Origin of the sequence: Lysinibacillus sp. NPDC093216 (genome assembly GCF_050280325.1) — a bacterium.
GTDB lineage: Bacteria > Bacillota > Bacilli > Bacillales_A > Planococcaceae > Lysinibacillus.
The window spans coordinates 1-57,671 of sequence record NZ_JBNNVB010000008.1; the positions used below are offsets into that span (position 1 = coordinate 1).

At 37.3% G+C, this 57,671-nt stretch carries 54 protein-coding genes and 1 other annotated feature (1 of these 55 running past the window's edge); of the genes, 38 read left to right on the forward strand and 16 right to left on the reverse strand.

Going from position 1 to position 57,671, the window contains the following annotated elements; translation table 11 throughout:
• Nucleotides 1–146 precede the first annotated feature (146 nt).
• Both ACQKOG_RS11025 and ACQKOG_RS11030 read right to left on the reverse strand, forming a co-directional pair.
• Nucleotides 147–1,325: an MDR family MFS transporter gene (locus ACQKOG_RS11025; RefSeq protein WP_370075817.1), complete on the reverse strand. Its 1,179-nt coding sequence runs from the start codon at nucleotides 1,323–1,325 to the stop codon at nucleotides 147–149.
• Between the two features lie 392 nt (nucleotides 1,326–1,717).
• Entirely contained in the window at nucleotides 1,718–1,939 is a 222-nt protein-coding gene (locus ACQKOG_RS11030) for a DeoR family transcriptional regulator (RefSeq protein ID WP_036118795.1), read from the reverse strand.
• Between the two features lie 355 nt (nucleotides 1,940–2,294).
• Between ACQKOG_RS11030 and pepV the strand changes: the two genes are divergently transcribed.
• The 7 genes from pepV (at nucleotide 2,295) to ACQKOG_RS11065 (ending at nucleotide 10,243) form a co-directional block, all read left to right on the forward strand.
• A complete protein-coding gene (pepV, locus tag ACQKOG_RS11035) occupies nucleotides 2,295–3,701 on the forward strand; it encodes a dipeptidase PepV (RefSeq protein WP_427446403.1) in 1,407 nt (468 codons plus the stop codon).
• A gap of 27 nt (nucleotides 3,702–3,728) precedes the next feature.
• Complete coding sequence (dat, locus tag ACQKOG_RS11040; protein ID WP_427446405.1) at nucleotides 3,729–4,583, forward strand: D-amino-acid transaminase; 855 nt, start codon at nucleotides 3,729–3,731, stop codon at nucleotides 4,581–4,583.
• Between the two features lie 354 nt (nucleotides 4,584–4,937).
• Nucleotides 4,938–5,942 (forward strand): nuclease-related domain-containing protein, encoded by a 1,005-nt coding sequence (locus ACQKOG_RS11045; RefSeq protein WP_370075811.1) that lies wholly within the window; start codon nucleotides 4,938–4,940, stop codon nucleotides 5,940–5,942.
• A gap of 3 nt (nucleotides 5,943–5,945) precedes the next feature.
• Complete coding sequence (locus tag ACQKOG_RS11050; RefSeq protein WP_370075809.1) at nucleotides 5,946–6,878, forward strand: diacylglycerol/lipid kinase family protein; 933 nt, start codon at nucleotides 5,946–5,948, stop codon at nucleotides 6,876–6,878.
• Nucleotides 6,879–6,989: 111 nt separating this feature from the next.
• Nucleotides 6,990–7,637: a tRNA (guanosine(46)-N7)-methyltransferase TrmB gene (trmB, locus tag ACQKOG_RS11055; protein WP_427446407.1), complete on the forward strand. Its 648-nt coding sequence runs from the start codon at nucleotides 6,990–6,992 to the stop codon at nucleotides 7,635–7,637.
• Nucleotides 7,638–7,648: 11 nt separating this feature from the next.
• The gene (locus tag ACQKOG_RS11060; RefSeq protein ID WP_370075805.1) at nucleotides 7,649–8,512 is read left to right on the forward strand and encodes a YtnP family quorum-quenching lactonase; all 864 of its coding nucleotides are present in this window, start codon (nucleotides 7,649–7,651) and stop codon (nucleotides 8,510–8,512) included.
• Nucleotides 8,513–9,016: 504 nt separating this feature from the next.
• Nucleotides 9,017–10,243, forward strand: a complete 1,227-nt coding sequence (locus ACQKOG_RS11065; protein ID WP_370075803.1) for an ATP-grasp domain-containing protein — start codon at nucleotides 9,017–9,019, stop codon at nucleotides 10,241–10,243.
• 81 nt (nucleotides 10,244–10,324) lie between these two features.
• On the opposite strand, the gene ACQKOG_RS11070 is transcribed toward ACQKOG_RS11065, so the two are convergent.
• Complete coding sequence (locus tag ACQKOG_RS11070; protein ID WP_323655168.1) at nucleotides 10,325–10,639, reverse strand: hypothetical protein; 315 nt, start codon at nucleotides 10,637–10,639, stop codon at nucleotides 10,325–10,327.
• A 285-nt stretch (nucleotides 10,640–10,924) separates the two neighbouring features.
• Here ACQKOG_RS11070 and ACQKOG_RS11075 point away from each other — a divergent pair, with 285 nt between their 5' ends.
• The 8 genes from ACQKOG_RS11075 to ACQKOG_RS11110 all read left to right on the forward strand — a co-directional run bounded on the left by ACQKOG_RS11075 (nucleotide 10,925) and on the right by ACQKOG_RS11110 (nucleotide 21,053).
• On the forward strand, nucleotides 10,925–12,001 hold the full coding sequence (locus ACQKOG_RS11075) for a M42 family metallopeptidase (protein WP_370075801.1): 1,077 nt from the start codon (nucleotides 10,925–10,927) through the stop codon (nucleotides 11,999–12,001).
• A 75-nt stretch (nucleotides 12,002–12,076) separates the two neighbouring features.
• Nucleotides 12,077–12,598, forward strand: a complete 522-nt coding sequence (locus tag ACQKOG_RS11080) for a DUF84 family protein (protein WP_370075799.1) — start codon at nucleotides 12,077–12,079, stop codon at nucleotides 12,596–12,598.
• A gap of 440 nt (nucleotides 12,599–13,038) precedes the next feature.
• Nucleotides 13,039–13,863, forward strand: a complete 825-nt coding sequence (locus tag ACQKOG_RS11085) for a DUF1444 domain-containing protein (RefSeq protein WP_370075797.1) — start codon at nucleotides 13,039–13,041, stop codon at nucleotides 13,861–13,863.
• The gene (ytpR, locus tag ACQKOG_RS11090) at nucleotides 13,860–14,474 is read left to right on the forward strand and encodes a YtpR family tRNA-binding protein (RefSeq protein WP_427446411.1); all 615 of its coding nucleotides are present in this window, start codon (nucleotides 13,860–13,862) and stop codon (nucleotides 14,472–14,474) included. Before ACQKOG_RS11085 ends, ytpR begins: the two co-directional genes overlap by 4 nt.
• 441 nt (nucleotides 14,475–14,915) lie before the next feature.
• Entirely contained in the window at nucleotides 14,916–18,260 is a 3,345-nt protein-coding gene (locus ACQKOG_RS11095) for a DNA translocase FtsK (RefSeq protein WP_402868328.1), read from the forward strand.
• A gap of 227 nt (nucleotides 18,261–18,487) precedes the next feature.
• A complete protein-coding gene (murC, locus tag ACQKOG_RS11100; RefSeq protein ID WP_370075791.1) occupies nucleotides 18,488–19,801 on the forward strand; it encodes a UDP-N-acetylmuramate--L-alanine ligase in 1,314 nt (437 codons plus the stop codon).
• 111 nt (nucleotides 19,802–19,912) lie between these two features.
• Nucleotides 19,913–20,419 (forward strand): DUF948 domain-containing protein, encoded by a 507-nt coding sequence (locus ACQKOG_RS11105; protein ID WP_370075789.1) that lies wholly within the window; start codon nucleotides 19,913–19,915, stop codon nucleotides 20,417–20,419.
• Between the two features lie 133 nt (nucleotides 20,420–20,552).
• Entirely contained in the window at nucleotides 20,553–21,053 is a 501-nt protein-coding gene (locus tag ACQKOG_RS11110; protein WP_370075787.1) for a YtxH domain-containing protein, read from the forward strand.
• A 52-nt stretch (nucleotides 21,054–21,105) separates the two neighbouring features.
• On the opposite strand, the gene ACQKOG_RS11115 is transcribed toward ACQKOG_RS11110, so the two are convergent.
• Nucleotides 21,106–23,259, reverse strand: a complete 2,154-nt coding sequence (locus tag ACQKOG_RS11115; protein WP_415732897.1) for a cell division FtsA domain-containing protein — start codon at nucleotides 23,257–23,259, stop codon at nucleotides 21,106–21,108.
• A gap of 360 nt (nucleotides 23,260–23,619) precedes the next feature.
• On the opposite strand from ACQKOG_RS11115, the gene ACQKOG_RS11120 reads away from it, so the two are divergent.
• The 3 genes from ACQKOG_RS11120 (at nucleotide 23,620) to ccpA (ending at nucleotide 26,396) form a co-directional block, all read left to right on the forward strand.
• Complete coding sequence (locus ACQKOG_RS11120; protein WP_370075783.1) at nucleotides 23,620–24,705, forward strand: bifunctional 3-deoxy-7-phosphoheptulonate synthase/chorismate mutase; 1,086 nt, start codon at nucleotides 23,620–23,622, stop codon at nucleotides 24,703–24,705.
• Between the two features lie 76 nt (nucleotides 24,706–24,781).
• The gene (locus ACQKOG_RS11125; protein ID WP_370075781.1) at nucleotides 24,782–24,988 is read left to right on the forward strand and encodes a hypothetical protein; all 207 of its coding nucleotides are present in this window, start codon (nucleotides 24,782–24,784) and stop codon (nucleotides 24,986–24,988) included.
• 403 nt (nucleotides 24,989–25,391) lie between these two features.
• Nucleotides 25,392–26,396 carry a catabolite control protein A gene (gene ccpA, locus ACQKOG_RS11130; protein ID WP_370075779.1) on the forward strand — a complete coding sequence of 335 codons (1,005 nt, stop codon included), beginning with the start codon at nucleotides 25,392–25,394 and terminating at the stop codon, nucleotides 26,394–26,396.
• Nucleotides 26,397–26,524: 128 nt separating this feature from the next.
• On the opposite strand, the gene ACQKOG_RS11135 is transcribed toward ccpA, so the two are convergent.
• Genes ACQKOG_RS11135 through ACQKOG_RS11145 form a run of 3 tightly spaced genes read right to left on the reverse strand, consistent with a single transcriptional unit; the run spans nucleotide 26,525 to nucleotide 28,989 of the window.
• On the reverse strand, nucleotides 26,525–27,685 hold the full coding sequence (locus ACQKOG_RS11135) for an acetoin utilization protein AcuC (RefSeq protein ID WP_370075777.1): 1,161 nt from the start codon (nucleotides 27,683–27,685) through the stop codon (nucleotides 26,525–26,527).
• A complete protein-coding gene (locus ACQKOG_RS11140) occupies nucleotides 27,682–28,332 on the reverse strand; it encodes an acetoin utilization AcuB family protein (protein WP_370075775.1) in 651 nt (216 codons plus the stop codon). Before ACQKOG_RS11140 ends, ACQKOG_RS11135 begins: the two co-directional genes overlap by 4 nt.
• A 24-nt stretch (nucleotides 28,333–28,356) precedes the next feature.
• Complete coding sequence (locus ACQKOG_RS11145; protein ID WP_370075773.1) at nucleotides 28,357–28,989, reverse strand: GNAT family N-acetyltransferase; 633 nt, start codon at nucleotides 28,987–28,989, stop codon at nucleotides 28,357–28,359.
• Nucleotides 28,990–29,628: 639 nt separating this feature from the next.
• Between ACQKOG_RS11145 and acsA the strand changes: the two genes are divergently transcribed.
• Nucleotides 29,629–31,356, forward strand: a complete 1,728-nt coding sequence (acsA, locus tag ACQKOG_RS11150; RefSeq protein ID WP_370075771.1) for an acetate--CoA ligase — start codon at nucleotides 29,629–29,631, stop codon at nucleotides 31,354–31,356.
• A gap of 157 nt (nucleotides 31,357–31,513) precedes the next feature.
• On the opposite strand, the gene ACQKOG_RS11155 is transcribed toward acsA, so the two are convergent.
• Nucleotides 31,514–32,014: an amino acid oxidase gene (locus tag ACQKOG_RS11155; RefSeq protein WP_370075769.1), complete on the reverse strand. Its 501-nt coding sequence runs from the start codon at nucleotides 32,012–32,014 to the stop codon at nucleotides 31,514–31,516.
• Nucleotides 32,015–32,383: 369 nt separating this feature from the next.
• Here ACQKOG_RS11155 and argC point away from each other — a divergent pair, with 369 nt between their 5' ends.
• From argC to ACQKOG_RS11175, 4 genes are all read left to right on the forward strand, one after another.
• On the forward strand, nucleotides 32,384–33,418 hold the full coding sequence (gene argC, locus ACQKOG_RS11160) for an N-acetyl-gamma-glutamyl-phosphate reductase (protein WP_370075767.1): 1,035 nt from the start codon (nucleotides 32,384–32,386) through the stop codon (nucleotides 33,416–33,418).
• A gap of 93 nt (nucleotides 33,419–33,511) precedes the next feature.
• Complete coding sequence (argJ, locus tag ACQKOG_RS11165) at nucleotides 33,512–34,744, forward strand: bifunctional glutamate N-acetyltransferase/amino-acid acetyltransferase ArgJ (RefSeq protein WP_370075765.1); 1,233 nt, start codon at nucleotides 33,512–33,514, stop codon at nucleotides 34,742–34,744.
• The gene (gene argB / locus ACQKOG_RS11170) at nucleotides 34,707–35,477 is read left to right on the forward strand and encodes an acetylglutamate kinase (RefSeq protein ID WP_370075763.1); all 771 of its coding nucleotides are present in this window, start codon (nucleotides 34,707–34,709) and stop codon (nucleotides 35,475–35,477) included. The genes argJ and argB overlap by 38 nt, the downstream gene beginning before the upstream one ends.
• Nucleotides 35,478–35,604: 127 nt before the next feature.
• Nucleotides 35,605–36,735: an acetylornithine transaminase gene (locus ACQKOG_RS11175; RefSeq protein WP_370075761.1), complete on the forward strand. Its 1,131-nt coding sequence runs from the start codon at nucleotides 35,605–35,607 to the stop codon at nucleotides 36,733–36,735.
• Between the two features lie 424 nt (nucleotides 36,736–37,159).
• Here the strand turns inward: ACQKOG_RS11175 and ACQKOG_RS11180 are convergent, their stop codons facing one another.
• Both ACQKOG_RS11180 and ACQKOG_RS11185 read right to left on the reverse strand, forming a co-directional pair.
• Nucleotides 37,160–38,041 (reverse strand): NAD-dependent epimerase/dehydratase family protein, encoded by an 882-nt coding sequence (locus ACQKOG_RS11180; protein ID WP_370075759.1) that lies wholly within the window; start codon nucleotides 38,039–38,041, stop codon nucleotides 37,160–37,162.
• Between the two features lie 91 nt (nucleotides 38,042–38,132).
• Nucleotides 38,133–41,258, reverse strand: a complete 3,126-nt coding sequence (locus ACQKOG_RS11185; protein WP_370075757.1) for a transglycosylase domain-containing protein — start codon at nucleotides 41,256–41,258, stop codon at nucleotides 38,133–38,135.
• Between the two features lie 102 nt (nucleotides 41,259–41,360).
• Nucleotides 41,361–41,564, forward strand: a binding site (T-box leader).
• Between the two features lie 73 nt (nucleotides 41,565–41,637).
• On the opposite strand from ACQKOG_RS11185, the gene tyrS reads away from it, so the two are divergent.
• A complete protein-coding gene (gene tyrS, locus ACQKOG_RS11190) occupies nucleotides 41,638–42,906 on the forward strand; it encodes a tyrosine--tRNA ligase (protein WP_370075755.1) in 1,269 nt (422 codons plus the stop codon).
• A gap of 288 nt (nucleotides 42,907–43,194) precedes the next feature.
• On the opposite strand, the gene ACQKOG_RS11195 is transcribed toward tyrS, so the two are convergent.
• Together ACQKOG_RS11195 and ACQKOG_RS11200 are read right to left on the reverse strand one after the other, a co-directional pair.
• Nucleotides 43,195–44,028, reverse strand: coding sequence for a cobalamin-binding protein (locus ACQKOG_RS11195; protein ID WP_370075753.1), 834 nt, complete (start codon nucleotides 44,026–44,028; stop codon nucleotides 43,195–43,197).
• Between the two features lie 117 nt (nucleotides 44,029–44,145).
• Complete coding sequence (locus tag ACQKOG_RS11200; RefSeq protein ID WP_370075751.1) at nucleotides 44,146–45,351, reverse strand: iron-containing alcohol dehydrogenase; 1,206 nt, start codon at nucleotides 45,349–45,351, stop codon at nucleotides 44,146–44,148.
• Nucleotides 45,352–46,265: 914 nt separating this feature from the next.
• Between ACQKOG_RS11200 and ACQKOG_RS11205 the strand changes: the two genes are divergently transcribed.
• The 5 genes from ACQKOG_RS11205 (at nucleotide 46,266) to ACQKOG_RS11225 (ending at nucleotide 49,160) form a co-directional block, all read left to right on the forward strand.
• Nucleotides 46,266–46,853, forward strand: coding sequence for a TetR/AcrR family transcriptional regulator (locus tag ACQKOG_RS11205; RefSeq protein ID WP_370075749.1), 588 nt, complete (start codon nucleotides 46,266–46,268; stop codon nucleotides 46,851–46,853).
• A 2-nt stretch (nucleotides 46,854–46,855) separates the two neighbouring features.
• Nucleotides 46,856–47,698: a CPBP family glutamic-type intramembrane protease gene (locus ACQKOG_RS11210; protein WP_370075747.1), complete on the forward strand. Its 843-nt coding sequence runs from the start codon at nucleotides 46,856–46,858 to the stop codon at nucleotides 47,696–47,698.
• 320 nt (nucleotides 47,699–48,018) lie between these two features.
• Nucleotides 48,019–48,675, forward strand: a complete 657-nt coding sequence (locus ACQKOG_RS11215) for a TetR/AcrR family transcriptional regulator (RefSeq protein ID WP_370075745.1) — start codon at nucleotides 48,019–48,021, stop codon at nucleotides 48,673–48,675.
• Nucleotides 48,676–48,707: 32 nt separating this feature from the next.
• On the forward strand, nucleotides 48,708–48,905 hold the full coding sequence (locus ACQKOG_RS11220; RefSeq protein ID WP_370075743.1) for a hypothetical protein: 198 nt from the start codon (nucleotides 48,708–48,710) through the stop codon (nucleotides 48,903–48,905).
• A 21-nt stretch (nucleotides 48,906–48,926) separates the two neighbouring features.
• A complete protein-coding gene (locus tag ACQKOG_RS11225; protein ID WP_370075741.1) occupies nucleotides 48,927–49,160 on the forward strand; it encodes a hypothetical protein in 234 nt (77 codons plus the stop codon).
• A gap of 684 nt (nucleotides 49,161–49,844) precedes the next feature.
• On the opposite strand, the gene ACQKOG_RS11230 is transcribed toward ACQKOG_RS11225, so the two are convergent.
• The 4 genes from ACQKOG_RS11230 to ACQKOG_RS11245 form a co-directional block, all read right to left on the reverse strand.
• Nucleotides 49,845–51,005 carry a tyrosine-type recombinase/integrase gene (locus ACQKOG_RS11230; protein WP_427446421.1) on the reverse strand — a complete coding sequence of 387 codons (1,161 nt, stop codon included), beginning with the start codon at nucleotides 51,003–51,005 and terminating at the stop codon, nucleotides 49,845–49,847.
• Nucleotides 51,006–51,138: 133 nt separating this feature from the next.
• Nucleotides 51,139–51,924, reverse strand: a complete 786-nt coding sequence (locus ACQKOG_RS11235) for an SHOCT domain-containing protein (RefSeq protein ID WP_427446423.1) — start codon at nucleotides 51,922–51,924, stop codon at nucleotides 51,139–51,141.
• Between the two features lie 41 nt (nucleotides 51,925–51,965).
• Nucleotides 51,966–52,406, reverse strand: a complete 441-nt coding sequence (locus tag ACQKOG_RS11240; protein ID WP_427446425.1) for an ImmA/IrrE family metallo-endopeptidase — start codon at nucleotides 52,404–52,406, stop codon at nucleotides 51,966–51,968.
• 18 nt (nucleotides 52,407–52,424) lie between these two features.
• Nucleotides 52,425–52,862, reverse strand: coding sequence for a helix-turn-helix domain-containing protein (locus ACQKOG_RS11245; RefSeq protein ID WP_427446427.1), 438 nt, complete (start codon nucleotides 52,860–52,862; stop codon nucleotides 52,425–52,427).
• A 153-nt stretch (nucleotides 52,863–53,015) separates the two neighbouring features.
• Between ACQKOG_RS11245 and ACQKOG_RS11250 the strand changes: the two genes are divergently transcribed.
• From ACQKOG_RS11250 to ACQKOG_RS11290, 9 genes are all read left to right on the forward strand, one after another.
• A complete protein-coding gene (locus ACQKOG_RS11250) occupies nucleotides 53,016–53,243 on the forward strand; it encodes a helix-turn-helix transcriptional regulator (RefSeq protein ID WP_427446429.1) in 228 nt (75 codons plus the stop codon).
• An 11-nt stretch (nucleotides 53,244–53,254) separates the two neighbouring features.
• The gene (locus tag ACQKOG_RS11255) at nucleotides 53,255–54,010 is read left to right on the forward strand and encodes a Rha family transcriptional regulator (protein ID WP_427446431.1); all 756 of its coding nucleotides are present in this window, start codon (nucleotides 53,255–53,257) and stop codon (nucleotides 54,008–54,010) included.
• Entirely contained in the window at nucleotides 54,011–54,247 is a 237-nt protein-coding gene (locus tag ACQKOG_RS11260) for a hypothetical protein (protein ID WP_427446433.1), read from the forward strand.
• 17 nt (nucleotides 54,248–54,264) lie between these two features.
• A complete protein-coding gene (locus ACQKOG_RS11265) occupies nucleotides 54,265–54,546 on the forward strand; it encodes a hypothetical protein (RefSeq protein ID WP_427446435.1) in 282 nt (93 codons plus the stop codon).
• Between the two features lie 209 nt (nucleotides 54,547–54,755).
• On the forward strand, nucleotides 54,756–55,049 hold the full coding sequence (locus ACQKOG_RS11270; protein WP_427446437.1) for a helix-turn-helix domain-containing protein: 294 nt from the start codon (nucleotides 54,756–54,758) through the stop codon (nucleotides 55,047–55,049).
• A complete protein-coding gene (locus ACQKOG_RS11275; RefSeq protein WP_427446439.1) occupies nucleotides 55,037–55,303 on the forward strand; it encodes a hypothetical protein in 267 nt (88 codons plus the stop codon). The genes ACQKOG_RS11270 and ACQKOG_RS11275 overlap by 13 nt, the downstream gene beginning before the upstream one ends.
• Before the next feature lie 168 nt (nucleotides 55,304–55,471).
• Nucleotides 55,472–55,645 (forward strand): hypothetical protein, encoded by a 174-nt coding sequence (locus ACQKOG_RS11280; RefSeq protein ID WP_427446441.1) that lies wholly within the window; start codon nucleotides 55,472–55,474, stop codon nucleotides 55,643–55,645.
• A gap of 30 nt (nucleotides 55,646–55,675) precedes the next feature.
• Nucleotides 55,676–55,999, forward strand: coding sequence for a hypothetical protein (locus ACQKOG_RS11285; RefSeq protein WP_427446443.1), 324 nt, complete (start codon nucleotides 55,676–55,678; stop codon nucleotides 55,997–55,999).
• 184 nt (nucleotides 56,000–56,183) lie between these two features.
• On the forward strand, nucleotides 56,184–57,671 hold the 5' portion of the coding sequence (locus tag ACQKOG_RS11290; protein ID WP_427446444.1) for a hypothetical protein. It continues 543 nt past the right edge of the window; the window shows 1,488 of its 2,031 coding nt (coding positions 1–1,488); its start codon is at nucleotides 56,184–56,186; its stop codon lies off the right edge, out of view.

Here is a 57,671-nt window from a genome sequence, read left to right on the forward strand (position 1 = left end):
AAAGCGAAGCGACAGCAACAAATGTTTTATCTGTGCGAAAGCGAAGCGACAGCAACAAATGTTTTATCTGTGCGAAAGCGAAGCGACAGCAACAAGCCCCCAGTCGGAACGGAAATCAACCACACACATTATGATGATGAGCCACTTTATTCCTTGTGGTGTATCTTAAGCTTTGATCTATAAAATAAACAACTGCATAAAACTAGAACTGCAATGACCGCAAACATTGCGTTCATATAATGTGTTAGCAGCCACCCGCCAATAATTGGTCCAATAAAGCCCCCTAAATTTTTAAATTGAGCTGCTCCTAAATAAGTTCCCTTTTGTGTATCAGGCGCAATTTCATCAATCATGACATTCATAGTCGGAAAGGCGAAAATTTCACCAATCGTGAATATAATCATAGCGATAATATATAACGGATAGTTATTTGAGAAGCCGAATAATAAAAGACCAAACACGAAGAACAAAATCCCTACTAATAGAGTAGCTGCCGATGAAAAACGTTCTGAAAGTATACTAATCGGTAATTGTAGTAATAACACAACTGCTGCATTTATTGAGATTAGTAGAGAATAGAGTTTGGCACCATTTTCAATTTTGAGTTCAATGATTTGTGGCAATGTGGAATCAAATTGAGAGTAACCAATATTTATTAAAATTGCCCCAAAAATAAAGCTTAGTAATACACGATTCGTCAATAGTATCGTAAAGGTTTGCAGTATTTTCGTTGGTGTTGAAGCTTTTGGTTGTTGCATTTCATAGCGATTTAACACGAAAAATAAAAATACAGCATAAATAATATACATAGTTCCTGTCAGCATGAATGGAATACTTGGGCTGGACAATTGAGAAATATAAACACCAATAATAGGACCGATAACAGCAGCTATGTTAATGGCTGTGTAACGAAGTGAAAACAATCTTTTTCGTTTATCAGCAGGAGTAAAATCAATCATTAATGCCTGTGTCGAGGGTTCAAAGAAGGAGCGACATAAGCCATTAAGGGCGTTCAATGCTACAAAGAACCAAATCGTTTGTGCTGTTGCAAAGCCAAAGAACACAATGCTCCAAACAATAATCGTAAGCAAAATGACGTTTTTTCTACCAAATCGGTCAGTTAAATAACCGCCAAAGAATCCGCCTACAGTGGAGATTAACGGTGCAATACCAATCGTCAAGCCTATTTGTAAAGGGGATGCTTCAATTTCATTATGTAAGTAAATTGCTAAAAAGGGCATTGCCATAAAACTTGCAATACGTGTGAAAATGGTTCCCCCTAAAATAATCCAAACTAGCGGATGAAACAGTTTGGGAAGTTTCATAGAATCCTCCTCTCAAAATGTAGAATGTTTCGATTTTAACGGATTGTTAATCAATTGTAAATAGTCAAAAAACATTTGAAGATAACGCTGAGAAAACGAATGTTACAAAAATACATGAATTGTTAGCAAATAAAGGGCTCCAATCAATTTATATACATGGCATACTTTTAAAATAATGTTATCCTCAACTGTTGATGATGAATACCGTAAATAATGAATTTCATGATTAGTGGAAATTTCACTAAAAGTAATCGCAAACTTTTGAGAGGTATTTGCTTGGAAGCTTGAGAAATTGTGGGGAATCAAAAAATAGTAGAAAACAAAAAAAGAATGACCACGACGAAAGGTCATTCTTTTTCCATACAAGATGCTTTACGTGTTACACGTAAAAACTAAGACGTCATTTTTACTTTTTTCTTCGTCGTTGTCCATTTGCCTCGACTTGGACTCATCACCAAATCGTTAAAGGCTAACACGTTCAAATCTCTTTGAACGGTGCGAGGAGTGATACTAAACTCTTCGACTAAATCCTGTGTAGACACGGTTCCTTTGTCTAAAATAAACATGTACACATCTTTAATACGATTAAGCATTCGATCAGTAGTTGGTTTCATAAATGAACCACTCCTTCATCTTAATTCTCTTGGCAAAGACTAGCGGACGACAATATGTGCGGAGTGCACTTAGGCTAATAAGTAGCTGCCTTAGACATCCCCTTTTCTAATTTTATATTCAGAAAAATCATTCTGATAATTTCATTATATAGAAAAGCTAGTCGATTTTCTAGTGAATGCAAGGGAAATTTACAATTAAGACATAAAATTTAAACTGTATTTTGTGGGAATAAGTGAAAAACGTGCTATATGTGGTAGTGTTCGAAGTAAGATTTTGAAAAGTTGTCAGAAAGATGATTGTAATTTATGTTGTTAAGAGTAGAATAATGTTATTACTTTAGAGGAGGTCCATCATATGGATTGGTTACAAGCTGCAAAGGAAAGACAAGATGAATTGATACAAGAGTTACAGGAGCTTGTGCAAATTAATAGTGTTCTTGATGAGAATACGATCACTACTGAAGTACCTTTTGGTGATGGTCCATTAAAGGCTCTGGAATGGTTATTAGCAAAGGGCCAAGCTGAAGGTTTGCAAACTAAAAATATTGATAATTATGCAGGTCACCTACAGATGGGTGAAGGTGACGATTTATTAGGTATTTTATGTCATGTTGACGTGGTACCAGTTGGTGATGAAACAGATTGGACATACCCACCCTTTAGCGGCACTGTAGCAGATGGTAAGCTATTTGCTCGTGGCGCAATAGATGATAAAGGACCAACAATTGCGGCATGGATGGCAATGAAACTTGTTAAAGATGCAGGCGTTGAGCTTAATAAAAGAGTACGTATGATAATTGGTACGGATGAAGAAACTGGCTTCCGCTGTGTCGACCACTATTTTAAACATGAGGAAATGCCGACGATTGGATTTGCACCAGATGCGGATTTCCCGCTCATCAATGCTGAAAAAGGCATTGCCGAGCTAGTGTTCTCTCAAAATAAAACAGGTGATGCTTCGAAAGAACAGCTATTACTATTTAATGCTGGAAAGCGACCAAATATGGTACCGGATTTTGCAAAAGCAACGGTGCAGTTCGTTTCCTCACAATTCGAACAGAATTTTCACGCATTTTTAAGTAAAAATCAGCTAGAAGGGTCTTTATTAATCGAGGGTTCTCGCTATATAATAACTATCAAAGGTAAGGCAGCCCATGCAATGGAGCCGGAAAAAGGTGTCAATGCAGCTGTTTATCTTGCAGCATTTTTACAACAAGAGTTGACGACAGAGGCAAGTAAACAATTTGTCGACTTTACCGCAGATGTTTTTTATCAAGATCATTATGGTAACAAGCTTGATTTACAATTCGAGGATGAAATGTCTGGTAAAACTACATTAAATCCAGGTATTGTGACCTACGATGTGGCTAAAGGTGGCAGCATGGTCATTAGTATGCGCTATTCTGTCTCATATCCGTTTGATGAAAAAATCACGGAAGCACAACGCTTAACTGTGGCAAAAGGATTTTCATTGGATATTCAAGATGACTCTAAACCTCATTATGTAAGCGAGGACGATGCATTTATCCAGACTTTAGCAGATATTTATAGACGTCAAACCGGAGACTATGAAACACCTCTACTGTCTACTGGTGGTGGTACGTATGCGCGTGTCATGAAAAAAGGTGTAGCATTTGGCATGCTGTTCCCAGGTGAACCTGACGTAGCGCATCGTGCGGATGAGTTTGTCGTCATTGAAAATCTTATAAAAGCAACAGCTATTTATGCTGAAGCAATTGTTGAACTTGCAGGAAACAAATAAATTAAAGATGAAAAGGATGAACGAAGCATGGCATATTCATTATGGAATGATCAAATCGTTGAAGAAGGATCAATTTCAGTATCTCCAGAAGACAGAGGTTACCAATTTGGTGACGGTATTTATGAAGTAATTAAAGTTTATAACGGAAACATGTTCACAGCACAAGAACACATTGATCGTTTCTATGCGAGTGCCGATAAAATTCGTCTTGTCATTCCGTATACTAAAGACGTATTACACAAATTATTACATGATCTTATCGAAAAAAATAATTTGGAAACGGGTCATATTTACTTCCAAATTACACGTGGTACAACTTCTCGTAATCATATTTTCCCGGATACAAGTGTTCCAGCTGTATTAACAGGGAATGTTAAAGTTGGCGAGCGTTCGTATGAAAACTTTGAAAAAGGTGTTAAGGCTACCTTTGTCGAGGATATCCGCTGGTTACGTTGTGATATTAAATCATTAAATTTATTAGGTGCTGTACTGGCGAAACAGGAAGCATCTGAAAAAGGTTGCTATGAAGCTATTTTACATCGTGGTGACATCGTAACAGAATGTTCATCAGCAAATGTTTACGGCATTAAAGATGGTAAGCTTTATACACACCCTGCAAATAACTTCATTTTAAACGGTATTACACGCCAAGTTATTTTAAAATGTGCTGAGGAAATTAATTTAACAGTTATTGAAGAACCAATGACGAAGGCTGATGTATTAACAATGGATGAGGTAATTGTGTCATCTGTATCTTCTGAAGTAACACCTGTTATCGATGTTGATGGTAACAAAATTGGTGCTGGAGTTCCAGGTGAATGGACTCGTAAATTACAGCAAGCATTCGAAGCGAAATTACCGCTTTCTATTAATGCGAAATAAATAAATCCTTTAAGAGAACTACCTAAACCTGGGTAGTTCTCTTTTTCTATAGAGCAAATTATGGATGTTTTATCCTGAAACGTCATGTAAAATAAAAAGGATGAATGAGTTGTAGAATGATCGCTATCGGAATTTAAAGTTAAAGAGCAAATGTCGATGTAATGAATGCAAATGTCTATTTATCTTTATTTAGTAATTTTTTATGTAGCGAAAGCATAGTGCTAATGAAGCTACAGCTATAACTACAACTACATTATGCCAAGGAGAAAATTGATACTTCGATTTGCCTTCCGAGCAGTTGTAGGGAGATTAGCAAATTAGATATAGGGCGAGTAAGATTGGAGTGACCTTAACATGGCGCAATTGGTGAAAATACAAGATTATATTTCACGCTATCAGATTGATTTAGCAAGATATCCAACTCAATTTGTACGCTTAAAGAAAAGTCAATGGGAGCGTGTTAAGCGACAGTGGGAGTTAGGAGAAGAAATTAGTGAGTGGCAACATACCGACGACGATTCAGAAAATGATTCTTTCGCAGAAAAAGAGAGATTTTCTTTATTCAAAAAGATATTTGCAGGTCGTCAGAAGGAAGAAAATGAGGACGTTGAACAGATCGAAATATCGAATGAACTAGTAAGTGATGAAGATAGCATACCTGAAGAAGAAACGACTTTAACATTTGAACCAAAAATTGTCTACGCACCACAATCTATTCATGAATTAAAACGAATGTTTATCGATCAATTTTTCCATTTCCAAATGAAATGGGCAAGTTCAACATTACGTGAAAAGTCGTATGTAGATCCTCGTTTTATGCGTGATCCATTACTACGAAATTTATTGCAAAAATTACCGGACAATTATTTACTTTTTTATTATCCTATTTTACAAATTAGAAAAGCACCTATAGAGCTGGATGTCGTACTAATGTCACCGACAGAATGTATATGTATAACAGTGCTGGAAGCAGAAAATCAAGCAGTTTATGTTGGAGGCAGTGAGCGATTCTGGATCAAAAAAGTAGGAACGAAGGATTCAAAAGTCCTTAATCCAATGATAAGTTTAAATCGTATGGAGTCTGTATTAACTCAATTATTTATGCAGGACGATATAAATATGCCAATTCGTAAGGTTATTTTATCCCAGAATGGCTATTTCGATTATCCAGGGTCACCTTATGGAATTCAATTTGTTGATCGTCGAAATTATGGAGAGTGGATGGAGCATTTAAAGAAAGTATCCTCTCCTATGAAACATATGCAAATTCGTGCTTCTCAAACGATTTTAAACAACGTACAAACAACATCTTTTAATCGAGATATTTGGAAGCAATCTTCTCAACCAGCCGGGGATTAGTGAATGCAAGTATTATTTATTGTGAATGAAGCAGCAGGGCACGGCAAAGGTAAGAAAGTTTGGCATCACCTTCAACAACAATTAACAATGAACTATGAAGTCGCTTTTACAGAATATGAGGGGCATGGACAGGAACTTGCAAAAAATTGGGCGCAAGATGCTCAAACCAAAAAATTAATTGTTATTGTTGGCGGTGACGGCACAATACATGAGATTGTTAGTGGCGTTGTACATAATAAATTTATAGTTATTGGTGTAGTCCGTGCTGGTTCCGGAAATGATTTCGCACGATACTTTACTACATTTCAAAATGCTTTTCAAATTGAAAGCTATATACAAAAAGAAATGGCTAACCTCCAAATGGATGTTGGTACCGTTCAATTTGGAGATCAACTGCACGAAATATTTGTTAATAATGCTGGTGTGGGCTTCGATGCATTTGTCACAAAAAGAATTAATAAATCCCGTTTGAAGCTTTACCTCAATAAAATCGGGCTCGGCAAGCTATCCTATGCTGCCGCCGTTGTAAGAGGGTTATTTAGCTTTAGATGTTTTGATGTAACTATTCGTACAAACAATCAAGAATGGCAATTTAAGCAGGCGTGGTTTGTTGCGATGAGCAATCAACCTTATTTCGGAGGTGGAATGAAAATTTCCCCATCTTCTAAACCAGATGATGGACAAGTCGAAATAACAATCGTTCACGGTATTTCACGCCTTAAATTGCTACTAGTTTTTAGCACGGTTTTTTTTGAAAAGCATACAAAATTTAAAGAGGTTACTTTTTTGCAAGGCAATCAATTTAACATTTTCGTGCACGCAAATAACGTTGATGCTCATACGGATGGTAATTATATCGGAGAAATTAGAGAGGGAACGGGGATTCATTGTACAGTGCAACGTAATGCTTGGCAGGTTATATCAGACGGGCATTGAAGATGGCCCATCACTAAAATATCATTTCGCAATAATTTCATGCGAATTTTATGGTTATACGTTATACTATAAAAAATCAATAATTTCATGAGAAAGAAATGAGGAAAAAAATTGAGATTAAGAAATAAGCCTTGGGCGGAGGAAATGATTACGAGTCATCCAGAGGTGATTGTTCCGAATCCTGAAGACTTTAAAGGTAATTGGCAGGCTGTTTTTGGAAATGACAACCCGCTACATATTGAAGTAGGTACTGGGAAAGGTCAATTTGTCACAGGTATGGCCTTACAAAATCCGGATATAAATTATATTGGCATTGAGCTTTATGACAGTGTAATTGTTTGTGCATTAGAAAAAATTTTAGAGGCTAAATCTCCAGCGAATTTACGATTATTAAAAGTAAATGGCGCAGATTTATATAAATATTTTGGAAAAAATGATGTAGAGCGTGTGTATCTGAATTTCTCAGATCCTTGGCCGAAAACGCGCCATGCTAAGCGACGTTTAATGCACGGGGATTTTTTGAAATTATATGAGTCGATTTTAGTGGATGAGGGGGAAATCCATTTTAAAACGGACAACCGTGGTTTGTTTGAGTATTCATTAATGAGTATGTCTGAATATGGTATGTTACTAAAGTATGTATCACTCGACCTACATGCGAATATGCCAGAGGATAATGTTATGACTGAATATGAGGAGAAATTTTCTGCTAAAGAACAGCCAATTTATCGTCTAGAATCGCAATTCTTTACTAAATAGGGGGAGTATGGATGGATCAGTTAAAGTTTCACAATATGTCATTATCATGGCTAAACGGGGGTGTCACTTGCCTTGATGGCGGTGCTATGTTTGGAGTTGTACCAAAACCACTTTGGTCACGCAAATATCCAGTCAACGAAAAAAATCAAATCGAGCTACCAACTGAGCCGATTTTAATTCAATATGGTGGCAAAAACTATCTTGTTGATACTGGTGTTGGCTTTAACAAATTAAATGAAAAACAGCTACGAAACTTTGGGGTCACTGAGGAATCAACATTAGCGGCTAGCTTACAGGAGCTAGGATTAACAACAGCTGATATTGATGCAGTATTAATGACACATTTACATTTTGACCATGCTGGAGGTTTAACGCAATGGGAAAATGATGTACTTGTACCAACATTCCCAAACGCCAAAATCTTCGTAACGAAAATCGAATGGGAAGAAATGCGTGAGCCGAATATTCGCTCGAAAAATACGTATTGGAAAGAAAACTGGGAGCCAGTTCAGCACTTAGTAGAAACGTATGAAGGTACGTTAGAGGTAGTTCCGGGTATTGAAATGATCCATACGGGTGGTCATAGTGATGGACATGCCATTATAAAATTAACTCAAAATGGCGAGGTATTATTGCATATGGCAGATATTATGCCAACACATGCACACCAAAATCCATTATGGGTTTTAGCGTATGACGATTATCCAATGACGAGTGTCTATGCGAAGGAACGTATAATGAAAGAAGCACTTGCGAATGGCTACGGCTTTATTTTCTACCATGATGCGTATTACCGCATGATTAAATGGGATGAAACAGGTAAAGAAATTGTAGATAAGCTAGAACGTAGTAGACAAGCTGTTATTACATTCTAATTAATAGAACGTGTGAACCTTTTGTGTTCGCACGTTTTTTTCATCGTGTTGAAAACGATTGTGTCAATAAAATTAAGGTAATTAAATAAAGTATTGCTCTTTGGCAAAACTAGGGTTTGATTTCCGTTCCGACTGGGCGCTTTCCTGGGGGCGTCCGATGAGCCGCTTCACTCGCGTTGCTCGTTCCAGGGTCTCATCTGTGACGCTAATCCCCGAGGAGTCGCCCATTCTCCACTCCAATCAAACGCTTCACATAGTATGTATCTCGGGTATGTCACTCTAATTTATAGTGATAAAACGGAACTTCACTTATTGTTTTATGCAAACGTAAGCTATGTGATAAAAATTATTGTAGTTGTATAGTAGGAACAGAAATTAACTTAACGTTATGAAGATATGCTTAATTGTCTATACCCCATTTTTTTGACACTTTTCTCGTGAACATCTTGGAAAATATGATACACTAAAAACTATACTAAAACACAAAAGAGAGTTGAAATTTACATGGCAACTGAGCAACCATTTTTACCAGTATTATTAGGATCAGATATGAATGCATATGGTATGGCACGTGCATTTTATGAAGCATATGGCATTAAACCACTAGTATTAGGACGTTCACATTTAACGGCAACGCAAGATAGTCATATCATAAATTTCGAAGAGATTGATCGCTTAAATGAACAGGATGTATTTGCACCTGCACTTGCAAAGGTCGCAAAAAAATATTCTGATAAAAAACTACTGTTGTTAGCTTGTGGAGATGATTATGCAAAGCTTATTATCAAAAATAAGCCAGCATTGCAGGAACATTTTACAGTACCATACATTGATGAATCACTTATGGATGAAATTTTATTAAAAGAAAATTTCTATAAAATGTGTGATAAGTACGATTTTAAATATCCAGGTACGACGACTGTAACAGCAGACAATTACGAAAACTTTACACCACCATTTGATTACCCAATTATTTTAAAGGCATCGAACTCGGTGGAATATTGGGCATGTAAATTCCCAGGTAAGAAAAAAGTTTTCGTTGCGAATGATGAAGCTGAAAAAACAGCTATTTTAAAAGCAATCTACAGCTCAACTTATCAGGATACAATGATTATTCAAGAATTCATTCCAGGTGATGATTCGTATATGCGTGTATTAAATGCGTATGTAGGGAAAGATGGCAAAGTGAAGCTAATGTGTCTAGGAAACCCAATCTTAGAAGAGCATTCACCTGAAGGAATCGGTAGTTATGCAGCCATTGTTACAACATACGATAAAGAATTAATGGATCAAGTACGTTCCTTCTTAGAGGATATCGGTTATACAGGCTTTGCAAACTTCGATATGAAATACGATATGCGTGACAAACAGTATAAGTTGTTTGAAATTAACTTACGTAATGGTCGCTCTAGTTATTATGTAACAGCAAGTGGTCATAATTTAATGAAATATGTAGCTGATGACCATATGTTAAATATTGAACAGGAAGTAACTTATGTTCAGGACAAGCATTTATGGATGATTATTCCTAAGGGTGTTCTGTTCAAATATGCATCAAATGAAAAGCTTAAGCTAGAAGCGAAAAAATTAATTCGTGAAGGAAAATATACAAACTCTCTTTACTTTAATCAAGATATGAATGCGAAACGTTGGGTGAAGCTAACATTAAATAATTTAAATTATTATCGCAAATATAAAAAATACTTCAACAATAAAGGATTGTCTGAGTAAAACAAAGAAGCCATCTCAACTAACTGAGATGGCTTCTTTTGTAGGGTTCTATAATATTTGTTCGTGTATTGCTGAGTAAGGTTACACTTCTGTTAGCTCTACTACTACACCTGAGCGAGCGTCAGCAGCAAATTCAAATGTTTGCATTTCGCCCTCGTTCATACGAGAGATACCTCCACGATATACAGGAATAGTCATAATGCCGTTTGAGAAATTGTCTGTCTTCATAAAAATCCAAGAACCGTCAATCGGTGAATCCTTTTTAAATTCCTTTTTTATGTTTTCGAGTACTTGTCCTGCAGGTACATACGGAGAAACCTTTTCACTTGCTTCTTTAACAATGACTGCGGCAGCTAGGCCAGTAGCAACACCAATTAAAAAATCACGTAATTTCATGCTTTTTTCCTCCTTTTTCTATAGCTCCATTTTAACATAGCATACAGAGTGAATGCACGTTCACACTTTAGCACTTTTTAGGAAATGTATCAATATTTCGGATTTGGAAATTGCACGGAGGCTTCGCTTTTGCACTGAGCAAATTTTGGATAAACTTCGAAGAGAAACTACACTTTCATTTTATCTTGCGGCTCATTGAAAAATGGGAGTTTTCTGCTGAATATAGATAAATATGTTACAATGGCAAAGGAAGAATATTCTACTTCGTGGGGAGAGAGAGTCATCATGAATGAGGAAACATTACAATTATTTAAAACACTAACAGAATTACCAGGCGCGCCGGGAAATGAACATGCGGTACGTGCGTTCATGCGTTCTGAGTTGGAAAAGTACTCGGATGAGATCGTTCAGGATAATTTAGGGGGTATTTTCGGTGTGAAGCATAGTGAAATTGCTGATGCACCAAAAGTGTTAGTTGCTGGTCATATGGATGAAGTGGCATTCATGGTTACTTCTATTACTGATAATGGGATGATCCGCTTTCAAACATTAGGTGGCTGGTGGAATCAGGTAATGCTAGCGCAACGAGTTGAAGTGTTTACTAAAAATGGTGCGATTCCTGGCGTGATTTCATCAATACCACCACATTTATTAACAGATGCTGAACGTTCTAAACCGATGGATATTAAAAATATGCTTATAGATGTTGGCGCAGACAATAAAGAAGATGCTATTGCACTTGGCGTTCGTCCAGGTCAATCAATTATCCCTGTCTGCCCATTTACACCAATGGCAAATCCGAAAAAAATTATGGCCAAAGCTTGGGATAACCGCTATGGCTGTGGATTGGCAATTGAATTGATGAAAGAAGTAAAAGGTGAAAAGTTAGCCTCGCATTTATATGCAGGTGCCAATGTAATGGAAGAAGTTGGTCTGCGAGGTGCTCAAGTGTCCGCAAATATGATTAAACCAGATTTATTCTTTGCTCTAGATGCTTCACCTGCAAATGATATGTCAGGAGAAAAAAATCAATTTGGTCAGCTTGGAAAAGGGACATTATTACGTATTCTTGACCGTACGATGGTTACACATAGAGGCATGCGTGAATTCATCTTAGATACTGCGGAAACGAATAATATCCCTTATCAATATTTTGTATCACAAGGTGGTACGGATGCAGGACGTGTACACACGGCAAATGACGGCGTTCCTAGTGCAGTAATTGGTGTTTGCTCACGCTATATTCATACATCTGCTTCAATTATTCATATTGATGACTATGCAGCTGCAAAAGCTTTAATTGTGGAACTAGTGAAAAAAGCAGATCGTTCGACATTAGCAACGATTCGCGCTAATGTATAATGTGATTCCGCTGGAAGAAGTTAAAAGATGCCTTTAGGGGCATCTTTTTCTATGCGAAGAAAGAGGGATTAGAAAATGAACATAACTATTGGAACAACAAACAAAGCAAAAACAGAGGCAGTTGAAGTTATAGCTAGAAAATATTTTGATAAACCAAATTTCACCTACGTCAAGGCAGCTTCGCAAGTATCTGATCAACCGATGACTCATGAAGAAACACGATTGGGAGCAATAAACCGTTCGAAAAACGCAATCAAAGAGACGGGTGCTCAATTATCGTTTGGATTGGAGGGTGGAGTGACTGAAATAGATGGTGTTATGTACGTTTGTAACTGGGGAGCACTTACAGTTTCAAATGGCACAACTTATACAGCTGCTGGCGCACAAATTATATTACCAGAAGAAATTGCCCAGGAAATAAGAGCTGGGAAGGAACTTGGGCCTGTAATGGAGCACTTTACACAACGCCGAGATATCCGACAAGGTGCGGGAGCTGTAGGTGTTTTTACTCAAGGGTTAGTAAGTCGTCAGATGATGTTCGAGCATATAGTTTCGCTTCTTATTGGCCAATATTTATTCACATTAGCACATGACTAGTTTCTGTTGATTAGTGATAATGGAATAGTGAAGTTGCAACTTTAAAATAATTTTTTAAAAATAGAAAAATATATGATAATTTACATGAGATGACGAAAATCGTTCATTCGGTTAAGATTAAATAATTGGATAGTTTTGAACAGAACGGTTTACAAACATGTGAGCCGTTTTCTCTTCATTTAACTTCTTTCAGCAATTATTTTCTGTAGCGCAAAAAACATTTGTTGGCCCAAAGCCGATTCCGGACGCAATTATGCCAAGGCATAATTGATTATATTAAGTTACAATAGACTCCTATCTATAGTTGATGGACTAAATAAGGGTGAAGGATACCCAGATTTGCTGGAGTAAACGTCACATTCTGCGACAATTTATTTCTGCGCGTCAGCGGTAATTACACCAAAAATATAAATTAATTTAGAAGAAAGGGTATGAGCTAGGTGAAACAAATTAAATCAGAACAACTTGTGACCCTATTAAAACAACAATTGAATGAGGAAAAGTTTGATTTTGAATTTGATAAAAAGCACGATAAATTACGCCTAAACCATAAAAAAATTGGTAAAGGAATGGAGCTATCTCTACCAGGCATTTTAGCAAAATATAATGACAAGCAAGGGGCTGCAATCGATGAAGTTGTTTATACAATCGAGCAAACCTTTAATGCTATGGAACAAGAAATGGAACAGGGATTCCAAGATATTACAAAAATTTATCCAGTTATTCGCGCAACATCCTACCCTAAAGCCTCGAAGGAGGGGCATGCATTCATTACTACTGAACATACGGCAGAAACACGTATTTTTTATGCGCTTGATTTAGGAAAAACCTATCGTTTTATTGATGAATCCATGTTAGAGGTACTACAATTAACAGTAGAGCAAATTCGTGAAATGGCACGATTTTCCGCAAAGCAACTGCCAACAGTTTATAAAAAAGATGAAGTTGCAGGGAATATTTTCTATTTTGTTAATGCTAATGATGGCTACGATGCAAGTCGTATTTTAAATGAAAGCTTTTTGAAAGAGATGCAGACGAACATTGAAGGTGACATGACGTTATCTGTGCCACATCAGGATGTATTAATAGTAGGTGATATTCGTAATGAAACAGGGTATGATGTATTAGCGCAGATGACGATGCATTTCTTCGCTGTCGGTACTGTACCGATTACGTCATTATCTTTTATTTATGAAGACGGGGAGCTAGAACCGATCTTTATATTAGCAAAAAACAGAGTTAAAAAGGAGCAAGAGAAACAATGAATGTATTTTACAACAAAGAGCATGTAGGAGATGTATTGCTAGTACAATTAGCAACAGAATCAATCGTGAAGACGGAGTTAGAACGTGCGGGTGATATTGCTATATTAAAGGAAGCACAAACGGGAGAAATTAAAGCATTTAATTTATTTAATGCCAGCAACTATATTCAAACTGATGCAAAAGGTCTAGTAGAAGTTACTCCAGAATTAGTAGCTCAACTAGAGGCAGCTATTGCAAAAAATGGAGCCGTAATCAGCCTTGATGTAGATTTTTCTCCAAAATTTGTTGTTGGCTATGTAGGAACAAAGGACAAGCATCCAAATGCTGATAAATTAAGTATTTGTTCTGTAAACGTAGGTGAAGAAACATTACAAATTGTATGTGGTGCGCCAAATGTGGAAGCAGGTCAAAAGGTTGTTGTAGCTAAAATTGGTGCGGTGATGCCTTCTGGAATGCTTATTAAAGAAGGTAATTTACGTGGTGTTGAATCATACGGTATGTTATGTTCAGCACGCGAATTAGCAATACCAAATGCACCTTCTGAAAAAGGAATTTTAGTATTACCTGAAGATGCGAAAACTGGTAGTGCGTTTGAGGCACCAACTAGATAAAGCCATAGGAAGCACTTTAGCTGTGCGAAAGCGGAGCGGCAGCAACAAATGTTTTCTGTGCGAAAGCGCAGCGACAGCTACAATTTGCTAAGTGAAAATTGATTATATGTACTTAAAATCGTTATGCTACTATTATGCTAGTAACATAACGATTTTTTTATGTAGAATGAGCCTCTTAATGCAAGTTTCTGTTACATTTTTATGGTATGCTTTTTGTTATAGACATTTAACTTCTTTCAGAGGTCTCCTACCTCTATAGGTGGTGAGATGAATGCAGGTTTAGGCTACTTTTCAGTGGGTGTCCAAATACCCGCTAGAAATAGAGGAACTCAGTCTAGTGACCACATCGTGTTGGCCCAAAGCCTTCGGACGCAATTATGCCGAGGCATAATTGATTTAGTTAATGCTATAAATGAAGTGTAAGAGAAATGAGTGAACAAAGTGAATTGGTTAAAAAAACAAATGAATAAATTTATAAATAAAGATGACAATGATTACGAATATGAAGAGTTTTATGATGACTATGAAGAAGAACAATCCGAGCAGTTGCCTTCATATAAAGAAGCAACTGTAGCAAAGCAAAAAACTTTTCGTTTTCCGTTAATAGAGGATGAGGAATTTTCGGCTTCACCATCATCACCACCATCAAAAGAAGCATTCAATCAAATGGACGATACTTACTCCGGACAAATTGAAGATTTATCGCTACCGAGGCATTTAAATAATCATATTGTAGATTCGAGTGTTTATGATATTGAGGTTTCAGGTATTCGAGATCTATTAGCAAATCGGACGAAGAGAACTGGTAGAACGACGATTACACGAAGTCAGCCTGAACAGGAGAACCGTTCAAAAGCAAGTCTTGTTTTTCGAGATGCGCAAAATGAGGTACCGACGCCACCTAAAAATACGAATTATCAATTAGAAAAAGCAGATGAAAGTGTTTTACCCGAAAATCGCAAGCGTTTTGTACCAAGTGATGTTCCGTCACCAGTCTATGGTTTTTCTAAGCCAAGCCCAATTGAGCAATTATTAGAGAAACGGAAGGAAGAGCACGACAAGAAAGAGTTAGAAATACCTACTGCTTCTAAGTCTTTAAAAGAAACGACAACAAATGAGACTAATGAAAATATACTAGAAGAAAAAGAGCCTATTAGCGCAGTTCGGAAAGATGAACAGCTTGAAAACCCTGAAAAAATTGAAGTACCTGCAATGCAACCGATTACTTTTGAAGATAAATTAACAGACGAAACAAATGATCATAGTGAAAAAACGACGACGGAATTACCTGTACCGCAAACAACTTCTTTTGCTGTAGAATTTGAAAATCAAGTGAAAGAAGCCGTTCAACATGAGCTGAATATTGAACAACTATCATCTGACCAATCAGAAATCCATGTAAAAGAAGTAGTTGTAGAACAAGTACAAATCGAAAATTCTACCATCCACATTGGTGAAGTTACAGTAGTCCAGCCACCAATGAATGAAGATGATAAGCAAGATGTGTTGCAGGAACAGTCTTTAGAAGAGCAATCTGTAGAAAAGAAAGAAAAAAGTGGCATTCCATTTAATGTTTTAATGCTAAAAACTGATAAAGAGAAATGGAGAATCCAACAGCAATTTAAAAATATGAAGCCGACATCAACAATTGTTGAAATAAATCAAGAGGAACAGGAGCCTTCATCTGAGCTTATTAATTCGGGAGTAGAACATCAATTAGTGACATCTGAAAAAGAACAAATTCCACAATCTATAGATATGGGGATTAGTGAGCTAGAGATGGACAATAAAACAACTCCACAGTTGACGAAGGAAAACGAGTTTTCTATTGAAAATACTACTCCATCTGAAAAAGAACAAATTCCACAATCTATAGATTTAGAGATAAGCGAGTTAGAGGTGGACAATAAAACAGCTACAGAGTTGACGAAGGAAAACGAATTTTCTATTGAAAATACTATTCCATCTGAAAAAGAACAAATTCCACAATCTATAGATTTAGAGTTAAGCGAGTTAGAGGTGGACAATAAAACAGCTACAGAGTCGACGGAGGACAACGAGGTTTCTATTCAAAATACTGTTCCATTCAATGCTGCAACAGAGAGTGTCTCAGTCATTACAATGGCACCAGTCACATCAATGTCTAACGTTTCGACATTAGAAAAAACAGTGATTGATGTTGAGAGCTTCGACGAAATTTCAGCAACTACTGAAATGGACGTAGAAACAGCTACTGAACAGAAGCTTACTACCGAGAATATAGATATTCCTGAGGTGAATTTTATTGATACGGAGGAGTATCCGGAGCAACCTTCCATATTAGATGAAACATTAGTAGAAGTTCAAGTACAGGAAACACCTCGAAAACCTGTTCATGTGTATCAAAAGCCAGATGATGAGTTTTTAGAGCCACCTGAGGAAAAAACACAAGATACTGAGTGGATGGAGCAACAGGGAGATACATTGGTCGAAGCTTTGTCTTATTTCCAAGTCTCAGCTCAAATAGAATCCATTATGCAAGGACCTGCCGTGACACAATTTGAAATAACCGTGAGTCATGGTACAAAGGTTAGCAAAATCCGCAATCTATCAGATGATTTGAAGCTTGCATTGGCAGCGAAAGACATCCGCATCCAAGCACCGATTCCTGGGAAGAGCTCAATTGGCATTGAGATACCGAACCGTGTATCTCGCGCTGTTCGATTATCAGAAGTGACAAATAGTGCTTCTTTCCTCGAGTCAGATTCACCGTTAGAAGCAGCATTGGGTCTGGATTTAACAGGGAAGCCTGTAACTATTGATTTACGAAAAATGCCACATGGATTAATTGCCGGAGCTACAGGTTCTGGTAAATCGGTTTGTATCAATTCAATTTTGGTTAGTTTATTATATAAAGCTGCACCACATGAATTAAAGCTGATGCTTATCGATCCTAAAATGGTAGAATTAGCACCGTTTAATCATATTCCACATTTAGTTAGCCCGGTCATCACCGATGTTAAGGCTGCTACAGCTGCACTGAAATGGGCAGTGGAGGAAATGGAGCGTCGTTATCAGTTATTTGCACATGCGGGCGCACGTGATATTACACGTTATAATGCAATTGCGGATAAAAATAATGAACATAGCTTAAAATTACCATATATTCTAATTGTCATTGATGAATTGGCAGATTTAATGATGATGTCTCCTGCAGATGTAGAGGAGGCGATTTGTCGTATTGCTCAAAAGGCACGTGCTTGTGGTATCCATTTAATTGTTGCAACTCAAAGACCGTCTGTTGACGTTATTACAGGGCTTATTAAATCAAATATTCCTACACGTATTGCTTTTGCGGTATCATCACAAATCGACTCACGTACAATTTTAGATGCGCAAGGTGCAGAAAGATTGCTTGGACGAGGCGATATGTTATATTTAGGTAATGGTATGTCTGCTCCGGTGCGTTTGCAGGGGACATTTGTGACAGATGATGAAATTGAAGCGATCATTGAGCATGTTCGTGAGCAAGGAGAGCCTGATTATATATTCGATCAAGAGGAACTTTTAAAGAAGACGGAGGTTTCCGCTGAGCAAGATGAACTGTTCGAGGATGTATGTCGATTTGTTTATGAGCAGGGAGGAGCTTCTACGTCCTTAATTCAGCGCAAATACCATATTGGCTATAATCGTGCTGCTCGTTTAATCGATATGTTGGAATCGCATGGCTTTGTGTCTGAGGCACGTGGCAGTAAACCACGAGAAAGTTACATTACAGAAGAAGATTTAATTGCTATGTTTGAATAAGAATTACATTGTTTTCGTATAGATTATCTTATTCACGTCAAAATTAGTATTTTTAGAAAAGTTACACATTTATCCTAATGCATAAATAGTGCTATAATAGACGAGATATGAAGATGAGTACGTATTTTTTAGTACTTACAAAGGTATTAATACCTAATAATTAGTGAAAAATACGATACACCTAATAGATGATAGAAGGGATATTGAATTCCCGGGGGGTTTAATTAATGACAGTTTTTCATTTCACAGGCATTAAAGGTTCTGGCATGAGTTCACTTGCACAAATCTTATTTGATGCTGGTGAACAAGTACAGGGCTCAGATGTTGATAAATATTTCTTCACGGAACAGCCGTTACGTGATCGTAATATTCCAATTTTTACATTTACCGCAGATAATATTAAAGAAGGTATGACAGTTATTGCAGGGAACGCATTTCCTGATGACCATCCTGAATTAGAGCGTGCTCGTGAAATCGGTGTAGAAGTTATTCGCTACCATAAATTTTTAGGTGAATATATCGGTAATTATACGTCGATTGCTATTACTGGTGCACATGGTAAAACATCAACAACAGGCTTGATGGCTCATGTTGTAGGTGGGTATAAACCAACTTCTTATTTAATCGGTGATGGAACAGGAGCTGGACATGAAAATGCTGACTTCTTTGTGATGGAAGCATGTGAATACCGTCGACACTTTTTAGCTTATAATCCCGATTACGCTGTAATGACTAATATTGATTTTGACCATCCAGACTACTTTGCAAACATAGAGGATGTTTATTCAGCATTTCAATCATTAGCACTACAGGTTAAAAAAGCAATTATTGCTTGCGGTGATGATGAACATCTACAACGTATTCAAGCAAAGGTGCCTGTTGTTTATTACGGTTTTGGGGCTGAAAATGATTTTGAAGCTCGTAATGTTGAAAAAACAACTAAGGGTACAAAATTTGATGTATTTGTCCGTAATGAATTTTATAGCACTTTCTTTATCCCGTTATTTGGAGATCATGCGGTATTAAATACATTAGCTGTTATTACACTTTGCCAATATGAAGGTATTTCACCAGAAATCGTTCAAGAACGTTTATACACATACAAAGGTGTAAAAAGACGTTTTACAGAAACGAATATTGGGAATAATGTTTTAATAGATGACTATGCACACCATCCAACAGAAATCCGTGCAACGGTTCAATCAGCACGACAAAAGTTTCCGGATCGTGAGTTAGTAGCTATTTTCCAACCACATACATTTACACGTACACAAGCTTTTTTACAGGATTTTGCGGATAGTCTAAGTCTTGCAGATACAGCATACTTATGTGATATTTTTGGCTCTGCAAGGGAAACACAAGGCGCACTTTCAATCCAAGATTTAGCGTCTTTAATTGAAGGCAGTGCAGTGATTACCACTGAAGGAATTGAAGTGTTAACAAAGCATAAGGACGCAGTATTTTTATTTATGGGCGCAGGCGATGTTCACAAATTCCAAGATGCTTTTGAAGACGTGCTAAAGAACAACGAAACAGCTTAGTCCGCAAGGAATAAGCTGTTTTTTCTCAAAAATGAGGAGGAATTCAGTTTTTTTTGTCGAATTTAAGGAAATGAATAGTAAAGAGAATTTTTACTTGTAGGAGGTCTAGTTATGGAAGTTATTTTGTATATTGCAGCAATTATCGCAGCAATCGGTTTTTTAATTTTTTGTGTGAGCGTTGGAATGACATTATTTTCGCTCAAACCAATCCTTAACAGTTTAGCTGGAACATTATCGGGTATTGAAGGACAAATGGAAGGTATTACACGTGAAACGACTTCCTTACTATCCAAAACAAATAGCTTGGCAGAGGATATTCAAGAAAAATCTGAACAGTTAAATTCCGTTGTTCATGCAGTCAAAGGAATTGGCGACTCTGTAAATGGTTTAAATACATCTGTACAGCAAATTACTTCTTCAATTTCTAAAACTGTGGAACAAAATGAAGAAAAAATTGCGCAAGTTGTTCAATGGAGTAATGTCGCAATTGGCATTGCAGATAAGTGGAAGAATCGTAAAATTATCGATCAGGCCAATGAGGTGATTCAAGAAGATGTTTATTCTTCTGAATCAGAGCAGTCGGAAAAACCGAAAAGAAAATGGGGCCGTAAAAAATAATTATTATTCGGTGGCATTAAATGTCAACGGAATAAAAATAAAGTCTTAAGCATATGTTGAAGAATGCATCCGCGAAAGCAGATGGACAACCAGTCTAAGCAAATTAGATAATAAGATGGGGAGGAATTGTTGCATGACAACTCAAAAGCCAAATTATAATGAAGTGAAGGAACAACAACTTGAAAGTTCATTGCCACAGCTTTATCAACCGCAAGAGTCGATCTATGAAGAGGAGCGAGTGAACATGAAGGATTTTGTTATTGGCGCATTAGTTGGGGGTATAGTAGGTGCAGCTGCAGGCTTATTACTAGCTCCAAAATCAGGGAAAGATTTACGTAGCGATGTAGCAGTACAAGCTGTTAACTTAAAAGATAAGAGTGCAGATTTCTCGACAACTGCTAAAGATAAAACGGTTCAATTATCTAAACAAATTCAAGAACAATCTACACAATTAGTAGAGAAAGTAAAAATATTAAAATCAGCAAAAGCACCAACTGTTTTTGACGATGGTACTGTTTCTTTTGAGGGTGAAGAGCCACTGGAGGATTTCATTCCTAGTGAAGAACCTAAAGCAGAGGATGCTAGTGAAAAAAAGGAACAAGCTGAAGAAAAAAGTGAAGAAGTTCGCGCATAATAGATAAAAGGGATACGCTACATCTTATCATAGATGTAACGTATCCCTTTTTTTAAGATATGGGCGCTTTTTCTAGTAAAATCTCTAATTTATCCCCGCCGAAAATCTCCATATCAAAGCTGGCCGGTTGACCATTTCGTAAAATTGTAAAATTACCTTTAAATGTAGTAGGTAGTTGCCAATTAGAGAAGCGGAACACATCCTGGTATATCCAACGACTTCGGTCTTTTTCTTTAAATGAAAGTGTTGCTCCATTTGGAACGGTTGAAAGAGGTGAAACTACTACATGATTAACGAGAACTTCGTTGGCCATCTTCTTCAGCTCTAACACTTCGTTTTGAAAGTGTATGATGATTTTATCCTCAAGTAAAACATTCATTTGGTCAGCAATCCGTTGAACAGTAGGGAATGTTTGTTGCTGAAATGTAAGTACATCACCATCTTGGACAGCATATGACATTTTAGCTGGTTTACCATTAATCATTAGATGGGCTGAAAACTCTGGTAAATAAAGTGGCTTTCCGTCCACTTGAATATAAAATGACTCAAATTGTTTTAATAACTCCCAATTATTTGTGAGCTTAAATACATCCTCGACTGTTTCGGATATTTCAAACATCACAACATCTCGATCATTTAATGCACTATCGAGTGATGCACTAGAACTATTAACAGTTATTTGTGGTTCAATTACATATTTTGTATGCTGAATTGTAATTGTTTTAATGGCAGCATCATCTACAATATCTCTCACCGTAGCATTAGCTGGCTGACCGTCTTGGCCTTCAATTAGCTGGATAGCATCGCCTGTTTTAATCATCGTTTTTGTGGATGCCTGATGACCATTCACTAAAATTTCTGCCGGCTGACCGTGACCACCAGGGATGAAAATATCTTGTCCATTTACATTCACTGATAATCCATATCCCGGTTTTCCATATAATTGCTTTGCTCGAATATTGGCTGCTAAAAATGCATCGGCAACGGTCATTTCCTTTAATTCAAAAAGGCGAACTACTTGCTCATTGACAGTTAGACTCATATATTGAATAGGCATTTTTTTTGCTGCGATGGCGATACCAATTGGGGTCACCAATTCAGGAGATGCTTTGATATGATCTTCCTTCGTTAAGTTTTGAATGGCATCAATCCCTCGAACGGCAATGCGATTGGCAGGTAAATCTAGTACCAGTCCAAGTTCAGTTGTAAGATTTGGTGTTAAGCTACCTCCACCAACAAGCATTACTGCCTTAGGAGCTATGCGATTATTAAGACGCAAAATTTCTTCCCCAATGGCTTTTGCAAGTTGCTTAACAGCAGGTTCAATTGCTTGAAGAACTTCTTCTTTCGGATAATATTGGTCAAAGCCTAAAATATCCTGAATTAAAATTTCTTCATCTGTTTGCAGTTGACGTTTCGCTTTTTCGGCAACTGGAAAGTCGAGTAAGTAGTGGTCACTTAAAGCCTCTGTTATTTCATCACCAGCTGTTGGTACCATGCCATATGCGACAACGGTACTTTTATCGGTAATGGCAATATCAGATGTACCAGCACCAATATCAACAAGCGCCACATTTAAACGACGCATTGTTGGGGGGATAAGCACATTAATAGCTGCAATAGGTTCTAATGTTAGTGCATCCATTTCTAAATCCGCGCGTTTAAGAGCCGCGATAAGTGATTCTACGACAACTCGTGGCAAGAACGTAGCAATAACTTCAATTTGTGCTTCATCACCTTGCTGATCGAGTAGGCTACCAATTTCTTCGCCATCTAAACGATAGTATAAAACTGAATAACCAACACAATAATAGTGGCTTATTTTAGCGTCTTCTTTTTGTTGAAGGAGCTGTTGCTGTGCCTGTTGAACAGCTTGCAGTTCTAAACGACTTATATCTTCTTCTGTAAAGATTGGTCGATTACGTATATTGATCGTCACGCTTGCTTGTTCTGTTTTTAATGAGCGACCAGCCGCAGCGACGCTCACTTTTTTTAAAGGACCATGCTTCTCTTCAAGTTCATGTTTAATTTCATTGATTAAATCTGCCACATACATGACATTATGTATTTGACCATCAACCATGGCGCGTTCTTTATGTTCTTTTACTAAGATGTCTTCCACGTGAAAGCGGTCATTATCTTCAGCTAAAATAATGCCTACTACAGAACGTGTACCGATATCAAGTGCAAATAATTTTGAACTCAATGTCCTCGCTTCCTTTCTAGTTATATGTTAACTTCTTTCAGCAAAATTCAGCTGGCATAGAGGAACTCAGGCTAAGAACTTCACATCCTGTGAAAGCGCCTGAGTGACCAACATCGTGTTGCTGACGCTACGCTTTCGCACAAAAAACATTTGTTGGCCCAAAGCCTCCTGCGGATGTCACGAAACGTTATACTCGCTTCCTTTCTTGTAATATGTTAATATAATTTAGCGAGTTGAAGCGCTAAATTAAAAATGCGTGACATTCTGTGCAACATTGATTATAATGTTGCTAATATCTAAAAATGTAACATACATTTCAGAGTTCTGAAAGTGTCTGTCATGAGGAGAGGAGCAAGAAACATGAGCCAAAAAGATTTAGAAAGCTTACGTAGTCAAATAGACGGTTTAAACTTAGAAATTCTTCGTCTAATTAACGAACGCGCAGCAGTAGTTGATGAAATCGGTAAGATTAAAGAAAAACAAGGTGTGAATCGCTATGACCCGTTACGTGAACGCCATATGCTTGATCTTATTAAAGAGCACAATCAAGGTCCATTAAACCAAATGACGGTTGATTATATATTTAAGCAAATCTTTAAAACAGCTTTAAAACAACTTGAAGCGGATAAGAAAAAAGAATTACTTGTTTCCCGTAAGAAAAAATCAGAAGATACTGTCATTAATGTGAATGGTGAGCTAATTGGCCAAGGAAAACCATCTTTCGTATTTGGACCTTGCGCTGTAGAATCATACGAACAAGTAGCGGCAGTAGCAGAATCTATTAAAGCAAAAGGTGAAAAGTTAATTCGTGGCGGCGCTTATAAACCACGTACTTCTCCATATGACTTCCAAGGTCTTGGATTAGAAGGACTTAAAATTTTAAAACGTGTGTCAGAGGAATACGGTTTAGGCGTTATTACGGAAATCGTTACACCAGGTCATTTAGAGGAAGCTTTAGATTACATCGATGTTATCCAAATTGGTGCACGTAATATGCAAAACTTCGAATTATTAAAAGCTGCGGGTGCAACAAATAAACCTGTACTTTTAAAAAGAGGCTTAGCGGCGACAATTGATGAATTCATTCACGCTGCAGAATACATTATGTCTAAAGGAAATGAGAACATCATTCTTTGTGAGCGTGGTATTCGTACTTACGAAAAAGCAACTCGTAACACATTAGATATTTCTGCTGTACCAATTTTAAAACAAGAAACGCATTTACCAGTATTTGTAGACGTAACGCATTCAACAGGTCGTCGTGATTTACTATTACCATGTGCTAAGGCAGCAATTGCTATTGGAGCTGATGGCGTTATGGCAGAGGTGCATCCAGATCCATCTGTAGCACTTTCTGATTCACAACAACAAATGGATATTCCAACATTTGATGCTTTCTACGATACACTACAAAAATTCATGAAGAGCCATGAAATCAATGCATAATTTCTTTCAGCAATTATTTTCTGTACCGAAAGCGTAGCGGCAGGTACAGAAGTCTCTCACCTCTATAGGTGGTGAGATGAATGCAGATTTAAGTTACTTTTCAGTGGGTGTCCAAACACCCGCTGAAATAGAGAAACTCAGTCTAAGAACGCCACGTCCTGTGGCAATTTATCTGTGCGAAAGCGAAGCGACAGCAACACGGTTTTATCTGTGCGAAAGCGAAGCGACAGCAACACGGTTTTATCTGTGCGAAAGCGAAGCGACAGCAACAACACACGACTGAGTGACCAACATCTGTGCTGTCGCTACGTTGCACTACGCTTTCGCGCAAAAAACATCTGTTGGCCCAAAGCCTCCGGCGGATGTCAGGGAATCGGAAAGGAGTTCTTAGGGGATGTTAGCCTAAAACCATCGCATCCATGCGATAACAGCTAACTGACCTGCATCACGCAAGGCTTAAGCACAAAGCCGATTCCAGACGCAATTATGCCGGGGCATAATTGATATGTTGATAAACACCGCTTGCTTTAATCGGCAGGCGGTGTTTACTATATAGTGACAAAATAATGACTAGAAAAGTACTATTTGTACTTGGTTTTTCTTTTCATGTACATACTGCTTCTTGAAAAGAATATGAAAATTATCGTATGATAAGGCTATAAAAGGAAAAAAGGGAGGCACGTACGATGACTGTTACAATTTATGATGTTGCAAGAGAAGCAAATGTTTCTATGGCAACGGTCTCTCGTGTAGTCAATGGTAATCAAAACGTAAAACCGGCAACACGAAAAAAAGTATTAGAAGTAATTGAACGATTAGAGTATCGTCCAAACGCAGTAGCGCGTGGATTAGCAAGTAAGAAAACAACAACAGTTGGCGTGATTATCCCGGATATTGCAAATAATGTTTATGCGGAGCTGGCACGTGGTGTAGAGGATATTGCAACAATGTATCGTTACAATATTATTTTAGCCAACTCAGACCAACATGAAGATAAAGAGCTTCAGCTACTGGATACAATGCTAGGAAAACAGGTTGACGGTATTGTTATGATGAGTGATGAAGTAACTGAAAAAATGCAACAAACTATGGATCATTCACCGGTACCAATTGTGCTTGCAGGTTCAGTAGATGAATCGCAAACAATTGCGACTGTTAACATTGATTATTTCCAAGCAGCCTATGAGGCGATTACATTACTCATTCAAAATGGCCATAAGCGAATCGCTTTCGTAACAGGTCCGCTTACGTATACTATTAATGGAAAATTCAAACTTGAAGCTTATAAAAAAGCCTTACAAGACGCAGGTTTACCTATAGATGAATCACTAATCGCTGCAGAAGAATCGAGCTATGATATGGGCTTAGAGGCGTGGGAATCATTATCCTCACTTGAAAATCCTCCAACTGCTTATTTTGCAGGTAGTGACGAATTAGCAATTGGATTGATTCATGGTGCACAGGATGCAGGTAAAGATGTACCTGAGGATATCGAAGTGATCAGCTTTGAAAATTCAAAATTAGCACGCATGGTTCGTCCACAGCTAACAAGTGTCGCATTACCGCTGTATGATATCGGAGCTGTCGCAATGCGCTTGCTAACTAAATTGATGAGCAAAGAGCCTGTTGAGGACGAAGCGGTTATTTTACCTCATCGTATAGAACATCGACAGTCTGTCAAAAGTAAATAACAGTAATTAACACGTAAATCTGATAATGGATTTGCGTGTTTTTTTTATAGAGAGATTGAAAGCCGAAAGTAACCGATAGAGGACTAAGGTGAAAATAAAAAGCCTCACGATTGTCGTGAGGCATAGTGTTAAACGTGTTTTTCATTGCGAATAATATGAAGCGCTTTGGTTAGCATTTGCGCGTTTTTTTCTTCAATCTCAGCCTTTCGAGGGATTGGCTCATACAATGGATTTGGATCCTCCCAAGTTGGAATAAAAGGCACTGGTGCTTCTGGCTGCCAACGATCTAACCAAGCTTGTGGTAGGGGGCCTGTTGGTAATTGCTGATCTGTCATTTCAAGCCATAGCATCGACCACGCGCGAGGCACAACACGCCAAATATCATAGCCTCCACCGCCAACGGCAATCCATTTCCCCCCACAATATTCATGTGCTAATTTATGCGCAAGCTTTGGAATTTCTCTATAAATGTTCATTGTTCCATATAAATGTGTTAATGGATCAAAATAATGTGCATCTGCGCCGTTTTGCGTTAACACAACATCCGGCTTGAAAAATTCAAAGACTTCTCGCATAGCCTTTTCATATATGTCTAGGAAACTCTCATCTTCTGTAAAAGCATCAATTGGAAAATTAAAAGAAGTGCCATAGCCCTGTCCATTCCCGCGTTCCGTAATATTACCAGTTCCGGGGAAAAGATAGCGCCCTGTTTCATGAATAGACAATGTACAAACATCTGGATCTTCATAAAAACTCCATTGCACCCCATCTCCATGATGGGCATCGGTATCTACATAAAGTACACGAGCATTGTATTTTTCCTGCAAATAGCGAATAGCTACTGTACTATCGTTATAAATACAAAAACCTGATGCACGGCCGCGGAAGCCGTGGTGTAGCCCTCCTCCTAGATTGAGGGCGTGCTCGGCTTTTCCTTCCATTACATAATCGACAGCTGTTAATGTTCCACCGACAAGCTGTGCACTTGCTTCGTGCATATTTTCAAAAATGGGTGTATCTTCGGTGCCTATGCCGTAGCTTTCACATTGTGCCTCTGAAAGCTCACCATGTCCTGCTCTTTTAACGATTTCAATATATTTTGGATCATGTGCAAGTAAAAGTTCTTCCTCTGTTGCGACACGAGCTGGAACGATATCCAAATCATCAAGAGCATCAATATTCTTTAACAAATCCATTGTAAGCGTCAAGCGTTTATGATTGAAAGGATGGGTATCTGAAAATTTATATCCGAGTTGCTCTGGCGAGTACACAAATACTGCTTTTTTCATTGTAATGAAACACCTGGTAAATTAGGCCATAATACATCAAAGCCCTCTTTACGAAGTTCTTCAATCATAGCTAGTGGATTGAGAGTTTTTACTCGGATACTTAAAATTTTATTTTGCGTATTTTCAGAGTCAGGATAAACTAAGACGCTTTGGACATTTGCATGATGTTTACGAAAAATTTTAGTAATCTCAAATAATATTCCTGGCGTATCGGATACACGAATTTCAATTTTTGAGCCAGGTTCAGTGGCACCAGTTAACTCTATGTATGTATAGAGTAAATCTGTGGTAGTGACAATCCCAACTAATTTTCCTCCGGAGACAATTGGTAAACAGCCTATTTTAGATTCATAAAAAGTAAGAGCAACCTCCTCTACGAAATCAAGAGGATGACCGACAATTGGATTTTTAATCATAATCTCTTCCACTTTTGCATTAAAAACTGGTGAATTAGGCTCATCCCGTAACGAGGAAGGCAATGCCTCTTTAATATCTCTTTCAGTGATCACCCCAAGAACATGATGCTCCTCATCTACAACTGGTAAATGACGTACTTTTTTCTCACGCATGAACTTCAGCGCTTCAACCACTGTATTTGTCGGAGCCAACGTGTAGGGCTCATTATTCATAATTTCTTCTACGATCATATACTCATCCCCTTTGTGTTGGTTTTAATACATGAAGCGATTTTTAAAGCGAAGTCTATCGAATCTTTCCATTGTCTCAGGAGGCACGCGTTTGCCTTCACGTGCCATCAGGCAGTTAGCAGGATGTGATGTGATCTCAGGGTCATCTGTAGCAAAATATTCGAAGGTGGCAGAGCCCATCATTTTCTCCATCATTTTGCGATAATCCCAAACGTTTAAACCAGTCCCTTTTAAATCCCAATGCCAATAATATTCGGTAGTGATAACAAGATAGTCTTCCATTTCATCTCCCATAAAAGATACGGCTAGTAGTGCTTTACCAGCACCTGTACCACGATAGTCTGGAATGACTTCAATAGCACCTAGCTCAATCATGTTATCAATACGATCCTCCGCCCAGCGTTCGAGTGGATCGGGATATAGATAAGTAACGTAGCCTACAATAATGTTTTCATTTCGAATAATAATAATTCGTCCTTCAGGAAGTCCTGCAATTTCTATAATGGCTTGCTGCTGTTGCTTTGGAGGTCTAAAAGCAACCAAGCCTTCGTGGAATGAATATGTCGCTAATTTTTCTGGAGGAACAGGTCCTTCCACATACACAGTACCATGCTTTGTTTCCTTTGTGACAGAAAAAAAAGTTTTTTTGTGTTCCATAATTACACCACCTGAGTTTAATAGTTCCATTATAGCTGATTTCCTGCGGAAAAACGCTACTTTTTGCAAAATATACCTGTGTTTTTAGAAAAGTGAAAATATTAAGACATTCTTAGTGATTTCGTGTAAAATATATGTATATTGCATCTGTTATTCAACAGATGAATGTAGTGTGAATAAGCATTCACTAATTTTACACTACCTTAACTGTTGTATAACAAGTGCTACATAACGTAGTTGTCTTTGGAGAAGGTGGCGGATTTTTAAGGGGGAATTAATGAAATTACGATTTAACTTCTTTCAGCAAATGTCTATTGTAGCAAAAGCGAAGCATCAGCTACAAATGTTTTTTGTAACGTAAGTGAAACGGCAGTTACAAATCACTTTTGTACCGAAAGCGTAGCGGCAGGTACAGAAGTCTCCCACTTCTATAGATGGTGAGAAGAATGCTGATGCTGAATTAAGTTACTTTTCAACGGGTATCCAAACACCTGCTGAAAGAAGTTAAAGCCTCCGGCGGATGTCATGAAATCGGCTTTGTGCAAGCACTAAGCCGATTCCGGACGCAATTATGCCGAGGCATAATTGAAAATTTGCTTACTAATATACTAAGGCGATCGCAAAGAGAGGGGTAGTTTCATGGGGATGAAAATGTTGGAGAAGTTGAATGCTTTACCGGGGCAATATAATTTGCTTGATTATGAGAAAGCAGCGGCAACACATGATTGGACAGAGACAGAAAAGGGGTTCAGTTGGTATGAAACAGGGCTTGTAAATATGGCATACGAGGCAATTGATCGTCATACAGAAACGCATCGAAAAAACAAAGTTGCACTTTATTTTAATGATGGAAAGCGTAAAGAGGCTTATTCTTTCAATGAAATGAAAAAGTTGACGAATAAAGCCGCAAATGTTTTTAAAGCAGCAACAAATTTGGAAAAAGGTGATCGATTATTTATTTTTATGCCGCGTTCACCGGAGCTTTATTTTTCTTTATTAGGCGCATTGAAAATGGGTGTGATTGTAGGTCCACTATTCGAGGCATTCATGGAAGGTGCTGTTTATGACAGACTTGCAGATAGCGAAGCTAAAGTATTAGTGACAACACCAGAGTTACTTGAACGCGTACCTTTAGCAAAGCTACCACATTTGCAGCACGTCTTTTTAGTAGGATCTGATATAGAGGAAACAACACAAATTTTAGATTTTAATAGACGCTTGAAAGGAGCATCTTCTCAATTTGATATTGAATGGGTGGACAGAGAGGATGGTATGATTCTTCATTATACTTCTGGATCAACTGGAGCACCAAAGGGCGTATTGCATGTTCATAATGCAATGCTTCAACAATATCAATCTACGCAATGGGTATTAGATTTGCGTGAAGACGATATTTACTGGTGTACAGCTGATCCAGGATGGGTGACAGGCACAGCGTATGGCATTTTTGGTCCATGGTTAAATGGTGTCACAATGCTAATTGTTGGTGGGAGATTTTCACCACAAGCTTGGTACCAAGCTATTGAGGATTATAGTGTAACAGTTTGGTATAGTGCACCAACTGCTTTCAGAATGTTAATGGGTGCTGGTAGTGGTATGCTTGAGAACTATGATCTATCTTCGGTACGTCACATTTTATCTGTTGGTGAGCCGTTAAATCCAGAGGTAATTCGTTGGGGGACTGATGAGTTAGGTCAACGCATTCATGATACGTGGTGGATGACAGAAACTGGTGCGCATATGATTTGTAACTATCCTTCTATGGATATTAAGCCAGGCTCAATGGGTAAACCATTACCAGGTATTCATGCGACGATTGTTGATGATGCGGGTAATGAAGTACCACCTTTTACAATGGGGAATTTAGCGGTTCGACGTGGTTGGCCTGCAATGATGCGTCAAATTTGGGGAAATCCAGAGCGTTATGAATCCTATTTCTTAAAAGGTGAATGGTATGTGTCTGGGGACTCTGCCTATATGGATGATGATGGCTACTTCTGGTTCCAGGGGCGTGTAGATGATGTTATTATGACAGCTGGTGAGCGGGTAGGTCCTTTCGAGGTAGAAAGTAAGCTACTAGAGCACCCCGATATAGTAGAGGCAGGGGTGATTGGAAAGCCAGATCCTGTCCGAGGTGAAATTATTAAAGCCTTTGTATCATTACGTGAGGGAGTTGAACCTTCAGATGCATTGATAGAGGATATTCGTAATTTTGTTAAGAAGGGCTTATCTGCACACGCAGCACCACGTGAAATCGAATTTAAGGATAAGTTACCAAAAACACGCAGTGGTAAGATTATGCGTCGTGTGTTAAAGGCGTGGGAGTTAAATTTACCAACTGGTGATTTATCTACGATGGAAGATTAATTATATGAAGCAGGAATTTATTCGGTCGACGAAAAATTCCTGCTTTCTTTTTTAAAAAGCGCTGTTTAACTTGAGTATTTTTTTCTCAAATGAAAAGCGTATTCGAGAATTTTCGAATACGCTGGTTTTCTGATGGAAAATACATGAAAATATACCTTTATAATGTTTCGATCTTTTGGAAAATATCTTTGTAAAGGATATCTAACTCTTTTTCACCTTTTAAATAGAAATACCAAGCATCTTCTCTATTTGCATCGTTATCAGATAAATAAATTGTTGTATGAGATCTATTATTTAATGATTCCCAATGAGCTGTTTCATAGGTAACCCCTTCTCTTGTAAATGGAAAATGACGTTTTGTTGAATCAAAAAAAATAATTGGCATTTTAGAATTATTATAAACTTTAACAAATCTATCATCTGATGCTTCTTCAAACATCACTGGTGTTATCATAACAGCATCAAAATTTGTTGAAATATGCAATGTATCTTCACTAAAATCATCTAATGAAATTGGTTCGAAATGAATTTTTTCGTTATTTAATTCAGGAATATCACCAACTACAGCAATTTTTAAAGGTGCTCCATCATATTTAACTTCATCATTTGAACACGCAACTAATAATAACAAACTCAATATTAAAAAAATTTTTTTCAAATTTATATTCCCCTTTTTCATAATCCCGTCCTTTTATTAACCAAGGTTACTTATGTTTCTTTCATTATATATTATCATTCTACAAATATTCCCAAAAACTTTGTTATTATCATTTTTTTCTTAATGGTATCTTTATTGGGTATAAGCAATTTTCCACCGCAAATGCACGAAAAGAATGTTCATCAGAATCAAACGCAAATGAATCCAAGAAATTAGACCATGCCAAATACTCGTCTAGTTCTTCAAATTTTGTCTTAAAATCAATTACTCAATAAATATTGCGAAAAATTCAGATATAAATAAAAATTCAGTTGACTTAATAAATATGCAGACGTATACTAATTTTAACTTATTTCAGAGGTGAGTGCATTGAAAGTAGGAATTGTTGGTGCAACCGGATATGGTGGCTTAGAACTTATTCGATTTTTACATAATCATAAAGCGGTGGAACGGATCGATTTATTCACATCTTCAGAAGAAGGCGTAAATTTTTCTTCTAAGTTTGGTCATCTTGTTAATATTGCCGATACACCTTTACAAAAAATTGATTATGGGGCTTTGGAGAAATTTGATGTTGTTTTTACAAGTACACCTTCAGGGGTGACAAGTGAGTTATTACCTCCATTGGTAGGGAAAGGTCCTAAATTAATAGACTTGTCTGGTGACTTCCGTTTACAAGATCCAGCGAGTTATAAAGCATGGTACGGTAAAAAAGCTGCGCCATTAGAATTTATTCAACAAAGTGTATATGGCTTAACTGAATGGAATGCAGAAAATGTTCAACATGCTCCTCTTATCGCAAATCCAGGGTGTTATCCAACAGCCGTTTTACTTTCGTTGTTACCATTGCTAAAAGAACGATTGATTGATTCGAGCTTTTTAGTGATTGATGCGAAAAGTGGGATTTCTGGGGCTGGGAATAAACCATCGCAAACAACGCATTTTAGTGAGACCAACGAAAGCTTTTCAATCTATAAAACGAATACACATCAGCATATACCGGAAATCGAGCAGGCCATTTCAATGTTCGCGGGGGTTGATACAACCATATCTTTTAATACTCATTTAGTGCCAATGACTAGAGGGATTTTATCTACCTCATATGCACCTGTTATGTCTGGTGTTACAGAGAAGCAGCTAGTTGCTTGTTTACAGAGTGCCTATGAAAAGCATCCGTTTGTGCGGATTGTTACAGATGTAAATAGTCTAGGAACAAACCGCGTTAAAGGTTCGAACTATTGCGACATTTTGGTGAAAGTTGATAGCCGTACGAATCGTGCCACGATTGTTGGCGTCATCGATAATTTAGTTAAAGGGGCTGCAGGGCAAGCCATTCAAAATATGAATGTTCAATTTGATTTACCACAAACGACAGGATTAGATGTTGTTCCGTTCTTTCTGTAACTTATTTCAGCGAATCTTTTATGTAGCGAAAGCAGAGCGTCAGCTACTCTTTATATGCCAAGGAAAATTGATTAACTAAGGAGGAAAAATTTTATGACATTAATAGCATCCACGAGTATTATGAAAAAATTATCAAGTAAAAATATTGTTTCACCAAAGGGCTTTAAAGCTGCGGGTTTACATTGTGGTTTAAAGCATAAGAAAAAAGATTTAGCTGTGTTAGTTAGTGAAGTACCCGCAAGTGTAGCAGGTGTCTTTACAACGAACGCTGTACAGGCAGCACCATTAAAAGTAACGAAAGAGGTTGTGTATACAACGAAGAAAATGCAGGCGATGATTGTCAACTCCGGAAATGCAAATGCTTGTACAGGAAAGCAAGGAGCGAAGGATGCACAAACAATGCAGGCCCTCATGGCAGAAAAGCTAGGTATCGGGGCAAATTTAGTAGGTGTTTGCTCAACGGGTGTCATCGGTGAAATTATGAATATGGAGCCACTGGCAAATGGGATTTATCAGTTAGAGCCAAAGGATAATTTAGAAAGTGCTATTGATTTTGCACAAGCGATTATGACAACAGATACGGTTATGAAAAACACAAGTTACAGTACTATTGTTGATGGCAAAGAGATTATTATCGCTGGTGTTGCAAAAGGGTCAGGTATGATTGAACCAAATATGGCAACGATGCTAGGTTTTATTACGACAGATGCAAATATTGAATCAGATGTGCTACAGGCTACCTTATCTGATATAACAAATATGACTTTCAATGCAATTACAGTGGATGGGGATACATCTACAAATGACACAGTAGTTGTAATGGCAAACGGCTTAGCAGGAAATGTAGCTTTAACTCCTGACCATCCAGATTGGCAAAACTTCTATTATACATTGAAAACAGTAGCTGAAGACTTAGCGAAAATGATTGCCAAAGATGGTGAGGGGGCAACGAAGCTAATTGAGGTTGAAGTTGAAGGGGCGTTTTCGGATGAAGAAGGACGTAAAATTGCTAAAACGGTAGTTGGTTCACCACTTGTGAAAACGGCAGTATTTGGCTGTGATGCAAACTGGGGACGTATTATTGCCGCTGTAGGCTATAGTGGCGCAACAGTTGATCCAGAAAAAATTACGATCCAAATTGGCGGTGTTACGATGGTTGAAAACGGTGAGCCGATTCCATTTTCGGAGGATGGGTTAATTCAAATTTTAAAAATGCATGAAGTGAAAATCTATGTGTCGCTTGGTATTGGGGAAGGCAAGGGGCATGCTTGGGGATGTGATCTAACTTATGACTACGTTCAAATCAATGCCTCATACCGCTCGTAAACGAATGGTCATTAAGCTTGGTGGAAGTACGTTAGAGGGCTTAAATGAGTCGTTTTTTGAGAATTTTAAAAAACTCCAAGAAAGCGGCATAGAGCTTATTATTACCCATGGTGGTGGTCCAGCTATTAACCGTGAACTAGCGGTGCGCGGAATAGAATCACATGCTTTAAATGGTATTCGTGTCACGAGTGAAGCTGCAATGGATATTGTACAGTCAACGTTAATAGGAAAGGTCAATCCTGCGCTTGTTCATGAATTAACGACTTCTGGCATTGCTGCGATTGGATTAAACGGCTTCGATGGTCAGTTAATTGTAGCGGATTATCTAGATAAAGACGTATACGGTTTTGTTGGTGAAGTGAAAACCGTCAACACATTTTTGCTAGAAGCAATAATTAGTGCTGGGGTTGTACCGGTTATTGCTTGCGTGGGATCAGATGAACATGGTCAGGCATTAAATATTAATGGAGATACGGTAGCAAGTGAAATAGCGCTAGCAATAGATGCAGATAGTTTATTACTTGTAACGGATGTAAGTGGTATTCGCATTAACGATGAATATCAATCGAAAGCAACACCTTCTTTCATCAATCAATGGATTGAGGAGGGGCATATTTATGGAGGGATGATACCTAAAGTTAATGGAGCTCTCGAATGCTTAAGTGCAGGCATTCCATCAGTGCAAATTGTTGGAGAATCCTTAGTAGGTACGACGATTTTATCTGGGGGATGAAGAAAGCAAATTAGTAAAAGTCATTCTTCTTTATAGTTTAAGAGTGACCTTTCAATGGCATAGAGGTAGCAATATAGTTATTTAGAGAAGAAGATTGTTATAGCCAAAATTAGTAGGAGTTGATAAAATGAGTGCTTTATTTGGAAACTATGGCAAACGCCGCGCCCAAGTTGTCAAAGGGCAAGGAACTGTTGTAGAAGATTCGGCTGGGAAAAAATATTTAGATTTTACAAGTGGAATTGCTGTAGTGAGTCTTGGTCATGCACATCCTGCAATCGTGGAGGCTGTTCATGATCAAAGTAAAAAGCTTTTGCATATTTCTAATTTATTTGATATTCCCGGTCAGGAGAAGGTTGCGCAAAAATTAATAGCAGATACACATTTTTCTTATGCATTTTTCTGTAATAGTGGTGCGGAAGCAAATGAAGCGGCCATTAAGCTTGCTCGTAAGCATACAGGGAAAAATCATATTATTACTTTTGAAAAATCTTTTCATGGGCGAACTTTTGGAGCGATGTCCGCAACAGGTCAGAGCAATATACATAATGGCTTCGGACCGCTTATTGAAAAATTTACGATTCTTCCTTTTAATGATGTGTCAGCACTTGAAGCAACGATTGACGATTCTGTTGCGGCAATTATGCTAGAAATGATTCAAGGTGAGGGCGGTGTTAACAGGGTATCACCAGAATTCGCAGCAGCAATCGCTAAAGTCTGTGACGACAAAGGAATATTACTAATCATCGATGAAGTTCAAACAGGTATTGGACGAACAGGAACAAGATATGCCTATGAGCAAACGATTTTAAAGCCAAATATCGTGACATTGGCAAAAGGGCTAGGTGGTGGATTCCCAGTTGGTGGGATGCTTGGAACAGCCGAGCTATATGATTCATTTGGTCCTGGCACACATGGGACAACATTCGGTGGGAACCCACTTGCGATGAGTGTTGCTGAAACCGTGCTTAATCATGTTTTTGAACCTGCTTTTTTACAAAATGTGCAGCAGCAATCTTCGTATTTTGTTAAGCAGTTGAAAGAGAATCTACCGACTACGTATACGGTACAGGGTCAGGGCTTACTTCTTGGCATTGGTTGTGGCGATACTGAGGTAGCCTCGTATATAGCTGCAGCAGAGGAAAACGGCTTATTATTAGTAGGAGCAGGACCAAATGTTATTCGTCTACTACCACCATTAACCGTTTCAAAAGCAGAGATCGATGAAGCAGTTGCAATATTAAAAACGATACTGTTATAGTATTAGGCCAATTAACTACGATGAAAATGAATCTGCTAGACTTTCTTTGGAGAAGTCTAGCAGATTTTTAATGGCTTATCATCGGAAGTTTGGGATGACATTTTGTTAAAATATATGCCATGTGAATAAGTTGATTGGAGTGGAGGCTGGGCGACTCCTCGGGGATCAGCGGATAGAGGAACGAAGGCTAAAACCATCACGTCCTGTGATAACGCCTTCGTGACCAACATCGTGTTGGCCCGAGACCCTGCAGCGAAGCGAAGCGGCTCATCGGACGCCCCCAGGAAGCTCTGCTCTGCGCGAAAGCGAAGCGACAGCGGCAAATGTTTTATCTGTGCGAAAGCGAAGCGACAGCGGCAAAGCGCCCAGCCGAAACAGAAATCAACCTCACATTATGGTGATAAGTTTTTTATTTAGTGAAATCCTATTGTAACTCTTTTACTAATTTTTTCACTAGAGTAGGGAGCCAATCATGAAGTTGACTAAATGCAAAGCCTGCAGCCTCTGCCTTTGTAGTTGTCATATACCAATCTGCAGGAACTCCATACGGTGACTGCGACATTTCATCGCCACCTACTAGTGAAATTTTCGCATGCTTTCCGGTTGTTTCTTCAATAAGCCCCAGCAAATCCTTTAATGAAATTGCACCCGTAGCTGTTGCATTATAAGGTCCTTCAATTGGTGTAATGCCAGCAAAATATAAAAATGCTGCTGCTTCGTCATCCGTAATAAAGCTCATCTTTGCTTCAATATTTGGTAATGAAATAGGCTGGTCCTGTAAAATTCGTTCAATGTGAAAATGTAAACGGCGTGTATAGTCGTTCTCCCCCATAACAATCGGGAAACGTACAGCGACAACAGGGAACGTGGCCTCTTTGAAAAGTACTGCCTCTGCTTGACGCTTACCCTCACCATACGAAAAATCTTCACGATTCCCCATCCGAACTTCATAATCATATGGATTAAAATCTTCTTCAGTTTTGACAATGCTGTCTATTTCGTAGGTGGATAGAGTAGATGTGAAAACGAGCTTTTTCGTTTTACCTTCTAAAATTTCACATATTTTATGAGCTTCGTTAGGAGAATAGCAAATATTATCATAGACAATATCCCATGTTGTACCTGATAGTGCCTGTGACAACGAATCGGCATCATCTCGATTAACAATTAGCTGCTTCACCTTTGTGCCAAAAGGATTTCCACTTTGTCCACGTGTTAAAATAGTTACGCTATGCCCATTTTGAAGATAGAGTTCAACAAGCTTTTTACCAAAAAAACGAGTGCCTCCTAAAACTAAAATGTTCAATTATTTCCACCCCTTCAAATTAGTAGTCCCCTTTATAATGACAAAAAAACAGGCATACTACAATTACTTTGTAGTATGCCATGCCTGTTTATTATTGGGTAGGTGGTGGATTAGTCGGTGGAGTTGTATTTCCGTTGTCTCCTCCGTTAGAGCCATTTCCGGTGTTTCCGGAACCATTACCGTTATTTGAACTATTACCGTTATTTGAGCCATTTCCGGTATTTCCGGAACCACTGCCGTTATTCGAGCCGTTTCCGGTATTTCCGGAACCACTGCCGTTATTCGAGCCGTTTCCGGTATTTCCAGAACCACTACCGTTATTCGAGCCGTTTCCATTGTTTGAGCTATTCCCGTTACTACCATCTGACCCATTGCCATTTTCCGAACCGTTTCCGTTTTGGTTTGAGTCTTCGCCGTTAGTAGGTGGGGTAGTTGGTGGAACATTTTCTTCCTTGTCTTTTTCAGGTTGTTTTTCATTCGCACTACCACCAGTAGAAACGACATTGGATTGCGCTGAAGTTAAACCTGTAATATCTACAGCGACAACAACATAGGCTTGCCCACTTGCTACAGTCATGCTTTGTGATGATTCAAGCACTGATCCGACAAGCGTTCTACCGCCGTTTGTTACTTTATAAACTCGGTAACCGACTACATCATTTGAAGAGCCTGTCCAAGATAATGTATTACCATTAATTGAAGCAGTTACTGCTGCTGGCGCATTGTTATCTGCCGGGAAATCAACGGCTGATACCGATGAATTCGATAATGTTGAATTTTTTGGTAATAGGCTGGCTGGGTTACCACCAAGTCTGCCTAACATTCGTTTAATGAATGCTTGATTAATACCTGCACCACCTGGTTTTACAAATTCTGATGGTGTGTTAGGAAGTGCATTATAGGTTTTACCTTTAATCGTAACAACGCTTGCGGAAGCTAAGCTATCATCAGGCTGTGAAGGTAAAAATACTTTTGCGTTAAACAAGTCAGAGCGCACGAGGCCAGCATTAGCACATGCTGCTGAAGGCGCTAAACCAGAAATACCACAGAATGATGCTGTAACAACGTTTTTCGGTTGCGTAAATCTAGTTTTAGGGGCAATTAATTGTGGATCGACATCATACACAGAATTCATTAATGTTCCCCATAGCTTGTTAATTCGCACGCTAGGCCGTTGATACGTATTATTAAATGCATCTAGTGTTTCATTTTTATCATAACCCATCCATACACCAAGAGAAACATTCGGGTTATAACCAACAAACCAAACGTCTTTATAATTTTGTGAAGTACCTGTTTTAGCAGCAAAGTCAGAAGAGAATTTAAGTGTATTTCTTGCAACTGTACCAGTACCTTTTGTTAACACATCTCGTAACATATCTGTAACGATATAAGAAGTTTCAGGACTAAACACTTGTTCAGGTTTAACTTCGTGTTTATATATAATATTTCCATTTTGGTCTTCAATTCTATCAATCATATAAGAGTCAATGAATTGTCCGCTGTTTGCAAAAGTTGCAAAGGCATTGGTGTTCTCTTCAACAGTAATACCTTCTTCTATGGCCCCAATACTAGCTGCAGGGTTTGTGAAGTCCTTAGGCTTTAAGGTTGTAATTCCCATCTTTACTAAATAATCGGCAGGACGTCTGTTAAGAATACTATAATATAGACGTATAGCTGATAAGTTTTGTGAATCTGCTAATGCCTCACGTGCAGGGATTAGTCCTCGTTCATCATTAGTATTATAGTTTGTTGGGCTCCATCCGGGAATAGAGAATTTTACGTCGACTAATGGGCTACCTGCACCGATTACACCGTATTCTATGGCAGGTGCATATACGAGTAGTGGCTTCATTGTTGAACCATTTGAACGTTTTGCCTGTGTAGCATAGTTATATTTTTTCAATTCAAAGTCACGACCACCGACAAAGCTTAAAATACGTCCGGTAGTATTTTCAATTAAAATACTTCCAACCTGTACAGGCATTTGAACATCAATTTCTTCACCTGTTACAGGGTCTTTGTCTTTGACGGTGTAAGTATGACCGTAATTTTGAAAGTTTTCCGCTGCTTTTTGCATCGCATCGTACATATCTTTATTAATAGTTGAATAGATGCGATAACCTTTTGAGCGGACATCACGATCTGCTAGGATCGTATACTTATCTTTTAATTTTTTTTCATTTTTTAAGCGTTCTGGATCAATACCATCTTCTACTGCTAGTTTTTCAGCAATAATTTCTGTCGCACGACTTTCAAGCTCATATGTTAGCCATGGGTAGCGATCTTCCGCTCGCATCTCTGGTGAACGGAAGTCAGCAGTAATATCATAAGCGAGTGCTTCTTTATATTGAGCCTCGTTAATGTAACCTGCGTCTTTCATGCGAAAAAGTACAGTTTTCATACGATCAATACCCTGTTGAAGAGCTTCTTTACTTTTAAGTGCACCCGTATTTGTAAAAGGTGTGTAAGTAAAAGGTGCTTGAGGAATACCAGCTATATACGCTGCTTGAGGAAGCGTTAAATCCTTTGCTTTTACATTGAAAATACCTTCAGCAGCTGTTTCAACTCCTGCGATGTTTCGACCAGAAGAGTTACGCCCATAAGGAATTATGTTTAAATAGGCCTCTAAAATTTCTTCCTTTTTCATAAAGTGCTCTAAACGCATCGCAAGTAAAAGTTCTTTTGCTTTTCGCTCATAAGATACTTCGTTTGTTAATACTTGGTTTTTTATAAGTTGCTGTGTTAGTGTAGAACCACCAGTTTGAGTGGAAGAGTTTGTGACGTCTTGAAGTAGCCCTCGGATGACAGCTTTTGGAACTATTCCGCTATGTTCACGGAAATACTCGTCCTCTGTCGCTAATACCGCATTAATAACATCAGGTGCGATATTGTTTAATGTTGTTGTTCGACGGTCTAAATCTGTACGTAATTTTCCGATATAAATATCGTTAGCAAAATAAATCTCACTTGTTGAATCGTAGTTGAAAATTTCATTTCGTAATTCTTGCTTTGAGCGTAGTGGCTCTTCTTTTACAAGTGACGCAAAATAGCCAGCGCCAACTGAACCGGCAAATACAGTACCTACCAATGCAAAGACTAAAAATAGTAAAAATAAGTTCCAGGTAACACTTCCTGAAATACGTAATTTCTTCATCCATTTTTGTTGAATTAATTCATCGATCTTTGCATTGATTTTCTCAATCCAATCTTTCAATGTATCGACCTCCTAAAATCTTGTCTATTATAGCACATATTGATTTAGGTCGAACATAATTATTGACAATGAAAAAGAATCGTTTAGAATAATGCTTATAGTTTTCTAGCGAAGAAGAGCTTGCAGTAGTGTCTATATTCCCTGTTTAGAGAGCCGGCGGTTGGTGAAAGCTGGTCATAATGTAGAGACGAATTACGTGCTTGGAGCTTAGACGTGCGCGCCTGCGATAAAGGCGGTTGAATGAAGAGGAAGATGGATGACATCTTCAAGCCGGGTGGTACCGCGTTAGTTTATAACGTCCCTGCATGCAATGTTTTGCGTGTAGGGACTTTTTTGTTTCTCCCTACACGGAATTATTAAACACTTAGGAGGAATAAAAATGACGAACGAATTATTACAAGACTTAGAATGGCGCGGATTGTTGTACCAACAAACTGATGCTGAAGGTATGACGAAATTATTAGATGAACAATCTGTATCTTTGTACTGTGGTGTTGATCCAACTGCGGATTCTATGCATATTGGGCATATTGTGCCTCTTTTAACGCTACGTCGATTCCAAAAAGCAGGTCACCGTCCAATTTTATTAGTTGGTGGTGCGACTGGTATGATTGGAGATCCATCTGGTCGCTCTGAAGAACGCCAATTACAAACAGTTGAGCAAATTGATAAAAATGTTCAAGGTATCCGTAGTCAATTAGAGCGTATTTTTGATTTTGCAGAAGATGGTAATGGTGCACAATTAGTGAATAACCGTGACTGGATTGGCAATATAAATACGATTGAGTTTTTACGTGATTACGGGAAATTAATTAACGTGAATTACATGTTAGCAAAGGATACGATTGCATCACGCCTTGATACAGGGATTTCATTTACTGAGTTTGCGTATACTTTAATTCAAGGTATTGATTACAATCATTTATACAACCATTACAACTGCCGTATTCAAGTAGGTGGCTCTGACCAGTGGGGGAATATTACAACAGGTTTAGAAGTTATTCGTAAAACACATGAGGAAGAGACAAAAGCCTTCGGTATCACAATTCCGTTAGTAACGAAAGCAGACGGTACGAAATTTGGTAAAACAGCGGGTGGTGCTGTATGGTTAGATAGTAAGAAAACATCTCCATACGAGTTCTACCAATTCTGGATTAATGCTGCGGATGCTGATGTTGTAAAATACTTAAAAATCTTCACATTCCTTTCTCGTGAAGAAATTGAAGCTTTAGCAGTATCTGTAGAAGAGGAACCACATTTACGTAAGGCGCAAAAAGCATTAGCTGAAGAAATGACTCGCTTAATTCATGGTCAAGAAGCATTAGACCAAGCAATCCGCATTACAGCTGCTTTATTCTCTGGAGACTTAAAAGCACTTTCTGCTGATGAAATGAAGGATGCGTTTAAAGATGTTCCTTCTATTGAATTGGCGAAAGAAGATAAAAACATTGTGGACTTATTAGTGGAAGCGGGTATTTCACCTTCAAAACGTCAAGCTCGTGAAGACGTAACAAATGGTGCGATTAGCGTGAACGGTGAAAAAGTCACTGAATTAGAATATGTAATCGACGGCAAAGATCGTTTAGAAGATGCATTCAGCATTGTTCGTCGCGGCAAGAAAAAATACCATATGGTGAAGTTTGTTTAATTCAGCTTCAAACAAAGAAACATCCCTTCGAAATTTGAGGGGATGTTTTGTTTTGTTGAAAATAAAGTATGGCTCCTCGGCAAAACGAGGGGGTGATTTCCGTTCCGGTTGGGCGCTTTGCCGCTGACGCGTCGCTTTCGCACAGATAAAACATTTGTTGCTGACGCTTCGCTTTCGCACAGATAAAACATTTGTTGCTGACGCTTCGCTTTCTCGCAATAAAGCTTCCTGGGGCGTTCGATGAGCCGCTTCACTTCGCTGCAGGGTCTCGGGCCAACAGGATGCTGGTCACGAAGGCGTTATCACAGGACGTGATGGTTTTAGCCTTCGTTCCCCTATTATGTGCTTATATTCTTCGGGGTGAAGCATATTCGCTAGCTTTAATGCACCCTCTATAAGACGTGGTGATGGGCGACAATAAAGCCATTCCTCCATTACGTGAAGCTGTTTCATTTTAACGGCTTGAAGCTCCTGAGCATGTGCACGCTTTAATAAATTAGCCGGTTGAATACGCTCAAAGGCAACTCCTACCCAAGCCATCATAATATAGTCTGGGTCGCGCCTTACTACATCTGCCCAATCAGTTTGCACGCTTGCTAGTTCTACATCTTGAAACAGATTTTGCCCACCAGCAATGGCACTAATTTCAGTTAGCCAATTTATTTTACCTGGCGTAAAGATAGGATTTGGCCACCACTCCCAATAGAGAGTAGGTTTTTTAGGAATTGTTTCAGCAATTGTGCGAAGACGATCTATACATTGTAAATATTCCTCAGAGATTTCTTTTGCACGCCCTTCAACTCCACAGGCTTTACCTAAAGTATGGAGATCCTGTGCGATTTCCTCTAATGAATTAGCATTAAAAACAATATGGGGAATATTTCTAGCTTGTAACGCTTCAATATTTTTTTCCATGCCAGGGACACTTAAGGATGCGAGTACAAGATCAGGCTGCAATGCCTCTAATGCATCCATATCAATTGATAAATCTGGGCCAAGCTGAGGTAAGTTTTTTACTGCTAATGGCCAATCCGAAAAATCATCGACACCAACAAGTTGATCAGTCAGACCTAAATAAGCAACAAGCTCGGTATTACTAGGACATATTGATATTAAACGCATCTTCTTATCTCCAATTCTTTTTAAGAAAAGTATAGCGAGTGTTGGAGTCACATACAATGACAGAATGTTTTCCTCAATAAAAAAGGCATGCCAAGAGACATGCCTTCTGATTACTTATTAAGAAAGTGCGATAGCTTCGAGTGATTCTTCTTTTTTTGCTACAGGACCCATCGCATTTGTAATAATTTGTTTAATGTCTTCTAACGTTGCTTTACGTGGGTTTGTTGAAGCACATACATCTAACATTGCATTTTTCGCTAAGATTTCAATATCCTCATCCTTCGCACCTAATTCGCGGAAGCCACTTGGAATGTTCAAATCGCTAGAAAGATTTTCAATTGCTGTAATTGCTTTCTCGGCAGCATCACGTTTACTTAATCCTTCAACGTTTTCACCTAACAATTCAGCGATTTTTGCAAAACGCTCAGTACGTGCTGTTAAGTTAAAGCGGCAAACATGAGGCAATAAAATAGCATTACATACACCATGTGGTAGATTATAGAAGCCACCTAATTGATGAGCAATTGCATGTACATAGCCAAGTGAAGCGTTATTAAACGCCATGCCTGCTAAAAATTGTGCGTAAACCATTTGTTCACGTGCTTCTAAATCAGCACCGTTTGCATAGGCACGTGGTAAATATTCAGGAACTAGCTGAAGTACCTTTTCAGCGCAAGCGTCAGTAATTGGTGTTGCGTTTGTCGATACAAATGATTCAATTGCATGTGTTAATGCATCTAAACCAGTTGCCGCTGTTAGAGCAGGAGGTAAGCCAATCATTAGCTCTGGGTCATTAATTGATAGTAGTGGAGTAACATGTTTGTCTACAATGGCCATCTTCACTTTACGAGCTGTATCCGTGATAATCGTGAAGCGAGTCATTTCACTTGCTGTACCAGCAGTTGTGTTAATAGCGATTAATGGCACCAATGGGTTTTGTGATTTGTCAACGCCCTCGTAATCATGAATGCGTCCACCATTCGAAGCAATAAGTCCGATACCTTTCGCTGCATCGTGTGCGCTACCTCCTCCAAGAGAAATGATCGAATCACAGTTTTCAGCATGATACACTGTAATCCCATCTTCAATGTTTTGATCTGTTGGATTTGGTTCTGCTTTCGGGAAAATTGCTACATCAATTCCAGCAGCTATAATGATGTTAGCAATTTGTTCAGAGAGACCTAGTTTGTGTAAGCCCTCATCTGTTACGATTAATGTCTTTTTCACTTCTAAATCATTTAAGCGTTTACCAACTTCTTGAATTGCTCCAGGTCCAAATAAGTTTGTTTTCGGCATAACAAATTGCTTTAGAACGTCTGACATATTTCCAACCCCTTTAAAAAAATTGTTATTGCTTGAATGATGGCGAACCACCTTTCGAAATTCATAGTATTCTATTTTTTGTAAAAGTTCAACTCGTATTTTTATTAAAATTGTTAATTTTAATCGTGTTATTATTTTACAAAAAAGTTAGCCTTGTTTTTTGATTGGAGGAAGGTTGAATTGTCTAGGGATATTGATTTTAAAATGGTTTAAGAATTGTTTTCCTATGAAAGTAAAATATATTTTTGGGAAATGTGTTCTATTTTAAAGAAGTATTGAATAGTAAATAACTGATATTTTGTTTTTACTATAATAGTAGTGGTTAAGTCGTTTTTTTATTGAGTAATTACTATTTTAAAGTACATAAAATAGTCATAATTTACAGAATATTTAAATTAAATTCTTTTTCTTTTTGAAATGTTTAAGGAGAGCCATAATGCAAGCAGTAAATAAAGAATGACCGTATATCCAAGTAATGCGCACATATAGACAATTGCTTTTGAACCTAAACTTATAGGAGGATAACCACTGTGAGCATTAAAATGATATACCTCCTGCTCATATCCGAACCAAATAGCTACTAGCAAAAAGCCTAATAATAGGAGAGCTAGTGAAGCCTTTTTATGAGAAGTGATATGCAGTAGACTTTCTTTAAAAGTAATTGGACGCTTAATTCCCTTGCTTTGATGTTTTTACCATCACAGTAAGTTCAGAAACCCCCATTATTTCCTCTTTTATTCCGATATTTTCCATTTAGACTTTCATAAAGATAAAAGGTTCCTTTTTTATTGATATTTACAAAAGGGAATGAAAACTTATTAAAGTTTTCATTTTTAGGGCACTTTTCAGGGATATTTGCAATTTTATTGAATACAATTTCAATGAAAATATTTTCAATAAAAGGATGGGTAAAAATGTCAATTAGACATGAGCAAAAAGAACAACGAAGGGCTTTAATTTTACAATCTGCATTAGATTTGTTTATTCGGAAGGGGTACGGTGAAACGAAAGTTGCTGATATTGCTAAAGCTGCTGATATGAGCATGGGGCTACTTTTTCATTATTTTGACTCTAAGGAAAAGCTTTATGAAGAGTTAATTCGCATAGGGTGTGAAAGACTCAAGTTGGATTTTAATTTTATGAATGAATCGCCATTGGCAATTTTTACAACGGCTGCTGAGGATTTGTTTGACACGATCCGTACAAACCCATCTGCAGCAAAAATGTTTGTGCTAATGGAAAATGCACAGCATCTTGATTCCTTGTCGGAAGATTTAAAAGAAATGCTTACGGAAGCAGATAAATTAATAAAAAAGAGTATTTCATTAATAGAGAAGGGGCAATTACTAGGAGAAATTAAACAGGGAAATGCTGAGGCACTTGCGGTAGCATTTTGGTGTTCTATACAAGGAATCGCCCAATACATTGCGCTGCATCCCGAAACTCCTTGTCCCAATTCAATGTGGGTTATTTCAATCCTTGAAAACAGGGAGGCGAATTAAAAGTGAAAACTACACGGAACTTAATAATCTTTATAGTTGTTGTTTTGCTATGTGGTTGGCTTGGTGTTTTTGTAGATCGCTCCATCCCTGAACAGCCTAAAGGTGACACGCTTGGGATGGGAATTTGGCTAGTATTTCCGCTGCTGACAACTATACTGTTACGTGTCTTTGCAGGAGATGGGTGGCGAGATATAGGCTTATTACCTAATTTGAAAGGCAACATAAAATGGTATATTGTCTCGCTCCTAGTCTATCCTGTCATCACTACTATAGTTTTGTTAGTAAGCTATATATTTGGCTGGATGGATTTTTCGGATTTTAATTTGGATGCATTAATTTCAGTTTTTGTTGGTGGTTTACTGATCCAATTTGTTAAAAACTTTTTTGAGGAATCCGTTTGGAGAGGTTATTTGACAAGTAAACTTTTAACGTTAAAGGTAAATGATTTTTGGTTGTATCTTATTGCTGGTGGTGTTTGGGGAGCTTGGCATATCCCGTATTTTTTAGTGTTCTTATCAGAAAGTGACATCTTTAGTGTACTTCCTGTAAATAGGTGGCTATTTGCGTTGATAGGTATTGTGACGATGATTTGCTGGACAGTAATGTATACAGAAATTTATTTAATGACGAAAAGTATTTGGCCACTTGTCCTTATGCATATGACAGAAGATGCGCTTGTGAATCCACTTATTCTTGATGGATATATTAAAATTTCTCAGGGAAAAGAATTTCTTGTTTCTCCAACGGCAGGCATTATTACTACAATTCTTTACCTAATGGTAGGGCTTTTATTGCGAACTAAACGAAAAAAGTTGGAGAGGGAAATTCACGTACCCATTTTTTAGTTGAGATTCAGCAGGAATACCATATTTCATAGCTAATAATTTATAGCCTAAAGTACTTTCTAAATATTCTTTAACAACTTTTAATTTAAATTCATCCCTATATTTTGTCAGAAAAAAACACCCTAGAAGTTAGAATTTCAATTCTAACTTCTAGGGTGCGGCACCGTGGAGGGCTTTTTTCAGCATGATTAAGCCATTTCTACTTTTGCATTTGTTTCATCTTAAGTTTCATAAAATTAATAAACTTGTAAGGAATGAGTAAGAAAAAAGAGACAATCGATTCGTACAATTAAAGTATGAAATGAAAGGGGCTGATCTAAATGATACTAATTAGAGGAACTGATCTAATGATTAAAAATTTTACTGAGGAAGATATTCCATTAGTTAAACAAAAGTTACGTGAAAGTTGTGCTCAGAGTTGGAAAACGAAAGGATACAAATTAACTAGCATCGATACACTTACTAATGAAGTTGGCATATCAACTGAATTTTTTTACAGGCTATATAAAACAAAAGAAGAGCTCTTTCTAGAAGTACTGTCGATGATTCAAAATCAATTGAAAGAACAATGGCACTCTATGATAGAGACTAACTCAGGTATAGAAGGGTTTAAAAAAGCTATGAACTGGCTTTTTGAAGAGTATGTAAAGCATCCTACATTATATAATTTCAACAATCCAGATTATCATTTGTTTTTAAAAAAGCTACCTAAAGAAAAAATTGAAAGTCTAAGAGAAAATGATAAGAATTTTTTTGATGAAGTTTTAGAGCGTTCAAATCTAGATGTGAAAATTTCAAGAGAAAAAGCATATGGGATCTTTAGCACACTTTTATATACCGCAGCGATGAAAAAAGATTTAGTTTGTAACAAATGCGAAATATTCAATTTTCTACTCGATAGTTCAATATATCAAATTTTTACAAATTCATTTTCTTTAGCAAACAAAAATCTTACTAATGACCATTGTGTAAACTAACTGAAACAAACATTAAGATTGGGGGATTTGCTTTGAGAAATTTAATATTAGATATCTTGCAACAAAATAGTTCTATAGGAATATTCAGCTACATATCAATTGGGCTTGCACTTGTGGTGTTTATTATTGGATTGCTTTGTATTTTAAAAAAGAAAAAATATGGCGTATATGTATTGATTTCCAGTTTCTTGCTATTAGTAAATCCCGCTATTGATTTTTTATTCAATTAATTCTAACGGAGGTAAACTAAAATGATTAAACAATTAGATACTGCTCTGAGTAAGGTAAATAAGATGGTTAGGGTAAATGTGAAAACGCCAAAAGTAACAAAATCAAAACTGAAATATAGTAGGTATTTCACAACTGTCGTAGGAGTAGGAGGATTAACATTGGGAATTATTGGTCCATCGAAATCGTTGTTAGTTCTCGGGACAATAGGTATTTTGAGTTCTATTGCAACAACAAATGAAATAAGAAAAATTTAGAATGCTGAACTGTGCTAGGTCAAGGAGAATAATAAACATGTATGAAGCGGCTTGAGCCCGGGATTTTAAAGGCTCAGGTCGTTTAATCGTTTCTGCTAGCATATTAATGGATATAGTATCAATCGCATAAAATGATTTCTTGACGTTTGTTTGAGAATAAATATTTAATTAAATGAATAGGAAATTAAAACTTTTTCCATTGATAAACGTATTAAATAAGAGAAATAGTAGGAGGTGAAATTTTGGAAGAAAAAGTACAGGGAAAACAAAAGTTTAATCCGATTTTTTATCGAAGAGGCTATCGACTAAACAGATAGTTTCTTTTATTCTTCGGATCACTAGTTAACCCGAAAAAAAGATTGAAGCAATTAGCCTCAATCCTACTCACGCATTCCTATACACACATTCACCGTAATTTATTAGCACCAATCTTCCCCCAATGTCAGCCCAAAAATAACAATATTTAATGCATGATTGTGCATTGTCGATAAAAAAGCAAAAACCCTAGAAAACCTTGATATAAAAGGTTTTCTAGGGTTTTCTAAACTACTCTTTGCAGAGCAATTTAATTAACGAGAGAAGTGCTCTATAGATTCTTAAACCCTTGAGGCTGTAAGGATGAGAGTCGTTTTCGAAAAGCGCTCCCCCAATTCTTCCCCCAAAACCCCAAAAATGAGGGTGATTTCATCCATTTTTTAAAGCTTCTGCAAATACATCTGTAACTTTCTTTTTATCATCTTCAATTACATGAGCATACGTTTCCCAAATGACTTTTGGGGTATTTCCAAGTCGTTCAGCAACGGTTGCCACATCCTCACCCTTATATAATAAAATCGAGGCATGTGTATGTCTTAATGTGTGGGGTTTTACTAAAGTCCCCATTTTTTCTGATAATCGTTTAAATGCATAAAATAAACTATTATCTGCATAAGGTTCTTTTGTTTGGGAAGAAATAAAAACAAAACTATTATCTTTTAACTGCTCACCATCTTCTAACAGAATTTGAGAGCTCCATATTCTATACTTTTTTAGTAGTTTTATTAAAGTTTCATCAATATCGATTGTGCGATAACTATTCTTTGTTTTTGGTGGTCGGTACCCATTTCTATCACGAGTTCCTTCTACAGTAATAGTACCGTTCTTTAAATCAACATTTTTCCACTTTAATGCTAATGCTTCGCCACGTCTGATGCCAGTAAAAGCAATGGTCCTAATTATGGCATAAGAAGTTATAGGTTCTTCTGATTCCGCAATTTCAAGCAATCGATTAAGTTGCTGGATATTTAATACGTTTGGTTCTTCACGTTCCTCATCGTTGATAATAACTTTAGTAAATCGATTACGCGGAATGATCTCCGCATCTACTGCAGCATTAACAGCAACTTTAAAAACGCGATGAAACAATCTAACTGTAGATGGTTTGTATTCCTTTAATAGTGGTGTAATAAACTTTCGTTTATATGTCTCTTTATCCAATGAAGAAAGTTTCAATTTTCCTATTAGCGGCTTCACCTGGTAACGAATGATGTTTTTTCGTTGTTTTTGTGTAGTAACTACCCATTCACGTTCATTGGATTCGTACCATATATCAATCCAAGCACCAACAGTCATATTCTCATGTTCTACTTGTATGGCGTTACCACTTAATAACGTAGATTTCACTTCTAACAATTTTCGAAAAGCAGCAGTTTCGGTTGTATAGCCCTGGCCTGATTTTTCTTTACGTTTACCTAAGACATCATAATAACGATGTCGATAAGCGTATTTTTTAGAACCATCTGCATCGATGTACCAATATAAATCATTATCTTTTTTTGATCTATTCATTTTCGGTTTAAAACTCATTTGACATTCCCCCAAGAACTTAACACGGACAGGTGTACTTTTGGGTTACTGTCTTGGCATCACTCCTTTCAATTAATAGAATGCGTGTTCTTTTATATTTGAAGAAAAAGCGCTCAAATGAACGCTTTTTATGTTACTTACTTAAAAGTTCACTTTTCTTTTCATCAAATTCTTCTTGAGTAATTGCTCCCATATCTAGGAGATTTTTATATTTTAAAATTTCATCTGCAACAGAAGTGCTTTGTTGATCAGATATTGTAGTAGTAGGTTGTTGTTGATTACAAATTAATTGTAAAACTGATAAACATTCTTGAGCCTCTTTATAAGCCTTTTTATAAATGGGGTTATTTTTTTTAATTTCTGTTTTTAGGATATCGACATATACAGTTGGTTTGTTTATATTATTTAAAGTTATTTTTATTCTAAGACTAGTACAAATACCTTTACTCTTCTTTTGACCTGTCACTCCACCAACAATAGCACCAGCGCCACCAAATAGAGCTCCTCCTACAACGGCACGCCCCAAACCACCAGAACTTACTGATTCACCATCTTCAAGTAATTCAAAGTTGACGATATCGCTATAGTTATAAACAGTAGATTTATTACGTTTACCTAAAACTGATGATAAGATAAGCCATTTTTGATTGACATCATCAAATTCCATAGATTTTCCAATTCTTTTTGTAGGATTAAAATTTTCTAATTCTGCTTTATTTTCTTTTTGTGCAAGAATAGCATTTTTAATATCTTCAACTGTCATTTTAGTAATCGCTTTTTCGTTAGTTCCTATTTTTTTGAGGTTAGCCTCTTTGAAACATGAAGGACATACCCATTTTTTATCAGCAATACGATTACGATTTAAGCCAACTTCTTGTTCGCAAACACTACATACTTCTTTTAAACTAAAAAATCCCATTAAAATCCCTCGCTGTTCTTTTGTTATATTAAAAATATGTATTAAAATAGCCCCTTAAATTTCAGTTCTGCTAATTCTACAGGAACATTATATAAGGTAGCTATATCATAGATAGTCATTTGCTCATATGAATCAAATAAACTTTCATCAGGAATTAATAGATATGCAGCAAATGTATTTGCTTGTATTTCAATTTTATTAATAGAAAACAGGGTGTTAGTTCTCATAAAAGGTGTATTTAGCTTAGTGTGTAACACCGCATGTCCAAGTTCATGAGCACAAACAATAATTTGTTCTTTGATGCTTAAGCTACTATTTAAAAAAATAAATCGATTTCGCTTTTCGTATTGATAGAACCCTTTAATGTCATGAGGTAAATCCCAAAAAAAAATTTCGATTTTTAAATATTTAGCTAATGTGAATGGATTTCTAGTACCGTATTTTTTACATAAATCATCGACCTTAGATTGGATAAAATCCATTTGCATCCCTCGAATCGGTTATTCTTCTTCATCTCTATATTTTTTATTGATGAATTTTTTGTTGTTTTTCTTCGCAAGTCTGATACCGAATTCCATTGCTTCTAACAAAGATTCTTTTGCTTCTTCCGACATTGGTTCACCATTGAATAGTAAACCGGTTGCAGATGATAAGTCGTCACGTAATTCGTCCATACGTTTAGCTACGTCTCGTTCTTCTTTAGAAAGTACCTTCTTACCATTAACTTTCACATCAACTCTTCCTGTTAATAAATAATCAACAGACACTTCATATAAATCAGCAATTTTTAAAAGCATTTCATTATCTGGTTGTCGTAAGTTGTACTCCCAGTTAGCATACGTAGACATAGTTTTTATGCCTAGTTTTTTCGCTACATGCGTTTTAGTCCATCCTTTTTTCTCTCTTAAGTAGGTAAGGCGATCACCTAATGTGTTCATTTTTTTCACCTCTTTACACGGATTTTAACATCACTTACACACTGCATGTAATAAATTACACAAAAAGAATAAAAACTGTTGACTTACTCAAAATGAGTAAGTACAATACAGATATAGGAGTTACACGAAGTGAGTAAAAGGTGGTGATTTTATATGAGAATAAAACTGCGTGAAGCTCGGAAATCTAAAGGTCTTTCGATGACTTATATGGCACATAAGTTGGGGTATAAAAGTGTTTCTGGATATGCAAATATAGAATATGGTACAACTAACGTTTCTTTTGAAAATGCAGTTAAAATAGCTGACCTTTTAAATATGTCTTTAAACGAACTTTCTTTTGAAGAAAAGTTACACATTTCGAGTAAAAAACAATTAGCATAGGAGGTTTTATCATGAATTTAGTAGCCATTCAAAACAGACAAGCAGTTACTACATCGTTACAAGTTGCAGAGTCATTCGAAAAACGTCACGACAATGTTTTGCGTGAAATCGAGGGTCTCCTCAAAATTGAGGAAGCTCAAAATTACTTCCACGAAGGGACTTATGAACATCCACAAAACAAACAACTATATCGTATGTTTTATATGAATCGAGATGGTTTCACTTTATTGGCAATGGGCTTCACTGGTCAAAAAGCAATGCAGTTCAAATTGAAATACATCCAAGCGTTCAACGAAATGGAACGTCAATTAACACAACCAACTACTGCTGAATTAATTGCCATGATGGCACAACAGGGTGTAGAACAAGAACGTCGCTTGAATGCAGTCGAAGAAAAACAACTGCAATTAGAAACTAAACAGGATCATATAGCTGAAATTATTGCTCTTAATCCAACTGAATGGCGTAAAAAAGTTACGAACCTCATTAATAAAATAGCTCTTTCACGTGGTGGATTCGAAGCATATCGAAATGTCCGTAATGAAAGTTATCAAATTTTAGAAGAACGTGGTCGTTGTAAGTTAGATATTCGCTTAAGTAATCGTAGAAAGGAAATGGCCTTAAACGGTATTTCTAAGTCTAAATTAGATAAAGTGACAAAGCTCGATGTGATTGCAGATGATGCAAGATTAACAGAAATCTACTTAGCAATTGTAAAAGAGATGGCTATAAAGCATCAAATTAAAGTAGAAGGGTTGGGCGCTTAAATGTTAGAACTAATCAGAAAAAACACTTTACTTACAAATGAATTCGCAATTGAAACGGATACAGATGTAGATAGTGCCTTATCACTCGTTTCAATAAATACAGTAGAAGGCAATGAAGCTGACGGTTTTACAGAAATAACAGGAATTACATTAAGCCTAGATTATGAGCAAATTGACGAAATAATTTTCATCTTACAAGAAGCGAGTAATGCTCTTAAACGTTCAGAAAATCTATAAATGAACGGAGGTATAACATGAACGCAATTGTACAAGTCGAAGTCAAAACAGACCACGATGCTTTAGACGCTAAATACGATGCTATTTTCGAAAAACATGTGGCTGTAAGAAAAAAATTAGTAACTATGAAGCAGTTAGCTGTGATGTACAGTATGGAGCGTGATGCTCTAGAAGAAGCCTTCTTTAGAGATCCGCGTATAAAACTATACGAGCGCCGCCGAGGAAAAGGCAAGCGCTACTGGATAGCTGAAAAAGTTATTCCAATTATGGATGAAATCATTGAATACGAATGGCAATAAAAAATAACACACGGACAGGTGTACTTGCATTCGTTACTCAAAAATAGGAGAGGCCAGGGCAAATGGCCTCTATCAAACTACCAATCTAGTAGAAATCATAAGAGGTTGGGGCAAATCAACCTCTTATCTTTATATTAAGTTAACTCGGTAGAAATAGCTAATCCAATATGTACTAAGTCCGTTATCGACTATCGAAAGGAATGAGAGTTTTGGGGGCAATATCACTCGACTTTACAAAAGTATTAAAGAAGTTTCGTGAAGACGCAAAAATTTCACAAGAAGAAATGGCTGAAGAGCTTAATATAACGCAATCACATGTCAGTAAATACGAATGTGGGCGCAAAGTTATAGATTTAGAAACATTTTTAAGATGGTGTCGAATCACAAATTGCGAGGTAGAAGCTGCAGCAATATTGTTTGGTCCAGAGTTATGTGCTCAAGCAATTCATCTGTTACAAACGATACCAATGTTTATAGGAGGAATGTTCAGATGGATATTGTAGAAAAATTAAAGCTGAAAATAGCAATGTTAGAGGCTTGTAACGAGGATTTACTAGTAGCAATTGGAGTGCATAACGATCGTGGAGAATACCACTTATCAGCAGAGTGCATGCGAAAAATTAAGAAAACGAATCGTGAAGTTGAAAGATTAAAAGCTCATTTACAAGATCAACAAAATTTCCTTTGGGTTATCAAGGATTTACAGGATAGAGGATTACTTAGCGAGGCGGTGAAGAAGTATGCGCATCAAGCCTAGAGCGTGGAAATACATGACATTAAAGCAAAAGTTAGTTTATGTACATTTCTATTGTGATAAGCAAGTGTTGGAGAAGTTAAATGGCAATAAAAAAGCTGCTTAATCATGTGGAGTGATTAAACAGCAGACAACATATACAAGTCCAGTATACCACAAGGAGGTAATAAAGTGGACGAAATCATAAACAATCTTAAAAACGAAGCGAGAGCTTTGTGTGAAATATATGCAGTAGATATTAATGGAGATATAGCACGAGCAATAATCAACATCATCGATGCGATAAACATCCTTGAAAGAAAAGCATATGGTCAAGCTATGACAACAGAGTTTGACCTTAAATAAATAGTGTAAAGGCACAGAAGGAGCTTAATTATGAAAAGAAAATTCGAGGTTGAAGTTGTTCGTACAGATAAATTTGTCATTGAAGTTGATGATAGTGTAATTACCGAAGAATGGATGGAGCAGTTTAGAAACGTATTTTACGATTTCCATACTATTGAAGAACACGTTGAACACATTGCACAACTAAGAGCTCGTTTCTGTAGTCAGCATTTATACGGTGGACTCATGGAAGGATACGGAGATGTTGCGAATCAAGGGAAAATTGATCCTCGCTCAACTTGGCCATTTCCAGCTATTAATTTCGTTGAATTAGATGAAGATAACGACATAGAAGTTGAAGTTACGGAAGTTTAAAATCAGACGTTTGCGAGTTATCTCGCTCTCGTCAAGCAGTTCATAATCCTCCTCAAATTGGTTGGTTAGCCAAACACATTATGAGCTGCTTGATGGGATTCCATCAAAATAAAAAACCACTGCGCTAACAGTGGCTTCGAAAAAACATTTAATTAAAATCATTCTACCATGGAGGGCAAAAAAGATGAAGAAAATCGAGTTAGTAGTATTGAAATTACGTGATTTCAAGGGCATTAAATCATTAGACATTCAATTAGACGGTGGTAATGCACAAATTTTTGGTGATAACGAGGTAGGTAAAACAACAACGTTTGATGCGTTCTTATGGCTGTTGTTCGATAAGGACAGCAACAACAAAAAGGATTTCGCTATCAAAACATTAAACAGCGATGGATCCGAACGACATAACCTGGAGCACACGGTTGAAGGTACGTTTTTAGTCGATGGTGCTGCAGTTACTCTAAAGAAAATTTACAAAGAGAAATGGACTAAAAAGCGTGGACAAGCTGTTGCAGAGTTCACAGGGCATGTAGTAGAGCATTTTGCGGACGATGTACCGATGTCTAAAAAAGAGTACGTGGCCAAGGTTGAAAGTATCGTAGATGAAGAAGTGTTCAAACTTTTAACATCACCAACTTACTTTAACCTAATGAAATGGCAAGATAAACGCCAATTATTATTAGAAATTTGCGGTGATATTTCAGACGATGAAGTTATTGCTTCGAATAAAGCTTTAGCAAAGCTGAATGAGCTGCTAAATGGCAAAACATTAGATGAAATGAAAAAGATTATAGCCAGTAAGAAAAAACATATCAATGACGAACTAGAGAAGATTCCAGTACGCATTGATGAAATCAATAAAATGTTGCCTGAAACAACTGTAGACGTTGAAACAATGCGCCAACAGGTAGCTGAGATAGAGGCGAATGTCGAGGAGCTACAGGAACAAAAAATCCGCGTGAAGAACGGTGCCTCAGTACTTGATAAACAGCACCAGTTGCAAGAGCTAGAAATGAAGCTAAGTGACCTTAACCGAACATTCGAATCTGATAGCATGCAAGAAGTTTATAAGGCTCAAGCTAAATTGCAAGAAGTGCAAGGAAATACTCAAATTATTAATAGTAAATTACAACAGGCTGATAACAATCGAAAATTTAAAGTAGATGAAGCTAATCGTATTCAAAATGATATCGGACGATTAACAAAAGAAATGGATGAACTACGTGAGAAGTATTATGTGGTTGATAAAGAGCAATTCCATTTTGAAGATAACTGTAATGAATGTCCAACTTGTAAGCAATCCTTACCTGATGAACAAGTAAAGGCAGCACGCGATGAAGCTCAAGCTCAATTTAACGAACGAAGAACAATGCGTTTGGCAGACATTCAACATGAAGGTGGCTCTCGAAAAGAACAAGTGGAGCAATTAAATGATCGCTTAACTGTGTTACGTAATGAGCATGATGCAGCTGTAGCAGAAATGAACAAGTATCAAGATGATTTATCAGCACAAGAGAAAGAGTTAAAGAAAGCTCAAAAGGCTCTTGAAACTGCTCAGTCAGGTGTAAAAGATGTTACTGCTACAGACGAATACAAATCTATCAATCTACAAATAGATACGTTACAGGCTGAAATTAAACAGCTAAATGAACATGCTTACGAAGCCGTTGCT

Bases quoted from the DNA above. Each gene is read 5' to 3' on its own strand.
- ACQKOG_RS11070 (WP_323655168.1), bottom strand. From the start codon at position 10,639: ATGAAATTACGTGATTTTTTAATTGGTGTTGCTACTGGCCTAGCTGCC.
- ACQKOG_RS11260 (WP_427446433.1), top strand. From the start codon at position 54,011: ATGTTAGAACTAATCAGAAAAAACACTTTACTTACAAATGAATTCGCA.
- acsA (WP_370075771.1), top strand. From the start codon at position 29,629: ATGGGGATGAAAATGTTGGAGAAGTTGAATGCTTTACCGGGGCAATAT.
- ACQKOG_RS11135 (WP_370075777.1), bottom strand. From the start codon at position 27,685: ATGAAAAAAGCAGTATTTGTGTACTCGCCAGAGCAACTCGGATATAAA.
- ACQKOG_RS11080 (WP_370075799.1), top strand. From the start codon at position 12,077: ATGAACATAACTATTGGAACAACAAACAAAGCAAAAACAGAGGCAGTT.
- argJ (WP_370075765.1), top strand. From the start codon at position 33,512: ATGACATTAATAGCATCCACGAGTATTATGAAAAAATTATCAAGTAAA.
- ACQKOG_RS11065 (WP_370075803.1), top strand. From the start codon at position 9,017: ATGGCAACTGAGCAACCATTTTTACCAGTATTATTAGGATCAGATATG.
- ACQKOG_RS11285 (WP_427446443.1), top strand. From the start codon at position 55,676: ATGAAAAGAAAATTCGAGGTTGAAGTTGTTCGTACAGATAAATTTGTC.
- ACQKOG_RS11255 (WP_427446431.1), top strand. From the start codon at position 53,255: ATGAATTTAGTAGCCATTCAAAACAGACAAGCAGTTACTACATCGTTA.
- ACQKOG_RS11195 (WP_370075753.1), bottom strand. From the start codon at position 44,028: ATGCGTTTAATATCAATATGTCCTAGTAATACCGAGCTTGTTGCTTAT.
- ACQKOG_RS11060 (WP_370075805.1), top strand. From the start codon at position 7,649: ATGGATCAGTTAAAGTTTCACAATATGTCATTATCATGGCTAAACGGG.
- ACQKOG_RS11075 (WP_370075801.1), top strand. From the start codon at position 10,925: ATGAATGAGGAAACATTACAATTATTTAAAACACTAACAGAATTACCA.
- ACQKOG_RS11050 (WP_370075809.1), top strand. From the start codon at position 5,946: ATGCAAGTATTATTTATTGTGAATGAAGCAGCAGGGCACGGCAAAGGT.
- ACQKOG_RS11245 (WP_427446427.1), bottom strand. From the start codon at position 52,862: ATGAACACATTAGGTGATCGCCTTACCTACTTAAGAGAGAAAAAAGGA.
- ACQKOG_RS11145 (WP_370075773.1), bottom strand. From the start codon at position 28,989: ATGGAACACAAAAAAACTTTTTTTTCTGTCACAAAGGAAACAAAGCAT.
- ACQKOG_RS11175 (WP_370075761.1), top strand. From the start codon at position 35,605: ATGAGTGCTTTATTTGGAAACTATGGCAAACGCCGCGCCCAAGTTGTC.
- ccpA (WP_370075779.1), top strand. From the start codon at position 25,392: ATGACTGTTACAATTTATGATGTTGCAAGAGAAGCAAATGTTTCTATG.
- tyrS (WP_370075755.1), top strand. From the start codon at position 41,638: ATGACGAACGAATTATTACAAGACTTAGAATGGCGCGGATTGTTGTAC.
- murC (WP_370075791.1), top strand. From the start codon at position 18,488: ATGACAGTTTTTCATTTCACAGGCATTAAAGGTTCTGGCATGAGTTCA.
- ACQKOG_RS11225 (WP_370075741.1), top strand. From the start codon at position 48,927: ATGATTAAACAATTAGATACTGCTCTGAGTAAGGTAAATAAGATGGTT.
- ACQKOG_RS11120 (WP_370075783.1), top strand. From the start codon at position 23,620: ATGAGCCAAAAAGATTTAGAAAGCTTACGTAGTCAAATAGACGGTTTA.
- ACQKOG_RS11045 (WP_370075811.1), top strand. From the start codon at position 4,938: ATGGCGCAATTGGTGAAAATACAAGATTATATTTCACGCTATCAGATT.
- ytpR (WP_427446411.1), top strand. From the start codon at position 13,860: ATGAATGTATTTTACAACAAAGAGCATGTAGGAGATGTATTGCTAGTA.
- ACQKOG_RS11205 (WP_370075749.1), top strand. From the start codon at position 46,266: ATGTCAATTAGACATGAGCAAAAAGAACAACGAAGGGCTTTAATTTTA.
- argB (WP_370075763.1), top strand. From the start codon at position 34,707: ATGACTACGTTCAAATCAATGCCTCATACCGCTCGTAAACGAATGGTC.
- ACQKOG_RS11025 (WP_370075817.1), bottom strand. From the start codon at position 1,325: ATGAAACTTCCCAAACTGTTTCATCCGCTAGTTTGGATTATTTTAGGG.
- ACQKOG_RS11200 (WP_370075751.1), bottom strand. From the start codon at position 45,351: ATGTCAGACGTTCTAAAGCAATTTGTTATGCCGAAAACAAACTTATTT.
- ACQKOG_RS11230 (WP_427446421.1), bottom strand. From the start codon at position 51,005: ATGAGTTTTAAACCGAAAATGAATAGATCAAAAAAAGATAATGATTTA.
- ACQKOG_RS11110 (WP_370075787.1), top strand. From the start codon at position 20,553: ATGACAACTCAAAAGCCAAATTATAATGAAGTGAAGGAACAACAACTT.
- ACQKOG_RS11215 (WP_370075745.1), top strand. From the start codon at position 48,019: ATGATACTAATTAGAGGAACTGATCTAATGATTAAAAATTTTACTGAG.
- ACQKOG_RS11030 (WP_036118795.1), bottom strand. From the start codon at position 1,939: ATGAAACCAACTACTGATCGAATGCTTAATCGTATTAAAGATGTGTAC.
- ACQKOG_RS11240 (WP_427446425.1), bottom strand. From the start codon at position 52,406: ATGGATTTTATCCAATCTAAGGTCGATGATTTATGTAAAAAATACGGT.
- ACQKOG_RS11105 (WP_370075789.1), top strand. From the start codon at position 19,913: ATGGAAGTTATTTTGTATATTGCAGCAATTATCGCAGCAATCGGTTTT.
- ACQKOG_RS11140 (WP_370075775.1), bottom strand. From the start codon at position 28,332: ATGATCGTAGAAGAAATTATGAATAATGAGCCCTACACGTTGGCTCCG.
- ACQKOG_RS11125 (WP_370075781.1), top strand. From the start codon at position 24,782: ATGAATGCAGATTTAAGTTACTTTTCAGTGGGTGTCCAAACACCCGCT.
- ACQKOG_RS11265 (WP_427446435.1), top strand. From the start codon at position 54,265: ATGAACGCAATTGTACAAGTCGAAGTCAAAACAGACCACGATGCTTTA.
- ACQKOG_RS11235 (WP_427446423.1), bottom strand. From the start codon at position 51,924: ATGGGATTTTTTAGTTTAAAAGAAGTATGTAGTGTTTGCGAACAAGAA.
- pepV (WP_427446403.1), top strand. From the start codon at position 2,295: ATGGATTGGTTACAAGCTGCAAAGGAAAGACAAGATGAATTGATACAA.
- ACQKOG_RS11275 (WP_427446439.1), top strand. From the start codon at position 55,037: ATGGATATTGTAGAAAAATTAAAGCTGAAAATAGCAATGTTAGAGGCT.
- ACQKOG_RS11250 (WP_427446429.1), top strand. From the start codon at position 53,016: ATGAGAATAAAACTGCGTGAAGCTCGGAAATCTAAAGGTCTTTCGATG.
- dat (WP_427446405.1), top strand. From the start codon at position 3,729: ATGGCATATTCATTATGGAATGATCAAATCGTTGAAGAAGGATCAATT.